Origin of the sequence: Nigerium sp. (assembly GCF_039811905.1) — a bacterium.
Taxonomy (GTDB): Bacteria; Actinomycetota; Actinomycetes; order Propionibacteriales; family Propionibacteriaceae; genus Propioniciclava.
Genome location: NZ_JBDHZL010000002.1, coordinates 57,672 through 114,006, shown reverse-complemented (window position 1 = coordinate 114,006; position 56,335 = coordinate 57,672). Strand labels below are relative to the sequence as shown.

Here is a 56,335-nt window from a genome sequence, read left to right as displayed (position 1 = left end):
GTGAACGTGCCTGTCCCGGGCGGGACGACCGCCCACGCGGTCGGGGCCGTCCTGATCGCGGTCACGATGGGCATCGCCCCGGCGATGGTCGCCGTGGCCGTCGCCCTGCTGTTCCAGGCGCTGATCTTCGCCGACGGCGGCGTCCTCACCTACGGGGCGAACGTCGTGAACATGGCGATCCTCATGCCCCTGGTGGGCGCGGGGGTGTACCGGCTCGTCGCCGGGGCATCGGCGCTCACCTCCAGGCGCCGGGTCGTCGCCGCCGCGCTCGGCGGCTACGTCGCGAGCGTGGTCTCGGGCGTCGCGACCGGCGTCGAGCTGGGGTTGCAGCCGCTGCTCTTCACCGCCGCCGACGGGACGCCCCTGTACAACCCCGTGCCCCTGGCGGCGACGGTCCCGGCGATGGGGTTCATCCACGCGGTCGTCGGCGGCCCGGCCGAGGCGGTCGTCACCGGGGCGGCGTTCGCGGCGCTGGCCCGGCGCGGCGAGGTCCGGACGCCGGCCGCCGCGCCCGCGCAGGCGTCCGGCGGCGTCCGGGTTCTTCGGCACCCCGGACGCGTGGCGCTCGGCGTCCTGGCCGCGCTCATCGCGATCGCGCCGCTCGGGCTGCTCGCGCCCGGCGGGGCGTACGGCGAGTGGTCGACCGAGGAGCTGGCCGCCGAGCACGGGTTCGTGCCGCGGGGGCTCGCGGCGCTGGCGTCCGTGTGGCAGCACACGCCGCTGCCCGACTACGGGCTCCACGGGGTGAATCCGGTGGTGGCCTACTGGCTGTCGGCCGTCGTCGGGGCCGCGGTGATCGCGGCCGCCGTCTACGGGCTCGCCCGGCTCGGCAACGCGTGGGCCGCGCGGCGCGCCGGGTGAGCGGCGGTCCCGGCGTCCCCGGTTGGCTGCTGGCGCCGAACCCTGAGCCGGCGTCCCCTCCGCGGGGACGCGGGCGGTTCGTCGCGGCGTCCCTGGGCGGGGTTGCGCGCACGATGGCGTCCGTCCACGACGAGGACGCCGGCGGCCGGCCCGCCCGGCTGGCGGCCAGCCCCAAGCTCGTCGGCGCGCTGGGCTGGCTGATCGCGGTGGCGCTGCTGCGGACGCCGGCCGTCGTCGGCGTCGCCGCGCTCGCGCTCGTCGCGGCGCTGGCCGCGGCCGGGCGGACGTACGTGCGCACGGCCGTCGTCCTGTGGGTGCCGGCGCTCGTGCTGGGGCTGCTGGTGTCGGGGCCGATGGCGTTCTCGGCCGTGCGTCCGGGGCCACTGGCGGTCGCGCTGTGGGAGGCGGGCGGCGTCCGGCAGGGGCTGACGTGGGCGGGGCTGACGACGGTCGTCCTGATGCTCGGGCGCGTGGTCTGCTCGCTCGCGGTGCTCGTGCTGCTGACCCGAAGCACCCCGTGGCTACGCCTGATGTCGGCGCTCGGCGCGCTCGGGCTGCCGCGGGCCATGGTCATGATCGCGACGATGGCCCACCGCTACCTGATCGTGCTCGCGGACGTCCTGGCCGACCACCTCCTCGCCCGCCGCGCCCGGACGGTCTCCGGCACCCGCGGACGCGACGACCGCGCCTTCGTCGGCGCGAGCGTCGCCGCGCTGCTGACGAGGGCGTCCGCGCTGGCCGACGAGGTGCACCAGGCCATGGTCGCCCGCGGCTACGACGGACGCCCCCCGCGCGGCCCCGCGGCTGCCGGACGCCCCACTGCGGGCGTCCGGCTGCGGACGGCCGCGGCGTCCGGGGCGCTGCTGGTGCCCGCGATCCTCCTCGTGATCGGGGACGTCCTTGCCCGCTGAACCCCCCACCACCCCCGGCACGCCGGAGGCGTCCGTCTTGTCGTGCCGCCGCGTCGGGTACGCCTACCTCGGGCGCTTCCCCGCCCTGGAGGACGTCTCGCTCGACGTCGCCGCCGGCGAGTGCGTGGCCCTGCTCGGCGCGAACGGGTCGGGCAAGTCGACGCTGCTGAAGCTGCTGGACGGCCTCGTCCACCCCGACCGCGGCCAGGTGCTCGCCCTCGGCGACCCCGTCACCGAGGACGCCCTGGCCGACCCGGCCGCGAACGCGCGGTTCCGCAGGCGGGTGGGCTTCGTGTTTCAGCGCTCGGAGGCGCAGTTGTTCTCGGCGTCGGTCCGCGACGAGTTGGCCTTCGGCTGCCGGCAGCTCGGGCTGCCGGCGTCCGAAACGGCGACGCGCGTGGAGGACGCCCTCGACATGCTCGGTCTCGCCGACGTCGCCGACCGCTCGCCGGTGCACCTGTCGGGCGGCCAGGCGAAGCGGGTCGCGCTCGGGTCGGTGCTGGTGATGAACCCCGACGTCATCCTGCTCGACGAGCCGACCGCCGCCCTCGACCCGCGGACCGCGTCGTGGCTCGTCGACATGCTCGGACGCCTCCGCGACGCCGGCAAGACCCTCGTGCTCGCCACCCACGACCTCGCGCTGGCCGAGGCGCTCGCCGACCGCTGCGTCGTGCTCGGCGAGGACCACCGCGTGCTCACCGACGCGCCGACGGGCCGCGTCCTGAGCGACCGGGACCTGCTGTTGCGGGCGAACCTCGTGGCGTGAGCGTCCGGACGCCATTTCCCCCGCGCGCTAGCCTGGACGCACACCGGAGGGAGGTCGCCGATGTCCTGGCTCTTATGGTTGCTCGCAGCCGTCGGGCTGGCGATTGGCGAGTTCTTCTCCCTCACGCTGGCCTTCGGAATCCTCAGCGGCTCGGCGTTGGTCGCGGCCCTCGTCGCAGGCTTCGGCGCACCCCTCCCGCTCCAGCTGGTCGCCTTCGTGGTCAGCACGGTCCTCGGCATGGTGGTCGTGCGGCCCGTCGCGCTGCGGCACATGGCGCGCCCGGGCCTCGTCCGGGATGGCACGGACGCCCTCGTGGGCCGCCGGGCCACCGTGGTGCAGGAGGTCAGCGCGGACGCCGGGCTGGTGCACCTGGCCGGCGAGGACTGGACGGCCCGCCCCTACCGCGACGGCCTCGTGATCCCCCGGGGCGCCAGCGTCGAGGTGATGGAGATCGCCGGAGCCACCGCGATCGTGTACCCGCAGGATCTACCCCTGACTGAAGGATGACCGATGGAATTTCTCGTCCCCCTGATCATCGCCGCAGTCATCGTCGTGTTCGTGGTCGCCGCGACCGTGCGCGTCGTGCCGCAGGCGCACCGCTTCAACGTCGAACGATTCGGCCGCTACCGCACGACGCTCCAACCCGGCCTGAACTTCATCGTCCCGATCGCCGACCGCGTGCGGGACAAGCTGGACATCCGTGAGCAGGTCTTCTCGTCGGTGCCGCAGCCGGTGATCACGGAGGACAACGTGGTCGTCCACATCGACACGGTGCTCTACTACCAGATCACCGACCCGCGGGCCGCCGCCTACGAGGTCGCCAACTACCTGCAGGCGATCGACCAGCTGACGGTGACCACCCTGCGCAACGTGATCGGCAGCATGGATCTCGAAGAGGCCCTGACCTCACGCGAGTCCATCAACGCGCAACTGCGGTCGGTGCTCGACGAGGCGACCGGCCGGTGGGGCATCCGCGTCAACCGGGTCGAGATCAAAGCGATCGACCCGCCGAACAGCATCAAGGACGCCATGGAGAAGCAGATGCGCGCGGAGCGCGACAAGCGCGCCGCGATCCTGCACGCGGAGGGCGAGCGGCAGGCGCGCATCCTCACCGCGGAGGGCACCCGCCAGCAGGAGATCCTGCTCGCCCAGGGCGACCAGCAGGCGAAGATCCTGCGATCCGACGGCGAGGCGAAGGCCATCGAGCGCGTCTTCCAGGCGGTCCACGCAAACGACGCCGACCCCCAGGTGCTGGCCTACAAGTACCTCGACACGCTGCCCTCGCTCGCGCAGGGCGAGAACAACACGTTCTTCGTCATCCCCGGCGAGTTCACCGAGGCCATCCGCGCGGTCTCCGACGCCTTCGGCGACCACCGCGAGAGCCCGCGCTCCGACCTCGCGGCCAGGCTCCGGGCGCACGTTTCCACCGCGACGACGCCCTCCCCCGAGACCGACGCCGCCGACGGCGTCCCGGACGCCGACCGGCCCGCGGCCGTCGGACGCGAGCAGGCGCCGCCCGCCCTGGACGCCGTGTCGGCCGCCCAGGAGGCGGCCGAGAGCGCCGCGCTCGCCGTCCGCGACGCCAAGGCCGAGGCCCAGGCCGCGGCGGGCACGGCCAGCGGGGATGGCTCCGCGCCCGGATCCTCCGAATCGCCGCGCTGACGGCCGCGCGTCGACCGCGAGCGCGCCGACATCGCCGCTCGACGGTCCCGCGCTGCGGCTGAGCCGGGCGCGTGGGCGTCCGTCCCAAAACTGCCGGACGCCCGCCGCTCAGGCGGCGTCCGGCTCCGACACCCGGCCGATCAGGTGCGCGCGCCCCTCGCGCGACCGGACGACGAACCACGGGGCGTCCGCGGTCTCGGCGGCGAACGTCACGGCCGCGGGCAGCATGATCGGTCTGGTGAACCGCACCTGGACGCGGTAGGCGTCCGGCAGGCGCGCGTCGAGCTGGGCGAGCGCGCGCGCGTGCGTCCACATGCCGTGGATGATCGGCCGCGGAAACCCGAACAGCCGCGACGTCAGCGGCGACAGGTGGATCGGGTTCGCGTCGCCCGACACCCCGGCGTAGCGGCGGCCCAGGTCGGGCGGGAGGCGCCACAGGGCGCGGTCGTCGGCGTCCGGCTCGTCGATGCGCACGCCGGACCCCCCGGACGCCTCCGGCAGCCCCTCCCCGGACGCCCCGGTGGCCAGGTAGTTACTGACGCCCGTCCAGACGACCTCGCCGCCGACGGACGCCTCGCCGAGCATGTCGAACGTGACCCCGCGCTTGTGGGCGGCCAGATTCCGCGTCCGGACGCGGAGCAGCAGCTCCTCGCGCAGCTCCACCGGACGCCGCAGCGTCATGTCGTTCGTCACGTGCACCAGGCCTGCCAGCGGGAACGGGAAGTCGCGCGCCGCCATGAGGTGCGCCTGCAGCGGAAACGTCAGCACGTGCAGCCACGTGGGGGGCACCCGGTCCCGCAGCGTGAACCCGCACAGCCGGTCGTAGGCGGCCAGCCGCCCCACCGGCTGCCGGACGTGCGCCACCGACACCGACCGCACCGGCAGCCCCCCGGACGCCCCGGGGCGTCCCAGCGAGGTCACCGCCGCCTTCGCGATCAGCCGCCCGACGCTCGGCAGGGCGTCGAGCCGCTCGTCACGTTCCTCACCGCGCCCGCCCATCACTGCCCCACGATGTTCTGGCCGCACACCCGGACGACCTGGCCGGTCACCCCCGCGCTCGCCGGGTCGGCGAGGTAGGCGATGGTCTCGGCGACGTCGACGGGCTGGCCGCCCTGCTGCAGGCTGTTCGTCCGCCGGAAGATCTCGCGCTGCACGAACGGGATCTTCGCCGTCATGTCGGTCTCGATGAACCCCGGCGCGACGGCGTTGATCGTCAGGCCGCGCTCGGCGAGCGGGCCGCGCAGCGCCCTCACCATGCCGATCACGCCCGCCTTGGACGCCGCGTAGTTCGTCTGGCCCTTGTTGCCCGCGATACCGCTCGTGGACGCGATCGCGACGATGCTCGCGTCGTCCGCGAGCGTGCCGGGCTCGCCGGCGTGCGCGAGCAGGAACTCGTTGATCCGCAGTTGCGCCTCCAGGTTCACCGCGAGCACCGACCGCCAGCGGGCGGCGTCCAGGTTGGCGAGCATCTTGTCGCGCGTGATGCCGGCGCAGTGCACCAGGACGCCGATCCGCGCGCCCTCCCCCAGGGACGCGACGTGCGCGACCAGCCGCTCCGCGGCGTCCGGGGCGGTCACGTCGAGCTGGAGCGCGGTGCCGCGCAGCTCGTTCGCGACGGCGGCGAGCGACTGGCCGCCCGCCGGGACGTCCACGCACACCACCCGCGCGCCGTCGCGCGCGAACGTCCGGGCGATCGCGGCGCCGATGCCGCGGGCCGCGCCGGTGACGACGACCACGCGCCCCTCGAACGGGCGCTCGCTCGGCTCGTCTCCCCCGGACGCCTGCCCCACCGCCGGGCCCACGTGCCAGGACTGCCCGTCGACGAACGCGGACCGGCCGTCCAGCAGGAACGCCAGCGTCGAGCGCAGCTCGTTCGCGCCGGCCCCCGCCTCCAGATAGACCAGGTTCGCCGTCGCGCCGGCCCGCAGCTCCTTGCCGACCGTCCGGACGATGCCGTCGAGCGCCTCCGCGACCACGGCCTCCTCCACGGACGCCTCCCCCACGGACGCCGCCCGCCCGACCACGATCACGCGGCCCGAGCCCTCCAGCCCGCGCACCGCCGGACGCAGCACCTGCCGCAGCTCCTCCAGCTCACCGACCGCCCGGACGCCCGTCGCGTCCACGACGAGCGCCCCGATCCGCTCCGCGTACGCCGGCGGCGTCTCGCCGGCGTCGCGCAGCGCCTCGGCCGGCGTCCGGACGCCCGCCTCCGCCAGCGCCCGGCGCACGATCCCGTCGCGCGTGCCGGCGCAGGGGCCGCGGCCGGCGTCCGCCGCCGAGCCCACCTCCGCCAGCACCACCGCGCCCTCCGGACGCCGCCGCCCGCGCCGCAGCCGCGGCGGATCGGCCAGCCCCGCCCGCCGCGCCACCACGCGCCCCGCCGGGGTGCCGTACGCCTTCTCCAGCCAGCCGCTCACACCCACCGCGCTCACTTCCCTTCCAGGATCGCGACGACCCCCAAGCCGCCGGCCGCACACACCGACACCAGCCCCCGGCTGCCCGGGCCGCGCTGCGCGAGCCGCTTCGCGAGGCTCGCGACGATGCGCCCGCCCGTCGCCGCGAACGGGTGCCCGGCGGCGAGCGATCCGCCGCCCGCGTTCAGCCGGTCGGCCTCGACGCGGCCGAGCCCCTGCCGTTCGAGCTCGGCGAGCGTGCACAGCACGGTCGAGGCGAACGCCTCGTGGATGTCCACCTCGTCGACATCGCTCAGCGACAACCCGTTTCGCTCCAGCAGCCGCGGGATCGCCCGCGTCGGGGCCATCAAGAGCCCCTCCCCGGCGTCCACGTGGTCGACGGCCGCGACCTCGGCGTCCACCACCGCGGCCCAGACGGGCAGCCCGCGCCCGCGCGCCCACGACTCCTCCGCCAGCAGGACGACCGCCGCCCCGTCCGACAGCCCCGTCGAGTTGCCCGCGGTCATCGTCGCGTCCTCGCGCCCGAAGACGGTCTTGAGCGCGGCGAGCTTCTCCAGCGACGTGTCCGGGCGGCACGCCTCGTCGCGCGTCACGCCCAGGTACGGGGTGACCAGGTCGTCGAAGAACCCGGCGTCCCAGGCGGCCGCGAGCCGCCGGTGACTCGTGAGCGCCAGCTCGTCCTGCGCCTCGCGGGTGATGCCCATCGCGCGCGTCGTGCGGGCCTGCGACTCCCCCATCGTCAGGCCGGTGCGCCCCTCGACGACCCGCGGCGGCACGGGCGCCAGGTCCCGCGGCCCCAGCCCGACGAACGCCCGGGCACGCGCCAGCGGCGTCCGGGCCCGGCTCGCGGCGAGCATCGCGCGCCGCAGCCGCTCCGACACCACGACCGGCGCGTCGGACGCCGAGTCGACGCCCCCGGCCACGCCCACCTCCACCTGCCCCAGCCGGATCTTGTTGGCGACGTAGACCACCGCCTCCAGCCCGGTCGCGCACGCCTGCTGCAGGTCGCACGCGGGCGTCGTGCTCGCGAGCGCCGAGCCCAGGACGGCCTCGCGCGTCAGGTTGAAGTCGCGGGTGTGCTTGAGCACCGCGCCCGCGGCGACCTCCCCCAACTCCTCGCCGGCGAGCCCGAAGCGCGCGGCGAGCCCGTCGAGCGCGGCCGTCAGCAGGTCGACGTTGGACGCCTCCGCGTACGACCCCCCGGCCCGGGCGAACGGGGTGCGGTTGCCGCCGACGACGACGGCCGTGCGCGCTTCCATCCAGAACCTCCACGGTGAGAACGAATAACGATACCGAACGTATCCGGTACCCAGGGTAGCTACTACTTGCCGTATCGCCTACCCTCGATCGTATGAACGCTTCCGTGGACGGACGCAGCGCCCGATGGGCCGAGCACAACGCCGAACGCCGCCGCTCGCTGGTCGAGAGCGCCCTGCGCGCGATCCGGCGGCACGGGGCGTCCGTGTCCCTGGACGACATCGCCGCCGAGGCCGGCACCTCCAAGCCGGTGCTGTACCGGCACTTCGGCGACCGCACCGGGCTGTACGTCGCGGTCGTGGAGTCGGTGCACTCCTACATCCTCACCAACCTCGACCTGCCGCTCGCCACGGCCGCCGAGAAGGGGCCGGGCGAGCTGGCCGCCCACCTCGCGGACGCCTACCTCTCCGTCGTCGAGCGCGACCCCGAGATCTACCGCTTCGTGATCACGCGGCCCACCGGCGACGTCCCGGTGAACGACCCCGTCGTCAGCCTGACGTCCGTCATCGGCGACGAGCTCACCGAGGTGCTGAGCGCGTGGCTCCGCAGCCAGGGGCGCACGGACGACCCGGCGTCCACCTGGGGCCACGGCATCGTGGGCTTCATCTGGGCCCTCGCCGACCAGTGGATCGCCTCGGGCAGGCAGCGGCCCCGCTCCGAGATCGTGCGCCACGTCGAGCAACTCTTCGCCCCCGCGTTCCTCGCCCCCGACGGCGCCGAGCGCCGGTCCGACCTCCCACCCACCCTCACCGAGCCACACCGACGCTGACAGGAGCCGACGATGACCCTGACCGACGACCGCGTCCTCGACGAGACGATCACGCTCGCCGACGCGACGGGCGACGCGCTCGCCCACGCCCTCGACGGGCCGTTCCACGCGGTGAAGCACCGCTGGCGCATCGAGGTGGACGCCGACGACGTCACCCGCGACCCGGCCCTCGGCATGGCCGAGGCCCGCGACTGGACCCTCGACAAGCTCACCGGCCTCGCCCACCGGCACTTCGCGATCGCCGGCTTCCCCGCCGAGTGCGGCGGCGACGGCACGCTGCCCGAATCCGTCGCCCACTTCGAGATGATGGCGCTGGGCGACCTGTCGCTCACGATCAAGTCCGGCGTCCAGCACGGCCTGTTCGGCGGGGCGATCACGAACCTCGGCACGGCCTGGCACCACGAGACCTTCCTGCCCGACACGATCTCGGTCGCGCTGCCCGGCTGCTTCGCGATGACCGAGCGCGGCCACGGCAGCGACGTCCAGAGCCTCGAGACGACGATCACGTACGTCCGCGAGACCGACGAGTTCGAGGTGAACAGCCCGCAGGCGTCCAGCGAGAAGATCTACATCGGCAACGCGGCCCGCGACGGCCGCATGGCGGCCGTCTTCGGGCAGTTGTGGGTGGCCGGCGAGTGCCAGGGCGTCCACACGATCCTCGTGCCGATCAGGGACGCCGACGGCGAGAGCCTGCCGGGGGTGACGCTCGGCGACCAGGGCCACAAGGGCGGCCTGCTCGGCGTCGACAACGGGACGATCGCGTTCGACCACGTCCGCGTGCCGCGGCGGATGCTGCTCGACCGCTACGGCGGCGTCGACGACGAGGGCGTCTACCACTCGCCGATCGCGAACCCGAACGCGCGGTTCTTCACGATGCTGGGCACGCTGGTGCGGGGCCGCATCTGCGTCGGCGCGGCGGCGGGCTCGGCCACGCGCAAGGCCCTCGCGATCGCGACGACGTACGCGACGAGGCGGCGACAGTTCCGGCGTCCGGGGCTGGGGGCGGAGATCCCGCTGCTCGACTACCTCACCCACCAGCGCAAGCTGCTGCCCAACCTCGCCCGCGCGTACGCCTACGGCTTCGCGGTGAACGAGCTGGCGCTCGAGTTGGGGCGGGTCATGGAGGCCGAGCCGCGCGACGCCGTGCGCGCCCGCGCGCTGGAGACGCGTGCCGCGGGCATGAAGGCGCTGCTGACGCGCTGGGCCAACGACACCGTGCAGACCTGCCGCGAGGCGTGCGGCGGCGCCGGCTACATGACCGCGAACCAGCTCACGCTGCTGCGCGGGGACGTCGACGTCTTCGCCACGTTCGAGGGCGACAACACGGTGCTCATGGAGCTGGTCGCCAAGGCCCTGCTGCTGGAGTACAAGAACACGTGGGGCGACATGGATCTGTGGGGAACCGCCCAGGCCACCGCCCGGTTCGTGAGCGACACGATCATGGAGCGCACGGCCGCGCGGCCGGTCATCGATCGCCTCGTCGCGACCGCCCGGCGCCGCTCGGGCGGCGACCTGTTGGCCGCTCGCGGCTGGCACGTCGCGATGTTCGAGGAGCGGGAGCGGCACACGGTCGAGTCGCTCGCCCAGCGCATGCGCGCCGCCGGACGCCTGCCGCGCGCCGAATCCGCCGAGGCCATCAGCCAGCTCGGCGAGCACATGCTGTTCGCCGCCCGCGCCCACACCGACCGGCTCGTGCTGGAGGCGTTCGTGGCCGGCATCGAGCAGACGCGCGACGCGGCGTCCCGGCAGATGCTGGAGAAGCTCTGCGACCTGTACGCGCTGGCCACGATCGAGGAGGGGCGGGCCTGGTTCCTCGAACACCAGCGGATGGATCCGGCCCGCTCGAAGGCCGTCACCTCGGCGATCAACGCGCTCTGCGGTGAACTCCGGCCGCACGCGGCCGTGCTCGTCGAGGGGCTCGGGGTGCCGGAGACCTGGCTGCGGTCTCAGATGCTCGCCTGAGCGGTCGCGGGGCGGCGGCGCGCTACAGTGAGCGCGCCATGACCTCACCAACCGACCTGCTCGACCTTCTCATCACCGGAATCGACCGCGTCCTCCCCGACGCGCAGGAGGTGAGAAGAACGCTGCACCGGCGTCCCGAGCTCGGCGGAGAAGAAGACGCGACGCGCGGCACCCTGCAGTCGCTGCTGGACTGGCTGACGTGGCGTCCCGTGGCCGGCACCGGCATGTACGGACGCCTCGGGCCCGCCGGGCCCGCGGTCGGGTTGCGCGCCGAGATGGACGCCCTGCCGATCGTCGAGCGGACCGGGGTGGAGTGGGCGTCCGAGCGGCCCGGAGTGATGCACGCGTGCGGCCACGACGTCCACATGGCCGCGCTGTGGGCGACGCTGACCGCGGCCCGGGCGCTCGACCTGCCCGTGGGGCTGGTGCCGATCTTCCAGCCGCGCGAGGAGATCTCCCCGTCGGGCGCCATCGACATCGTCGAGGCCGGCCTCCTGGGGCAGGAGTCGGTGCGCGCGATGATCGGCGTCCATCTGCAGCCGCGGGTCGTCGAGGGCGTGATCTCGACCGGCGCTGGGGCCGTGAACGCGGCGTTCGACGAGTTCTACGTCACCGTGCACGGCCAGCCGGGCCACGGCGCCTACCCGCACACCACGATCGACCCGATCGGCATCCTGGCGAGCATCATCGTCGGGGTGAACGAGTTGGCGTCCCGGGCGATCGATCCGACGCACGCGACGGTCATGTCGATCGGGCGCATCGAGGGCGGCAACGCGCCCAACGTCATCGCCGGCACGGCATACGCGGCCGGCACGATCCGCACCACCGACGACCGCGACCGCGAGCAGTTGCACCACGACCTGCGCCGCCTCGTCGAGCTGACGGCCGCCGCCCGCGGCGCGACCGCCGAGTTGTCGATCGTGCCCGGCGGGTCGATGCTGGTGAACGACGCGGCCCTCGTGCACGCGATCGACCCGCTGATCGACCACACGGGCGTCCCGCGGGCGCCGCGTCCGTTCCGCTCGTGCGGGTCGGACGATTTCTCCGCCTACTGCGAGGTCGTCCCGTCGGTGATGATGTTCGCGGGCACCGGCACGGTCGCCGGGCTCACCGAGCGCGTGCAGGTCGGGCTGCACCACGAGCGTTTCCTGCCCCCCGACGACGCCCTGCGCCTGTGCGCGTACGCGTTCGCGGCCGGGTACGCGGGGGCGTCCGAGCTGGTGGGGCGGGCGTCCTAGGGGCCCGCGCGGCCGTCAGGCCAGCGCCCGCCGGGCCAGTTCGGCCAGGCACAACGCCCCGTCGGCGAGCACGCCGTCGTCGAACACCGCGTACGCGCTGTGGTTGTACGGCGCCTCGGCGGGGTCGGCGTCCGGCGGGCAGGCCGACAGCCCGATGAACGTGCCGGGCACGCGCTCGAGCACGTAGGAGAAGTCCTCCGAGCCCGTCAGCGGGTGCGCCCACTCGGCGACGCGGCCCTCGCCGAACGTCTCGCGCAGGGCCGCCAGCACGTCGGCCGTGGACGCCGGATCGTTCGCCGTCACCGGGTACCCGGCCTTCTGGACGACCTCCGCCCGGACGCCGTGCGCCGCCGCCACCGCCTCCGCGACCCGCGGCAGGTCGGCCCACAGTCGCTCGCGCCGCTGCCGGCTGAACGTCCGGACCGTCGCCTTCAGCTCCCCCGACTCCGGGATCACGTTGCGCGCCTCCCCGGCGTGGATCGCCCCCACCGTGACGACGGCCGGGTCGAAGATGTCCACGGTCCGTCCCACGTGCGTCTGCCACTGCCCCACGAGGTCGGCGAGCGCCGGCACCGGGTCGGCTGCCAGGTGAGGCGCCGACCCGTGGCCGCCGCGCCCGATCATCCGGACGTCCACCTCGTCGGCCGCCGCCATCATCGGCCCCGGCCGCGTCGCGAACGTGCCGTACGGCTCCAGCGCCGAGAACACGTGGATCGCGTAGGCCGCGTCCGGACGCCGTCCGGCCGCCTCCAGCAGCCCCTCCTCGATCATGATCTCCGCGCCGCCGTCGCCCTCCTCGCCCGGCTGGAACATGAAGGCGACGTCGCCCGCCAGCTCGTCGCGCACCGCGCAGAGCGCCCGCGCGGCCCCGACGAGCAGCGAGACGTGCAGGTCGTGCCCGCACGCGTGCATCGCGCCGTTCGTACTGGCGAACTCCAGCCCGGTCTGCTCGGCCACGGGCAGGGCGTCCATGTCGCCGCGCAGCAGCACGACCCGCCGATCGGACGCCGCCCCCCTCGGCGGCGCCCCGCCCCGCAGCACCGCGACGACGGACGACAGCCCGCGCCCGGTGGTGACCTCCAAACCCAGCCCGGCCAGGGCGTCCAGGATTCTCGCCTGCGTGGCCGGCAGCTCCAGGCCGACCTCCGGCTCACGGTGCAGAGCGCGCCGTAAAGCGACGAGGTCGCCGGCGATCTCGCCGACGACCTCGCGGAGCTTCTCGGTGCTCAACTCGCCCCCATGAGGGCCAGCAGGACGCCGCCCGCGACGACGGACGCGACCTGCCCGGCCGCGTTCGCGCCCATGGCGTGCATGAGCAGGAAGTTGTCGAAGTTCTCCTTCTGGGCCTCCTGCTGGACGACGCGCGCCGCCATCGGGAAAGCCGAGATGCCGGCCGCGCCGATCAGCGGGTTGAACTTGCCGCCGGAGAGGACGTTCATGAGCTTGCCGAACAGGATGCCCATCGCGGTGTCGAGGCAGAAGGCGATCAGGCCCAGCACCAGGATGAACAGCGTCGACGGCTGCAGGAACCGCGCCCCCACCATGGTCGAGCCGATGGCCAGGCCGAGGAACAGCGTGACCACGTTGGCGAGCTCGTTCGAGGACGCCCCCACCAGCCGCTCGACGACCTTCGACTCGCGCATCAGGTTGCCCAGCATCAGCATGCCGATGAGCGGCGTCGCGAACGGCACGAGCGTGCCGACGACGATCGTCACCACGATCGGGAACAGGATCCGCGTGCGCTGCGAGATCTCCCGGCTCGTGTACGGCATGTGGATGGCGCGCTCCTTCTTCGAGGTGAGGAGACGCATGATCGGGGGCATGATGATCGGCACGAGGCTCATGTAGCTGTACGCCGCGACGGTGATCGGGGCGACCAGCTCGGGCGCGAGCTTGTTCGACACGTAGATGGACGTCGGCCCGTCGATCGCGCCGATGATGCCGATGGACGCCGCCTGGTTGTGCGTGAAGCCCAGGGCGAGCGCGAGCAGCAGCGTGAGGAAGATGCCGAACTGGCCGGCCGCGCCGAGGAGGACCATCTTGGGGTTCTCCAGCAGCGGCCCGAAGTCCGTCATCGCGCCGATGCCGACGAAGATCAGCAGCGGGAACAGCTCGTTCGCGACGCCCATGTTGTAGAGCACCGTGAGCGCGCCCTCCTCGCCGACGAGCGGCGAGAGAGGCAGGTTCGCGAGCAGCGCGCCGGCGCCGATCGGCAGCAGCAGGAGAGGCTCGTACTCCTTCTTGACCGCGAGCCAGACCAGCAGCAGTCCGATCGCGACCATCGTCAAGCTCTGCCAGGTGACGTTCTGGAGACCCTGGAGCAGGTAATGGACTGTGTCGGGGTTCACGTCACTCCTCGAACCGGACGAGGGTTTCGCCGAACTTCACCGACTGCCCCGCCGAGACGTAGATCTCCGCGACGACGCCGTCGCGCGGCGCCTTCAGCTCGTTCTTCATCTTCATGGCCTCGAGCACCATCAGCGACTGCCCGCGGGAGACCGAGGCGCCGACGGCCACGTCGACGGACAGGATCTCACCGGGCATGGGGGCCGTCATCTTGGCCAGCCCACCGCCGCCGCCACCCGCCGGTGACGCGCCGGCGGGCGCCGGGGACGCCGCTGGGCTCGCTGTCGCGACGGGCCGGGACGCCGCGGCCGCAGGCGCCTGGACGCCGGGCGAGGACGGCTCGGGGCGCGTCGCCGCCGGGGCAGCGCGCGGCGTGATGCCGGGCGTGACCGCCGAGTGGGCGAGGTCGCGGTGGTCGTCGAGCGTGACGTCGATGAGGCGTCCGTCGAGCTGCACGCGGAACAGGTTGGCCCCCACCACCTCGACGTCGATGACCTTCGTCGTGTCGTTGACAGAGATTGTGTAACGTCGCATGACTTCTTACTTCCGGGTGAAGGGTTGGGTTTCGTGCCCGCGGCCGACCGCTAGCCAGCGGCTGGCGAAGAGCTGGCTGCCGGGCGCATGGGCGCGGGTCTCCGGGCCGGCCTGCCGGCGCCGGTTCTCGGCGTGCGTCATCACGGCGATCGCGATCGCGGCCACGTCGTCCTCGGAGAGGCCGTCGGTGACCATGCGGACGGTGGGCTGGGCCGGGGCTTTCGCCCCGGCTTCCTCGGACGCCGCGGGTGCGGGCGCGGGCGCCGGCTCGACCGCCGGCGCGGACGGCTGCCGGTCGAGGCGTCCGATCAGCATCAGGATGCCCATGAGGACGAACAGCAGGAGGAACACGACCCCCATGCCCACGACCATCATCATGAGGCCCCACGTGAAATCAGGCATCGTCGACTCCTAGACCGGGAAGAGCCCGTGCTTCTTGGGGATGGTCTGCGTCACCTTGGTGCGCAGCACCTCGAACGCGCGGATGAGGCGCGGCCGGGTCTCCCAGGGCTCGATGACCTCGTCGATCTGGCCGACGTCGGCCGCCTGGTACGGGTTGAAGAACTTGTCCTTGTACTCGGCGATGAAGCGGGCCTCCTCGGCCGCCGGATCCTCCGCCTCCTGGATGGCCCGACGGTTCAGCAGCCGCGCGGCGCCCTCGGCGCCCATGACGGCGATCTGGGCCGACGGCCAGGCGAACGCGACGTCGTTGTTCATCTGGCGCGAGCTGAGCGCGACGTAGGAGCCGCCGTACGCCTTGCGCGTCACGATCGACACCTTCGGCACCGTCGCCTGGCAGTACGCGTAGATGATCTTCGCGCCGTGCCGGATGACGCCGTTGTACTCCTGCTCGACGCCGGGCAGGTAACCGGGGCAATCCACGAACGTCACGAGCGGGATGTTGAACTGGTCGCACAGCGTGATGTGCCGGGCGATCTTGTCGGACGCGTTGATGTCGAGGCACCCCGACATCGCGAGCGGCTGGTTGGCGATGTAGCCGACGCTCATGCCGTCGAGGCGTCCGAAGCCGACCAGCGCGTTCTGCGCCCAGTCCTTGTGCAGCTCGAAGATCGAGTCGTGGTCGAAGACCATCGACAACACGTCGCGCATGTCGTACGCCATGCGGTCGTCAGTCGGCACGATCGAGTTGAGCGCCTCCTCCATGCGATCGGCGGAGTCGTAGGGCTCCAGCGGCGGCGGATCCTCGGTGTTGTTCTGCGGCAGGTAGCTGAGCAGCGCCTTGGTGAGGCTGAGGGCGTGTTGCTCGGAGTCGGCCATCACCTGGGCGACGCCGGAGGTGGAGTTGTGAATCCAGGCGCCGCCCAGATCCTCCGCGGAGACGGACTCGCCGGTGACGGTCTTGATGATGTCCGGCCCCGTCAGGAACATGTTCGAGGTCTGGTTCACCATGATCGTGACGTCGGTGAGCGCCGGGCTGTAGACCGCGCCGCCGGCGCAGGGGCCCAGGATCAGGCTGATCTGCGGGATGACCCCGGACGCCTTCACGTTGCGCACGAACACCTCGCCGTAGGCGGCCAGCGACCGGACGCCCTCCTGCACGCGGGCGCCGCCCGAGTCGTTCAGGCCGATCAGCGGGATGCCCGCCTCGATCGCCAGGTCCTGGATTCGCGAGATCTTGTTCGACTGCACCTCGGAGAACGAGCCGCCCAGCACCGTGAAGTCCTGCGCGAACACCGCGACGCGGCGTCCCTGAATCTTGCCGAAGCCGGTGATGATGCCGTCGCCGGGGAACCGGTGCTTGTCCATCCCGAAGTCCGTGTTGTGATGCGTCGCCAGGGCACCCAGCTCCTGGAAGGACGCCTCGTCGAGCAGAATCGCGAGACGTTCGCGCGCCGTCAGCTTGCCCTTGGCGTGCTGCGCGTCGATGCGCTTCTGTCCGCCGCCTGCCAATGCCTGCTGCCGCTTGTCCCGCAGCGTGGAGAGCTGATCCGTCATGTCTATCCGTTCACACCCTTGTCCGAGTCATGAAGGCGGGAGAACCCCGACACTTTGACGTCAAGATACCGGGGAAACCCCGGATCTTGTGGCGAGATGTTGAGATTCACCAGGTGGGACGCACCGCCCGGGTTCGTAGTCGGACGCTGCGATCTCGGCGGCGCCCTCATGATCGCCAACGCCCAGGGTGATGACACCAAGACCATCTACCGCGACCTGCTGATCTACGCCGGCGGCGTCGTGCTGGTGGCCCCGCTGCTGGCCTGGCTGTTGTTCGTGCCGACCGGCCTGCTCTGACCGACCGGACGCCCTCTGGCAGACCTCAACCCCACCTCGCAGACGAAAACCGACCTCGCGCGTGCCGTGGCACGCGCGAGGTCAGGAAACGTCGTCGAGGTGGGATGAGCGTCCGCGACGTGGCCCCGCGACTAGGCGAACAGCCGCACCAGGATGCCGACGAGCAGCGTCGCCGCCGCGCAGAGCGCGCAGGAGAGCTCGACGACCATGCCCAACCCCACCGACTTCAGCGCCGACCAACTGGTGCCCGCCGCCGTCCGGACGTCTTTCACCCGCGCGAACTCGGACGCCAGCAGCCCGACGGCGAACCCGATCGGCAGCCCGAGGAACGGCAGCACGAACAGCCCGGCCACCCCGCAGACGAGGCCGATCACCACCGAGCGCGACGGGATGTCCTGCGCGCGCAGCCGGCGTCCGGTGATGAGGTATTGGGCGCTGCCGCCCGCGATCACGAACGCGGCCCCGATGCCGAACACGACCCAGCCCGCCGTCGTGCCGGACGCCAGCGCCCAGACCAGCAGGCCCACGAGAATCGCGAGGCTGCCCGGCAGCACGGGCACGACGATGCCGCACACCCCCACCGCGACGATGAGCGCGGACAGGACGGCGGCAAGCTGAATCGGCACGCGCCCAGAGTAGCCGGGTCCGCTCGTCGGCCCACCGGCACGCCCCGCCGACTACGCCAGGGACACCAGCTCGGCGTACTCGGGGCTCCACAGATCCTCGTCGCCGTCGGGTAGCAGCAGGACGCGATCCGGCTGCAGCGCCTCCACGGCCCCCTCGTCGTGAGTCACCAGCACGACCGCCCCCGCGTACGTGCGGATCGCGCCCAGCACCTCCTGCCGGGACGCCGGGTCCAGGTTGTTCGTCGGCTCGTCCAGCAGCAGCACGTTCGCCGCCGACACGACGAGCATCGCCAGCGCGAGCCGCGTCTTCTCGCCGCCCGACAGCACCCGCGCCGGCTTCTCGACGTCGTCGCCGGTGAACAGGAACGACCCCAGGATCTTCCGCATCTCGGTCTCGTTGAGGTCGGGCGAGGCCGTCATCATGTTCTCCAGCACCGACCGCGTCACGTCGAGCGTCTCGTGCTCCTGCGCGTAGTAGCCGAGCTTCAGCCCGTGGCCGGGGATCACCCGGCCGGTGTCCGGCTCCTCGATGCCGCCGAGCAGCCGCAGCAGCGTCGTCTTGCCGGCGCCGTTCAGCCCGAGCACGACCACGTTCGCCCCCCGGTCGATCGCCAGGTCGACGCCGGTGAACACCTCCAGCGAGCCGTACGTCTTCGACAAGCCCTCGGCGGTCAGCGGCACCTTGCCGCAGGGCGCCGGGTCGGGGAACCGGATCTTCGCCACGCGGTCCGTCGTCCGCTCCCCCTCGGTCGCGGCGAGCAGCTTCTCGGCGCGACGTGCCATGTTCTGGGCGGCCGTCGCCTTGGTCGCCTTCGCGTGCAGCTTGTCGGCCTGCTCCAGCAGCCGGGCCGCCTTGCGCTCGGCGTTCGCACGCTCGCGCTTGCGCCGTTTCTCGTCGGTCTCCCGCTGGGCGAGGTACTTCTTCCAGTCCAGCGCGTAGACGTCCAGGCAGGCTCGGTTGGCGTCCAGGTGAAAGACCTTGTTGACCGTCGCGTCCAGCAGCCCCGAATCGTGCGAGATCATCAGGACGCCCCCGGCGTACGTCTGCAGGTAGTTGCGGAGCCAGACGATCGAGTCGGCGTCCAGGTGGTTCGTCGGCTCGTCGAGCAGCAGCGTGTCCGCCCCCGAGAACAGGATGCGGGCCAGTTCGACGCGGCGGCGCTGGCCGCCCGAGAGCGTCCGGATCTCCTGCGTCAGCACCCGGTCGGGCAGGCCCAGGTTCGCGGCGATGCGCGCCGCCTCCGACTCGGCCGCATAACCGCCCGCCGCCGCCAGCTCCGCCTCGGCCCGCGCGTACGACGTCATGGCCTGCTCCCGGGCCTCGTCGCCGGCGGCGTCCGCCATCGCCAGTTCGTAGGTGCGCAGCCGCTGCAGGATGCGATCGAGCCCGCGCGCCGACAGGATGCGGTCGCGGGCGATCACGTGCAGATCGCCGGTGCGCGGATCCTGCGGCAGGTAGCCGAGATGCCCGGTCCGCTGCACCGACCCGGACGCCGGCAGGCCCTCGCCGGCCAGGATGCGGGTCAGGGTCGTCTTGCCGGCGCCGTTGCGCCCCACCAGCCCGACCTTGTCGCCGGCGGCGATCTGGAACGACACCGGGGACAGCAGCAGCCGGGCTCCCACCCGGACCTCGACCTCGCGCGCCACAATCACGACGGGCCACTGTACCCGGCCGGCGGTGTCCGACGCTCACCCGGGCGCCCGGGGGCCTCCCGCCGGGGGCCGCCCCGGAGGCGGCTACGCTGGCCGTCATGCCTGACACCCCCCAGCACGCCTCCCGCTGGCCGCGCATCGCGATGGTCCTGGTGGCGGTCGCCGCCCTGCTCGTCATCGGCCAGGGCATCCGCACGGTGAACGACATCGTCGCGCCGCTGTTCCTGACCATCAACCTGTTCGTCGCCGCGTGGCCGGTGCGGCAGATCCTGACGCGCCGCGGCGTCCCGTCGCTGCTGGCGACGATCGTGCTGTGCGTGGTCGTGTTCGCGATCCTGCTCGTCTTCTTCTTCTCGCTCGGCTGGGGCGTCAGTTCGCTCGTGCGCGAACTGCCCGTCTACACCGAGAGTTTCGAGCGCATGTACTCCGAATCGGTCGCGCTGCTGGCGTCCTTCGGCATCACCGAGGAGCAACTGCTCACCCAGTTGCAGCAGTTGAACCCGTCGAGCTTCGCCGGCGTCCTCCAAAGCCTGGTCGGGCAGCTGTCGAACTTCGTGTCGGTGATCGGCGTCGTCGTCGTGATCGTGTTCATGATGGTGATCGACGCCGACACCTTCCCGGCCCGCTTCGCCGCCCTCGCCCGGCACCAGCCGACGATCGGCGTGGCCCTCGCCGACTTCGTGCTCGGGGTGCGGCGGTACTGGATCGTGACGTCGGTCTTCGGCCTGATCGTCGCGGTCATCGACGTCGGCATCCTGGTCGTCGCGGGCGTCCCGCTGGCGCTCGTGTGGGGCATCTTGTCGTTCCTCACGAACTACATCCCGAACGTCGGGTTCGTGCTCGGCATCATCCCGCCGGTGCTGATGGCCCTGCTCGCGCAGGGCCCGACGACCGCGCTGGTCGTCGCGATCCTGTACTGCGTGGTGAACTTCGTCGTCCAGTCGATCATCCAGCCCAAGTTCAACGGGGACGCCGTGGGCGTCACCGCGACCGTCTCGTTCCTGTCGCTGCTCGTGTGGGGCTACGTGCTCGGCCCGCTCGGCGCCCTGCTCGGCCTGCCCGCCACCCTGCTGTTCAAGGCGCTGCTGATCGACCACGATCCGGACGTCCGCTGGCTCAACGCGTTCATCGCCGCGGACGCCTCGCAGGCCAACCCGGAGGAGGCCGGATCCGTCCAGGTGGACGCCCGCGGCCTGCCCGCCGGCGCGTCGGGAGGTGAGGGGCCGCAGGCCGGCGCGACGCCCGCGCCCGCAGCCGGGGAGGCCGCACCCGCGAAGCCGGCGCCCACGGCGTCCAGCCCCGACGGGGCCTGAGAATCGACGCCTGAGAACCGGGGCCGGAGAACAGAAAAGAACCCACGCGAGGGGCCCACGGACCGCCGTGTGTCCAAACGGCTGTCGCTTGCTGCGGCGCAACTGCACCGCCCACGTGCACCGGCTCTGTCCCCCCGACAGAAGACGGCGACGCTGGCTGTGAGGCCTGGTGTCCAGTCCCTCGCGTGGGCTCTGGTCCCAGTCGCCAGTATGGTGCCGGTTCCCGGGGGTCGGACCCTCATTTGGATACTCTTGGACGAACCTGGACAACCCCTAGTGAGGACGAGATGACGGACGCCCACGCGCGTGTCGATGCCCGCAGCATCGACACGAAGGACGATCTCGTCGCCGGCCTCGACGCCCTCCGGCGCCAGGCCGCCGAGGGGCTGCGCAAGTCCCGCCTCTCGATCGACGACCTCGTCAAGGCGACCTCGATCCCCCGCTCCACGGTGCACGTGTACATCAGCGGGCGCTCGCTGCCCCCGCCGGACGCCCTGGACGCCCTCGTCGCCACCATGGGCGCCACCCCGCAGGATCGCCGCGCCTGGCAGGACGCCCTCGAGCGCGTCTCCGCCCGCGGCGACTCCCCCACGCCCCGCACCCAGGTGCCGCGCCAACTGCCGCCCGCCCCACGCCGGTTCGTCGGCCGGGAGGCCGACATGCGCGCCATCGCGGAGGCCCTCGCCTCCGAGGCCCACGGCGTCGCGGTGGCCGGCCCGGCCGGCAGCGGCAAGACCGCCCTGGTCGGCCAGTACGCGCGCACCCACGCCGACGACTACCCCGGCGGCGTCCTCTACGCCGACATGCGCGGCTTCTCCGACCACCCGCCGCTCGAGCCGCAGCGCGCGCTCACGCGCTTCCTGATCGCGCTCGGCGTCGCGCCCGAGAGCACCCCGACCGACCTGGAGGCCCTGCTCCCCCACTTCCGCGACAAGGCCACGCGGCGGATGCTGATCGTCCTCGACAACGTCGCCGACGCGCCTCAGGTCTCACCCCTGCTGTCGGTGATGACCGGGCACGACGTGATCGTGGCGTCCCGCAACGAGATGACGGCCCTGACGCTGCGCACCGGCATGGGGCGCGTCCGCGTCCGGCCCCTGCCGAACGAGGACGCCGCCCTCCTCCTGCGTGGCATCGACGCCTCCGTGCACGACCTCGACGCGGTCCTGCGGCTGTGCGGCGGCCTGCCGCTGGCGCTGGAGGTCGTGCGCGACCGCGCGATGGCGTCCGGGTCGATGCTCGGGGTGCTGGAGGAGATCCGCAGCGGCGAGGCGCCGCTCGACACGCTGCAGGCGGGGGCGCGCGGAGGCGTCCGGGGAATCATGGACTGGTCGTACCGCGGCCTGTCCGCCGAGCACCGGGCCGCGTTCCGCCGGCTGGGCGCGCTGCCGGGGCCGACGCTGCGGCTGGAGTCGGCGTCCGTGGCGCTCGGGACGCCGGCGCGCCAGACCCGCCGCGCGCTGGAGTTCCTCGTCGAGCGCAGCCTGCTGACCCGCGCGGACGCCGGCGCCTGGACGCGGCACGATCTCGTCGCGGCGTTCGCCCGCGAGCGACTGGCGGCCGAGGAGCCGGCGTCCGAGGTCGCCGCGATCCGCGGACGCCTGCTCGGCTTCTTCTCCGACGCCGCGAGCCGCGCCGTGCGCGACCACGAGCGGCTCGTGCTGTCCACGGCCCCGGCGGCGAGCGCCGGGCGCGCCGAGCGCGCGGAGGCCTGGCAGACGCTGAGCCAGGACGCCGACACCGTCGAGTCCGTCGTGGTGGAGGCGCTCTCCGACCGCCCGCGCGACGCCTGGCGGCTCGCCGAGGCGGCGGCCGCGGCGGCCGACGAGCACAACGAATACGCGACGTTCGCCGACGTCCTGCCCGACTGCCTCGGTTCGGCGCGGGCGTCCGGAGACCACCTGGCGATCGCGGCGATCGGCCTCCAGCTCGGCGTCGCGCTCATCGCGGCGAACGACTACCTGCCGGCGCTGCGCGTGCTGCGCGGGGCGGTGAGCGCGCCCGACATCCCCGCGAGCCTGCACGTCCGGCTGCTGTGGGCCCAGGGCAGCGCGGCGTCCTTCGCGGGCAACGACGCGGAGGCCGAGCGGCTGCTCCGCGAGGGCCTCGATCTCGAGACGGAGCGCGAGCTCCCGAGCGCCGAGCGCGTGATGGCGCTCGGCACCCTCGGGGTCCTGTGCCTGCGGCGCGACGACCTCGAGGCCGCGCGCGCGTGCAGCCGCCGCATCCACGCCCTCCCCGACGATGACGACGAGCTCTACGGCTACACCCTCATTCTGGACGCCCGCATCCACATGGCCGCCGGTGAGCTGGACGCCGCCGACGACGCCCTACGCCGCGCCCGTCGGGTCGCGGCCCGGAGCACGCGGACGCTGCGCTCGTCCGTCCTGCGCTTCGCCGGACGCCTCGCCGAACTCCGCGGAGACCTGGACGCGGCCGAGGCGTCCTACCGCGAGGGCATCGACGTGGCCTCCCGCAACGCGCTTCGACGCCCCGAGGCGGAGCTCACCCAGGCGCTCGGCGACCTCCTGGACGCCTCGGGCCGGCCCGACGAGGCGCTGGCCGCCTACCGCCGTAGCCTCTGGCTGCTGCGCGAGCTCGGCGTCGCCCACGCCCCCGGTCTGGACACCATGAAGGCGCGCGTCGCGCGTTCCAGTTAAGCTTTCGTTGATCAGTCCGGCTCACTCGGGAGTTGCCATGGCGCGATACGCGAACCCCCTCCCCCATCGGGGAGACCCCTCGCGGATCGCGTCGATCGAGGCATTCGTCACCGAACTCAGCAACCTCCGCCGGGCGGCGGCGTTCGGCACGGGCAAGGCGCGGGTCAGCATCGACGACATCGCCCGCGGCACCGGCATCCCGCGGTCGACCGTGCACGTCTACGTCAGCGGCCGCGTCCTGCCGCCGGGGGACGCGCTGTCCACGATCCTGTCCTACCTGGGCTGCGAACGCGCGGAGATCCTCAACTGGCTCAGCGCGCTGGAGGGGCTGGACGCCGGCCTCGCCCGGCGTCCGGAGCCACCCCGGCCGGACGCCCCGGCGGCCCCGACCACGACTCCGCGCCCCGGCGTCCCCCGGCAACTACCGCCGCTCAGCGCGAGCTTCGTGGGGCGGCGCGCCGAGTTGCGCGCGCTGGACGCCAACCTGGCCTCCGACGACGGCTTGGGCCGCCTCGTGGCCGTGGTCGGCGCGGGCGGCATCGGCAAGACGACGCTGGTCGCCCACTGGGCGGCCCGCCACTCGGACGCCTACCCCGACGGGACGCTGTACGTCGACCTCCGTGGCTTCTCCGGGCAGGATCCGGTGGAGGGCCAGCGCATGCTCCCGCGGCTGCTGACCGCGCTCGGGCACGATCCGACCGGCCTGCCCAGCGACCCCGAAGACCTCGGCGACATCTACCGATCGGTGCTCGCCGGCAAGCGGTGCCTGCTGATCCTCGACAACGCGCGCAGCGACCAGCAGATCGAAGTGCTGCTGCCGGACGCCGGGCCCAGCGACATCATCGTGTCGAGCCGCGACGCCCTGCACGGGCTCATCGTGCAGCACGGCGCGGCCCGCCTCTCGATCGAGCCGCTGCCCGACGAGGACGCCGGCGAGCTGTTCACCGGGCTCGGCTACGCGCCCGACCAGATCGAGGCCGTGCTCGACCTGTGCGCCGGCCACCCCCTCGCGCTCCAGGTGGCGCGCGAGCGCTCCAGCGTCCTCGGCTCGCTCGACGCCCTGATCGAGGAGGTCGACCACGGCGACCCGCTGCTCGACGTGTTCGACGCGGGCGGCTCGGGGGGCGGCGTCCGGGGCGTCGTGAGCTGGTCGTACCTCAGCCTCGAGCCGCGGACCCAGCGGTTCTTCCGCGCCCTCGGCGTGCTCGCCGGGCCGCGGATCAGCCTCGACACGGTCGCCGCGATGACGGACGCCTCCCGCGTCTCCAGCCGGCGCGAGCTCGAGACGCTGGCCCAGAGCAGCCTGCTGACCACGCTCGACGCCGAGCACTGGGCCCGCCACGACATCGTCGCCGCGCTGGCCCGCGAGCGGCTGCACGCCGAGGAGGATCCGGAGACCATCCGCGCGCTCCGCGCCCGCGTGTTCGGCTACTTCCTGGCGCTGCTCGACCAGGCCATCGAGAGCCACGACGCGATCTTCCTGCCCTGGCCCGACGACGTCCCGCGCCTCGCGCTCGAGGTCGAGCGGCACGAGGCGTGGCGCCGCGTCGGCGACGACGAGGACACGATCTTCGCCGTCGCCGTCGACGGCATCATGGACGGCCAGACCGCCGCGCTGCTCGCCATCACCGAACGCTCGCTGTGGGCGGCCGACGAGTTCCGATTGCCGATCTCGCCGCTGGCCACGGCCGTCCTGGAGCTCGCCGAGCAGTCCGGGGATCCTGTCGCGGAGGCGTCCCTCGCGCTGCGCATCGGCAACTACGAGGCCCGCCGCGGCGAGGTGTCGCGCGGGCGCGCCCTGCTGGACCGCGCCGTCGCGATCGGCGAACAGATCGGTCGGGGCGACCTGCTCGTGGCCGCCCTCAACGCGTCCGGGCTCGCGCACACGTACGCCGGGGAGTACGAGTTGGCCGAGCAGACGCTCACCGACGCCCTCGCCCGCATCGACCCCGGCCAACGCTACGAGCACGCGTCGGTGCACCTCAGCCTGGGCATCCTCGCCGACATCCGGATGCGGCCCGACGACGCCGAACGCCACTACCGCCGGGCGGCCGAGGCGTCCAGCGACGGCACCGTCCCGATCCCCGGCCTGCTCGCCCTGGTGAACCTCATCAACACCGAGGCGGACGCCGCCCGCCCCGAGCGCGTGGACGAACTCATCGAGGAGTACTCGCGCATCCCGAACGCCCTCGAGCCGAGCCGCGCGCTCGCCCCGTTCCTGCTCACCAAAGCCCTGTGGGCGGCGCGGTCGGGCAACATCCCGCTCGCGGAGGCGACGCTCGCCCAGGCGAAGGCGACGGTCGGCGACACCGAGCGCGACCCGTTCCTGCACCTGCAGGTGATCCAGCTCCAGGGCGAGATCGCCCTGTGCGACGAGGGCCGCGAGGAGGAGGCCCTGTCGTTCTTCGAGGCCGCGATCGAGCGCGCGATCGACCAGCGGCTGCCGTTCGACCGGGCGCGGCTGCTCACCAAGCGGGGCCGGGCCCTCGAACGCCTCGGACGCCTCGCGGACGCCCGCGCCAGCTACCGCGAGTCCGTCGAACTGGTCACCAGCCTCGGGCTGAGCGGCGGCGTCCTGGACGAGCCCGCGGACGCCTTAACGCGCATCGGGGACGCCTGAGGCGTCCCCGATCGGAATCGCGCGGCGGGTAGGCCGGCGCGCGACCGGCGTCAGATGCTGAAGCCGATGGCGCGCAGTTGCTCGCGGCCATCCTCGGTGATCTTGTCCAGCGTCCACGGCGGCAGCCACACCCAGTTGATCGTCACCGAGTTGACCAGCCCCTCCATCGCCAACTGGGTGTCGTACTCCAGCCGGTCGGTCAGCGGGCAGGTCGGCGACGTGAGGGTCATGTCGACCGTCGCGTTGTTGTCGTCGTCGAGCGAGATGCCGTAGACGAGGCCCAGGTCGACGACGTTCACCATCAACTCGGGGTCGACGACGTCGCGCATCGCCTCCTCCAGGTCCTCGATCGACGGCCGGAAGCTGTCCGCGGAGGCGTCCGGAAGTTCGTCGCGGACGAGGTCCGACGGACGGGGATCGCCCGTCGCCGCAGCCTGTTCGGTCGTGGTTCGCTCGGTCGTGTGCTGCTCGGTCATGAGGCCTCCTCCTTGCTGACAGCCTGGGCGACGGCGTCCTTCCACGCCGACCAGCCCAACATCGCGCACTTCACGCGGGCGGGGAACTTGGCGACGCCGACGAAGGCGATACCGTCCTCGAGGACGTCCTCGTCAGGCTCCATCTCCCCTTGCGAGTGCATCATTTCTTGGAAATCGTCGAAGAGCTCGAGCCCGTCGGCGACGCTCTTGCCGATGACCAGGTCGGTCATCACGGACGTGGACGCCTGCGAGATCGAGCACCCCACGGCGTCGTAGCTCACGTCGGTGACCACGTCGCCGTCCAGATGGACGCGCAGCATGATCTCGTCGCCGCACGACGGGTTCACGTGGGTCACCTCGGCCTCGAACGGGTCGCGGAGCCCCGCGTGATGCTTCTCCCGGTAGTGGTCGAGGATGATCTCCTGGTACATCTGTTCGACGCTCATCGCTTCCCTCCGAAGAAGTCGCGCGTGTAGATCAGGGCGGCGACGAGGGCGTCCACCTCGTCGGGCGTCGTGTACAGGTACGCGGACGCCCGCGTCGAGCTCTGGATCCCGAACCGCCGGTGCAGCGGCCTCGCGCAGTGGTGTCCGCCGCGCACGGCGACGCCCCGGCTGTCGAGGAACTGCATGATGTCGTGCGGGTGCACCTCGAGCCCGCCGGCCGCGGTCAGCGTGAACGACACCGCGCCGCCCCTGTCGACCGGCTCCGCCGGCCCGAGGATCCGGACGCCGTCGATCTCGCGCAGGCGCTCCAGCATCAGGGCCGTGATCGCGTGCTCGTGGGCGGCGACGTTCTCCATCCCGACCTCGGTCAGGTAGTCCACCGCGGCGCCGAGCCCGACCGCCTGAGCGATCGGCGGTGTCCCGGCCTCGAACCGGGCCGGAGGACGCGCGAACGTCGACTTCTCCATCGTGACGACCTCGATCATCTCGCCGCCGCCGAGGAACGGCGGCAACTGCTCGAGCAGGTCGTAGCGGCCCCACAGGACGCCGATGCCGGTCGGCCCCACCATCTTGTGGCCGGTGAACGCGAGCAGGTCGACGCCGAGGGACGCCACGTCGGTCGGCAGCTGTGGGATGCCCTGCGAGCCGTCCGCGATCACGATCGCCCCGACGGCGTGCGCACGGCGCGCGATCTCGGGCAGCGGGTTCACCGTGCCCAGCACGTTGCTCACCCACGCGGTCGAGACGACGCGCGTCCGCTCGTTGAGGAGGCCCTCGGCGTCGGCGCGCTCGAGGTCGAGCCGCCCCTCGTCCGTGACGCCGAACCAGCGCAGCGTCGCCCCGGTGCGCTCGCACAGCAACTGCCAGGGGACGATGTTGGAGTGGTGCTCCATCTCGGAGATCACCACCTCGTCGCCCGGGCCCAGGCGGAGGTGCTCGCCGAGCGTGTGCGCGCACAGGTTGAGCGCCTCGGAGGCGTTCTTGGCGAACACGATCTCTTCGGGACGCGCCCCCACGAACGCCGCGACCTTCGCCCGCGCCCCCTCGAAGGCGGCCGTGGCCTCCCCGCCCAGCAGGTGCATGGCGCGGGCCACGTTCGCGTTGTGGTGCAGGTAGTGGTCGGCGACGGCGTCCACGACGACCCGGGGCTTCTGCGAGGTGTTGCCCGAGTCGAGGTAGGACAGCGGATAGTCCCCGACCGTCCGCTCGAAGATCGGGAAATCGGGGCGCACCCGGTCGGCCAGCCGGAACGCGTCCCGGCTGACCGGAGCCTTCACCTGGGTATCAGGCATCGGCCTTCGCCGCGCTCACGAAGCGGTCGTAGCCCTCGACCTCGAGCTGCTCGCCCAGCTCGGGGCCGCCGTCGGCCACGATGCGGCCGTCGACGAACACGTGCACCTGGTCGGGCTTGATGTAGCGCAGGATGCGCGTGTAGTGGGTGATCAGCACGACGCCGCGGTCGCGCTGGTCCATGTAGCGGTTCACACCGTCGGCCACGATGCGCAGCGCGTCGATGTCGAGGCCGGAGTCGGTCTCGTCCAACACGGCGTACTTCGGGTTCAGCAGCTCGAGCTGCGCGATCTCGTTGCGCTTCTTCTCGCCGCCGGAGAACCCCTCGTTCAGCGAGCGCTGCGCGAAGGACGAATCGAGCTGCAGGTTCGACAGCGCCGCATTCACGTCCTTCACCCAGGTGCGCACCTTGGGGGCCTCGCCGGTCAGCGCGGTCTTCGCCGAGCGCAGGAAGTTCGCGACGGAGACGCCCGGCACCTCGACCGGGTACTGCATCGCGAGGAACAGGCCCGCGCGAGCGCGCTCGTCGACCGTGAGGTCCTGCAGTTCGACGCCGTCGAGCGTGACGGTGCCGGACGTGATGGTGTACTTCGGGTGACCCGCGAGGCTGTAGGCCAACGTCGACTTGCCCGACCCGTTCGGACCCATGATCGCGTGCACCTCGCCCTGGTCGATGGTGAGGTTCACGCCCTTGAGGATCTGCTTCGGACCGGATTCGGTCTCGACGTCGACGTGCAGGTCGTTGATGACGAGGGACATTGCTTACGGCTCCTGAGTTTCGATCGGGTTGTCGAGGTCGACGAGCACGTCGTCACCCTCGATCTTGACGGGGTAGACGGGGACCGGCCGCGTGGCCGGCAGGTCGAGCGGGTAGCCCGACGCGAGGTCGAAGCGCGACCCGTGGGCGAAGCACTCGAGCGTGTCGCTCTCCACCTCGCCGAGGCTCAGCATCACGCGCGCGTGGCTGCACTCGTCGTAGATCGCGAACAGCCCGTCCTCGGTCTGGACGATCGCGACGAGCGTGCCGTTCACGTCCACCGAGAACGGCTTGTCCAACTCCAGTTCGGACGCCGCGCACGCCTTCGCGTAGCTCATGCGTCGCCCTTGCCGACGGTCGCGGCGAGCTCCGCCTCGATGTCTTGGGTCAGCTTCTCCTCCAGCTCGGGGACGCCGACGCGACGGATGATGTCGGTGAAGAACCCGTGCACCACCAGGCGCTTCGCCTCGACGGGGTCGATGCCTCGCGACGTGAGGTAGAAGAGCTGCTCGTCGTCGAAGCGGCCGGTCGTCGAGCTGTGGCCCGCGCCGACGATCTCGCCGGTCTGGATCTCGAGGTTCGGCACCGAGTCGGCCTGGCAGCCGTCGGTCAGCACGAGGTTCTTGTTGGCCTCGTACGTCTCGATGCCCTCGGCCGCCTTGCGGATCAGCACGTCGCCGACCCACACCGAGTGGGCGTTCTCGCCCTGCAGGGCGCCGCGGTAGTCGACGTTGCTCTTCGTCTTCGGGGTGTTGTGGTCGACGAACAGCCGATGCTCGATGTGCTGCCCGGCGTCCACGAAGTAGAGGCCGAACTGCTCCAGCGACCCGCCGGGGCCGGCGAAGCGCGCCGTCTCCGCCAGCCGGACGACGTCGCCGCCCAGGCTCACCGTCACGGTCCGCACCTCGGCGTCCCGGCCGACGAGGAAGGAGGTCTGCCCGCCGTGCACCGCGTCATCCGCCCAGTCCTGGACGCTCACGAAGTTGATCGCCGCGCCGTCGCCGACCCGGATGTCCATCTTGCCGGCGTAGGCGGCGGACCCCTCGTGCCGGATGACGATCGTCGCGCGGGCGTTCGCCCCCACCTGCACCAGCGTATGGCCGAACACCGTGCCCCCCTGGCCCGTGAGGGTCAGGGACACCGGCTCGGTGATCTCCGCGTTCGCCGGGATGTCGACCAGGACGGCTCCGCCGGTCGCGTTCGCCGCGGCCAGCGACGAGACCCGGTCCACCGGCGCCTCGACGGCCAGGCCGCGCGCGGCGTCCTCGTCGATCGTGGACACCGAGACTCCCTCGGGGATCGACTGCTCCCACGCCAGGCGGTCTCCCGTGGGCTCGCCGCCCAGCAGGGCCTTCATGCGGTGCAGCGGGGTGAAGCGCCAGATCTCCTCCAGCCCGGTCGGCGTCGGGTGATCGTCCACCGACCAGGAGGGCGTGGGGTGCAGGTGCGACTCGACCGCTTCGGCGGCCTCGGCGACGTTCGTGCTCATCTTCTCTTCTCTGTCCAGGATCTCCGTGCTCAACTCAGCCGACCGCGCCTTCCATCTGCAGCTCGATGAGGCGGTTCAGCTCCAGCGCGTACTCCATCGGCAGCTCGCGGGCGATGGGCTCGACGAAGCCGCGCACGATCATCGCCATGGCCTCGTCCTCCCCCATGCCGCGGCTCATCAGGTAGAAGAGCTGGTCGTCGCTCACCTTCGACACGGTGGCCTCGTGGGCCATGCTCACGTCGTCCTCCCGGACGTCCACGTACGGGTACGTGTCGGACCGGCTGACGTTGTCCACCAGCAGCGCGTCGCACTTCACGCTGGACGCCGAATGCGACGCCCCCTCGTTCACGTGGACGAGGCCGCGGTAGGACGCCCGCCCGCCGCTCCGCGCGACGGACTTCGAGATGATCGAGCTCGACGTGTGCGGCGCGGCGTGCACCATCTTCGAGCCGGTGTCCTGATGCTGGCCCTCGCCGGCGAACGCGATCGAGAGCGTCTCGCCCTTCGCGTGCTCGCCGAGCAGCCAGACGGCCGGGTACTTCATGGTGACCTTCGAGCCGATGTTGCCGTCGACCCACTCCATCGTCGCGCCCTCCTCGCAGGTGGCGCGCTTGGTGACCAGGTTGTACACGTTGTTCGACCAGTTCTGGATCGTCGTGTACCGGACGCGGGCGTTCTTCTTCACCACGATCTCCACGACCGCGGAGTGCAGCGAGTCAGACTTGTAGATCGGGGCCGTGCAGCCCTCGACGTAGTGGACGTACGAATCCTCGTCGGCGATGATCAGCGTCCGCTCGAACTGGCCCATGTTCTCGGTGTTGATGCGGAAGTAGGCCTGCAGCGGGATCGTCACGTGGACGCCCTTCGGCACGTAGATGAACGAGCCGCCCGACCAGACCGCCGTGTTCAGCGACGCGAACTTGTTGTCGCCGACCGGGATCACCGAGCCGAAGTACTCCTCGAAGATCTCAGGGTGCTCCTTCAGGCCCGTGTCCGTGTCGAGGAAGATGACGCCCTGTCGCTCCAGCTCCTCGTTGATCTTGTGGTAGACCACCTCGGACTCGTACTGGGCCGCGACGCCCGCCACGAGGCGCTGCTTCTCGGCCTCGGGGATGCCGAGGCGGTCGTAGGTGTTCTTGATGTCCTCCGGCAGTTCCTCCCACGAGGCGGCCTGCTGCTCGGTCGAGCGCACGAAGTACTTGATGTTGTCGAAGTCGATGTCCGACAGGTCGGCGCCCCACGTGGGCAGCGGCTTGCGGCCGAAGAGCTTCAGGCCCTTCAGGCGGCGCTCGAGCATCCACTCCGGCTCGCTCTTGAGGGCGGAGATGTCGCGGACGACGGCCTCGTTCAGGCCGCGCTGGGCGCTCGCGCCCGCGACGTCGCTGTCGTGCCACCCGAAGCGGTAGTTGCCGAGTGCCTCGAGGTGCTCGTCCTGGGTCGACCCGGTGCCGGGTGCCTGGGTCTGCGTCATGTTTGATCCTTTCCGACCTTGTGCGGGATGTGCGTGGTGCACACCCCGTCACCATGGGCGATGGTGGCGAGCCGTTGCACGTGCGAGCCGAGCACCCGGGCGAACACCCGCGTCTCGGCGGCGCACAGCTCGGGGAACTCCCGGGCCACGTGGGCGACCGGGCAGTGGAACTGGCACAGCTGGCGTCCGGAAGGCACCGGCCGCAACGAGGCGACGTACCCTTCGGCCGTCAATACCTCGACCAACGCGTCGGCCTGCGTGGGGTATTCCCCCACCTGCTCGAACCGGGTCTCGAGTTCCGCCATCACGGTGTCGGCGAACTCGGCGACCGCGTCGGGCCCGCTGCGCTCCGCCAGGAACGCCAGCGACTTCACGGCCAACTGGTCGTAGGACTTGTGGAACTCTTCGCGGCCGGCGTCCGTCAAGACGAAGACCTTCGCCGGACGCCCGCGCCCCCGCTGCCCATACACCCGCTGCTCGCGGGTGAGGAGGTGGCCGATGCCGACCAGGACGCCGAGGTGACGCCGGACGGCCGCGGGCGTCAGCCCGAGCCGCTCCGCGAGCTCCGCCGCCGTCGACGGCCCGTGCTCCAAGACGGAGCGCACGACCCGCTCGCGCGTGGACGCGTCCTCGGTGAGCGCCTCAACGCTCCGAGGGGCCAACTCGTCCACGTTTTTCACAACGACATTCTTGCGAAAAAGACGGAGCCACGCAACGGCGTCCGCCTGCTGGGCGGCCGACGGACGCCCGCGGCGCCCGGCGCGCGCTCGCGACCCCGCGCGTGCGGGCGACCGCGCCGGCCCGCGAGCGCGCGTTGGATGAAGACCGAACTACTCGTGGTCAAGACAGTCTCAGGATCGCGATGCGAGGGTGGCGAACACCCCTCGGCGTTTATCGTGAAGCCGACTCTGGGCTCAGCCGCGGAAGCGCCGAACCAGGGCCGTCTCAAGCACTCCTATCAAGGACGAACAGTGACAACGCAGCAACCCATCGCCGATCGGGCGCCCGCACGGATGCGCGGCCGGGTCAAGGCATTCCTCGCGGCAGCATCGGCCATCCCCTTGGCGGCCTGCTCCGGTACTCCCGCCACCCCGGCGTCCGGGCACGGGGGCGGCGAGGCGAACATCCACCTGCCGAACCTCGGCGACGCGATGTTCTTCAACGGGGCCGTCAGCGGCCGCGTCCTGCTTCTGCTCGGCCTCATCGTGTGCGCGGCCGGCCTGATCTTCGGCCTGGCGACCTACCTGCAGCTGAAGCGGCTGCCGGTGCACGCGTCCATGCGGGAGATCTCCGAACTCATCTACGAGACGTGTAAGGCGTATCTGGAGCAGCAGGGCAAGTTCCTGCTGCTGCTGTGGGTCTTCATCGGCACGGTCATCTTCGTCTACTTCAAGTTCCTCGCCGGCTCCGGCTGGGGGCAGGTCTTCATCATCTTGGCGTTCTCCCTGATCGGCATGGCCGGCAGCTACGCGATCGCCTGGTACGGCATCCGGGTGAACACGTTCGCGAACAGCCGCACGGCGTTCGCCTCGCTGCGCGGCAAGCCGTACGCGTGCCACGACATCCCGATGCGCTCGGGCATGAGCGTCGGCATGATGCTGATCTCGGTCGAGCTCTTCATGATGCTGGTGATCCTGCTGTTCCTGCCCGGCGAGATCGCCGGCTCGTGCTTCATCGGGTTCGCGATCGGCGAGAGCCTCGGCGCCTCCGCCCTGCGCATCGCCGGCGGCATCTTCACCAAGATCGCCGACGTCGGCTCCGACCTCATGAAGATCGTCTTCAAGATCAAGGAGGACGACGCCCGCAACCCCGGCGTCATCGCCGACTGCACCGGCGACAACGCGGGCGACTCGGTCGGCCCGTCGGCCGACGGCTTCGAGACCTACGGCGTCACCGGCGTGGCCCTGGTCACGTTCGTGATGCTGGCCGTGCCGGCCACCAACCCCGTCCTGCAGTCGACGCTGCTGGTCTGGATCTTCTTCATCCGCGCGATCATGGTCATCGCGTCCGGCCTCTCCTACGGGGCCAACGCGGCCATCACCAAGGCGCGCTACGCGGACGCCGACGAGATGGACTTCGAGCGTCCGCTCACCAACCTGGTGTGGATCACCTCGCTCACCTCGATCGCCCTGTCCTACCTCACCTCGTACTTCCTGATCGGCCCGTCCAACGCGACGATCCTCGCGGTCGACGGCGGCGACAGCCTCTGGTGGAAGCTCGCCACGATCATCTCGTGCGGCACGCTGGCCGGCGCGTTGATCCCCGAGCTCGTGAAGGTCTTCACGTCGGTGAAGAGCCGGCACGTCGAGGAGGTCGTGAAGTCGGCCAACCAGGGCGGGGCGTCCCTCGACATCCTCTCCGGCCTGGTCGCGGGCAACTTCAGCGCCTACTGGCTGGGCCTGGCGATCATCGGCCTCATGGGGGTGGCGTACTTCATCTCGACGCTCGGCCTCGGCGCGATGATGGTCGCCCCGGCCGTGTTCGCGTTCGGCCTGGTCGCGTTCGGCTTCCTGGGCATGGGCCCGGTGACGATCGCGGTCGACTCCTACGGCCCGGTCACCGACAACGCGCAGTCGGTCTACGAGCTCTCCACGATCGAGGAGCTCGAGGGCGTCGACGACGAGATCCGCCGCGACAACGGCTTCGACGTGAACTGGGATCGCGCGAAGCGCCTCCTGGAGGAGAACGACGGCGCCGGCAACACGTTCAAGGCGACCGCCAAGCCCGTGCTCATCGGCACGGCGGTCGTCGGCGCGACGACGATGATCTTCTCGATCATCGTCGGCCTGACGGCCGGGCTCACCGACCAGGCCGCGATCGCGAACCTGTCGCTGCTGCACGCGCCGTTCCTGCTCGGCCTCATCACCGGCGGCGCGATCATCTACTGGTTCACGGGCGCCTCGATGCAGGCCGTGACGACGGGCTCGTTCCGCGCGGTGGAGTTCATCAAGGACAACATCAAGCTCGACATGGGGGCCACGAAGGCGTCGGTGGCCGACAGCCGCCGGGTCGTGGAGATCTGCACGCAGTACGCGCAGCGCGGCATGCTCAACATCTTCCTGGGCATCTTCTTCGCCACGCTGAGCTTCGCGTTCGTGGAGCCGTACTTCTTCATCGGCTACCTGATCTCGATCGCGCTGTTCGGCCTCTACCAGGCGATCTTCATGGCGAACGCCGGCGGCGCGTGGGACAACGCGAAGAAGATCGTCGAGGTCGACCTGGACGCCAAGGGCACCGAACTGCACGACGCGTCCATCGTCGGCGACACGGTCGGCGACCCGTACAAGGACACGAGCTCGGTGGCCCTGAACCCGGTCATCAAGTTCACGACCCTGTTCGGCCTGCTGGCGGTCGAACTCGCCGTCTCGCTGACGGCGAGCGGCAACGCCACGCTCGTGCACGTGCTGGCCCTGGTGTTCTTCCTGGCCTCGATGTTCTTCGTGTGGCGGTCGTTCTACCAGATGCGGATCGACCAGCGGATGCTCACCGCCGGCGACTTCGCGGGCGGGCCCGACGACGGCCTCGGCGACGGGCCGGGCTACGCGACGCCGGCCGCGGCGTCCGGGGACGACTCCGCGATTCCCCATCCCGGCGCCGTGACGGAGGACTCCCTCCGCTAGTCACCGCACCAACGCGTCCACGGGCGCGTGCAGACCTCGGGCACCCGGCCAGCACACCTAGACTGGCCGGGTGCCCGAACCGTCTCTGTCGTGTGAGTCGGTCACCGTCGACCTCGGCGGCCGCCGCATCCTCGACGACCTCTCCTTCACCGCCGCCCCCGGCCGCGTCACCGCCCTGCTCGGGCCCAACGGGGCCGGCAAGACGACCACGATCCGCTGTTGCACGGGGCTGCTGCGTCCGGCGTCCGGGCGCGTCCGCGTCCTGGGGGGCTCGCCCGGCGAGCCCGGCGTCGCGGCGCGCGTCGGGCTGATGCCCCAGTCGACGGGCGCGTGGTCGGGCGTCCGGCCGGCGGAGCTGCTCGCCTACCTGGCCTCGCTCTACGCCCGCCCCCAGCCCGTCGCGGGCCTGGTGGAGGCGCTCGGGCTCGGCGACTTCGCCTCGACCCCCTACCGGCGCCTGTCGGGCGGGCAGAAGCAACTGGTGAACCTCGCGGGCGCCCTCGTCGGGCGTCCAGCGCTGGTCTTCCTCGACGAGCCCACCGCCGGGCTCGACCCGCACGTGCGGCACCGGGTCTGGCAGCTCATCGCGTCCCTGGCCGCCGACGGCGTCGCCGTCCTGCTGACCACCCACGCGATGGACGAGGCGGAGAAGCTCGCCGACCACGTGTGGATGATGGACGCCGGCCGCATCGTCCTCGACGGCTCGGTGCCGGAGCTCACGCGCTCCGGCTCGTTGGAGGACGTGTTCCTCGCCCACACCCGCGGAGGTGCCGCGTGAGCCTCTCCTTCGTCCCGGACGCCGTGGCCGCCCCCCGCGGCCGGCGTGTGCTGCGGCACGCGCGGCTGGAGGCGTCCCTGCTGCTGCGCAACGGCGAGCAATTGCTGCTCGCCCTGGTCATCCCGATCGCGCTGCTGGTGGCCGGCCTGGCCTTCGGCGGACGCCTCGGGCTCGACCCGGCCACGTTCCCGGCGTCGGTGCTCGCGCTGGCCGTGTGGTCGACGTCGTTCACCTCGCTCGCGATCAACACCGGCTTCGAGCGCCGCTACGGCGTGTTCGAACGCCTGGCCGCGACGCCCCTGTCGCGCGGGGACCTGGTGGCCGGCAAGGCGCTCGCCACGGCGTCCATCGCGGGGGCTCAGTTGGTCGTGATCGCCGTCGTGGCGGTCGCGCTGGGCTGGCGTCCGACGCCCGGGCCGCTCGGCTCGCTGCTCGCGCTCGTCGGCGCCGCGCTCGGCCTGGTCGCGTTCGCCGGCGCCGCGCTGGCCCTGGCCGGACGCCTCCGCGCCGAGGCGACGCTCGCCGTCGCGAACCTCATCTACCTCGCCGTCGCGGCCGGCGGCGCGCTGGTGATCCCGGTGTCGGCCTACCCGGCGGCCCTGCGCCCGGCGCTCGCGGCCCTGCCCAGCGGCGCGCTCGGCGAGCTGCTGCGCGCGTGGGCGTCCGGAGGGGCCCCGCTGTGGCCCGTCGGCGTCCTGGCCGCCTGGGCGTCCGTGTTCTGGCTCGTCGCACGAAAGGCCTTCCGATGGACCTCCTGAGCTCGCCGCGGGCGCTTCGCCGCTGGGCGGTGGCGTCCCTGATCGCGAACATCGTGATCGTCTGGACGGGGTCGCTCGTCCGGCTCACGAAGTCGGGCCTCGGCTGCTCGACGTGGCCGCGCTGCACCCCCGACTCGTACACCCCGGTCGCCGAGTCGGGCGTCCACGGCCTGATCGAGTTCGGCAACCGCCTGCTGACGTTCGTGCTGATCGCCGTGGCGATCGGCACCTTCTTGAGCGCCGTGCGCCACGTGCGTGCCGGACGCCTCGACCGCCGCGCCGTCCGGCTCACCGTCTACGTCGGCCTGGGCATCATCGCCCAGGCGGTCATCGGGGGCATCTCGGTGCGGCTGCAGTTGAACCCGTGGGTGGTCGGGCTGCACCTGGTGGCGTCCGTCCTGCTGATCTGGTGGTGCGTCGAGCTCGTGCACCTCGCCTTCCGCATTCCCCCGGTCGTCGCCGACGGACGCCGCATCACGCTGGGGCGCGCGATCGGCCTCCTCGGCATCGCCGTGATCTTCCTCGGGGTGATCGTCACCGGGGCCGGCCCGAACGCCGGCGACGGTGCGGCGCAGCGCAGCGGCCTGCCGCTCGAGGCCACGGCGAAGGTGCACGCGTGGGCGGTGTGGCTGCTCGTCGCGCTGACCGTCGCCGGGCTCGTCACGGCCGCCGACCTGCGGCTGCGGCGCCTCTACGCGGGCCTGCTGGCGGTGGAGGTCGTGCAGGGCGTGATCGGCTACGTGCAGTACTTCAACCACCTGCCGCTCGGCATTGTGTTCTGGCACATGGTCGGCACGACGCTCTTCGTGGCGGCGCTCGCGCACCTGCAACTCGCCCTCCCCCGCCCCGGCCGGGTGGGGGATCAGGAGATCAGCGGGTCGAGCGCGGCGGCGAGGAAGACGACGGCCAGGTAGGTGTTCGACGCGTGGAACAGCCGCATGGGCTGCAGCGCGGCGTCCGTCTGGCCGGCCCGGGCGCGTTGGTCGAGCCGAACGGCCTCGACGAGGATCCACACCCCCATCGCCCCGGCGACGACCGGGTACAGCCAGCCGGTGCCGGCGACCGGCCACAGGAGCAGGCTCGTGGCGATCATGAGCACCGAGTAGACGAGGATCTGCCGGGTGACGTAGGGCGCCTCCTTCACGACCGGCAGCATCGGCACCGCCGCGCCCGCGTAGTCGTCGCGGTACCGCAGCCCGAGCGCCCAGGTGTGCGGCGGCGTCCACCAAAAGACGATGAGGAACAGGATCAGGGGCGGCCACGCGACCGCGTCGGTCACGGCCGTCCACCCGATCAACGGCGGGAAGCAGCCCGCGATGCCGCCCCAGACGATGTTCGACGGGGTGGTGCGCTTCAGCCACAGCGTATAGACGAACACGTAATAGGCGGTCGCGAGCAGCGCGAGGCCGGCCGACAGCCAGTTCGCCCCCAGCCCGAGGATCAGCGTCGACGCGACGGTCAGCGCCCACGCGAACGCGTACGCGGACCGTTTGGGGATCAGGTGTCGCACCATCGGACGCCGCCGCGTGCGCCGCATCTGCTCGTCGATGTCGCGGTCGATGATCGAGTTGAACGAATTCGCACCGGCGGCGGACATCGCCCCACCGATCAGGGTGACGGCGACCAGCGCCGGCTCGGGGATGCGACCGGCGGCGAGGAACATCGCGGGGATCGTCGTGACGAGCAGCAGCTCGACGATGCGCGGCTTCGTCAACGCCAGATAGGCCTTCATCGTGGCCGCGACCGTGGGCGTCGACGACGCCTCAGCGGCCACCTGCGACGTCTCCCCCGCGGCTGAATGAAAACGAATGATGGCCCTCCCGCCTGCTCGCGATGAGTGTAGACGGTTGTGCAGCGAGGGGTCGACGCCCGTCTCGACGCTTCCAGTCGTTACACGCGCCGGATAGGGTTCTAAACGAGGGCGGCCCCAGCCGCCACTGGCGACGAACCAATTCAGGGAGAACCTCATGAACGAGCGATTGAAGGCCCTCGCCGACGCCGGCGTATCCATCTGGCTGGACGATCTGTCCAGGGGTCGGCTCACGAGCGGCAACCTGGCCCAGTTGATCTCGGAGAACTCGGTCTCCGGCGTCACGACGAACCCGACGATTTTCGCGGCCGCGCTGAAGCACGGCGCCGACTACGCCGATCAGGTGGCCGAGCTCGCGGACGCCGACGTCTCGACCGCGATCAAGCAGTTGTGCTCCACCGACGTGCGCAACGCGTGCGACCTCTTCTCCGACGTCTACGCCTCCTCCGCCGGCTACGACGGCCGCGTCTCCATCGAGGTCGAGCCGGGGCTCGCCCGCGAGACGCAGGCCACCATCGACCAGGCCGCCGAGCTACACGGGCTGGTCGACCGCGAGAACGTGCTCATCAAGATCCCGGCGACCAAGGAGGGCCTGCCGGCCATCACCCAGACCATCGCGAACGGGATCTCCGTCAACGTGACGCTGATCTTCTCCGAAGATCGCTACCGCGAGGTCATGGACGCCTACCTCACCGGCCTCGAGCAGGCCGCCGAGGCGGGGAAGGACCTCTCCACGATCCACTCGGTGGCGTCCTTCTTCATCTCGCGCGTCGACACCGAGGTGGACAAGCGCCTGGGCGACCACGACGAGCTGAAGGCGAAAGCCGGCATCGCGAACGGCCTGGTGGCCTACTCGGCGTTCGAGGAGGTCTTCGGCGGGGAGCGCTTCAAGGCGCTCGAGGTCAAGGGCGCGAACAAGCAGCGCCCGCTGTGGGCGTCCACGGGCACGAAGGACCCGGCGCTGCCGGATACGCTGTACGTGACCAACCTGGTCGTCGACGGCTGCGTCAACACGATGCCGGAGAAGACGATGCAGGCCTTCGCCGATCACGGCGAGGTCGGCGAGACCATGGAGGGTCGGGGCAACGAGGGTCGGGCGATCCTCGCGGCCATCGAAGCGGCCGGCGTCGATCTCGACGACGTGTTCGCGGTGCTGGAGGACGAGGGCGTCCAGAAGTTCGTCGTGTCGTGGGACGAACTGGTCGAGTCCGTCAAGGACGCCCAGGCGTCCGCCAAGTAGCCCATCGGAGAGCCATCCGTGAGTGAGCGACCCTACGTCAACCCGCTGCGCGACCCTCGGGATCGCCGGCTACCCCGCGTCGCCGGGCCCTGCGCCCTGGTGATGTTCGGGGTGACCGGCGACCTGGCGCGCAAGAAGCTGCTGCCGGCCATCTACGACCTCGCCAACCGGGGTCTGCTGCCTCCCGGCTTCGGGTTGGTGGGGTTCGCTCGCCGCGACTGGTCCACCGAGCAGTTCGCGAACTATTGTCGCGAGGCTATTCAGGAGCGCGCGCGGACGCCGTTCCGCGACGAGGTCTGGCGCCAGTTGAACGAGGGCATCCGCATCGTCAACGGTGCGTTCGACGACGACCAGGCCTTCGAGTCCCTCAAACGGACGCTGCAGGAGCTCGACGAGACCCAGGGCACCGAGGGCAACCACGCCTACTACCTGTCGATCCCGCCGCGCGGGTTCGACATCGTCGTGAGCCAGCTCGAGAAGCACCGCATGGTCGACAAGTCGGTCGAGACGCCGTGGAACCGCGTCGTCATCGAGAAGCCGTTCGGCCACAACCTCGCCAGCGCCATCGACCTGGAGAAGAAGGTCGAGAGCGTGTTCAGCGCCAACTCGGTCTTCCGCATCGACCACTACCTGGGCAAGGAGACGGTGCAGAACCTGCTGGCGCTGCGGTTCGCGAACCAGCTCTTCGAGCCGATCTGGAACCGCAACTACGTCGACCACGTCCAGATCACGATGGCGGAAGACATCGGCATCGGCGGGCGGGCCGGCTACTACGACGGCATCGGCGCGGCGCGCGACGTCATCCAGAACCACCTCCTGCAGTTGCTCGCGCTCACCGCGATGGAGGAGCCGACCTCCTTCGACGCGGCCCAACTCCGGGCGGAGAAGGAGAAGGTCCTCGGGGCCACGCGGCCGCCCCGCAGCCTGAAGTCCCACACCGCGCGCGGGCAGTACCTCGCCGGCTGGGCCGGCGGCGAGAAGGTGCTCGGCTATCTCGACGAGGAGGGCATCGCCGGAACCTCCCAGACCGAGACCTACGCGGCGATCAGGGTCGACATCGACAACCGGCGCTGGGCCGGCGTCCCGTTCTATCTGCGGGCGGGCAAGCGGCTCGCGAGCCGCGTCACCGAGATCGCGCTCATCCTGCGCACGGCCCCGCACCTGCCGTTCACCGACACCGACACCGAGGCGCTCGGCAGCAACTCCCTCGTCATGCGCATCCAGCCGGACGAGGGCATCACGCTGCGGTTCGGGGCCAAGGTGCCCGCGACGCAGATGGAGATCCGCGACGTCACGATGGACTTCGCCTACGGCACGTCGTTCGCCGAGTCGAGCCCCGAGGCGTACGAGCGGCTGATCCTGGACGTCTTCCTCGGCGACCCGCCGCTCTTCCCGCAGGCGCGGGAGGTGGAGTTGTCGTGGGAGATCCTCGACCCGATCCTCGACTACTGGGCGGCCAAGAAGCACCAGCCCGAGGGCTACGCCTCCGGCACGTGGGGCCCCGAGTCCGCCCACGCCATGCTCGCCCGCGACCATCGCGCCTGGCGCCGTCCCTGAGAGGAGCTCGCCATGATCAAGACGCTCAAGTGGACGAACGCCCAAGAGATCCAGAACGCGCTCACCGACGCCCGGCACAACGTCGGGTCGGCGTCCGGGCTGGTCTTCACGCTGCTCGTGATCACCGACCTGCACGACTACTCGGCGGTTCTGGACGCCTGCGTCGAGGCCGGCCGCGAGCACCCGTCGCGGCTCATCATCGTGACGAACGGCATGGCCAAGGCCGACCGGCTCGACGCCGAGGTCCACATCGGGGAGGACGTGCCGGGCGAGATCATCTCGCTGCGGTTCCAGGGCGAGTTGGCGAACCACCGGGAGACCGTCGTCCTGCCGCTGCTGCTGGCGGACTCCCCCGTCATCGCCTGGTGGCCGGGGGCCGCGCCGGCGTCCCTGCGCGACGACCCGCTCGGCGCGCTCGCGAACCGGCGCATCACGGACGCCATGGGCGCCCAAGCCCCGCTGCAGGCCCTTGAGCTGCGTGCCCACCACATGACCCCCGGCGACGCCGACCTCACGTGGACCCGGCTGACCCCGTGGCGCGCGCTGCTCGTGAGCGCGCTCGACCAGTACCCCGAGAAGGTCACCAAGATCGAGGTGACGGCCGAGCCGAACAACGCGGCGGGCGTCCTGCTGGCCGCCTGGCTCGACGACCGGCTGCCCTGCCCGGTGACGGTCTCGGAGAGCGAAGTCGGCCTTGGGGTCACGTCGGTCATCATGTCGATGGAGGGCGGCGACATCAGCATCCGCCGGGTGGACGGCCGGATGGCGACCTATTCGGCGCCCAAGACGCCGAAGCGGATCGTCGCGCTGCGCCGACGCTCGGTCAGCCAGCTCCTCACCGAGGAGCTGCGCCGCATGGATACCGACGAGGTTCTCCAGTCGACGATGAAGCAACTGCTGCGCCGCACCGAAAAGCCCGAACGCCAGGCCGTCGCGGCCGTCCCGGGCGACGAGCAGATCGCGAAGGCCAAGGACAGCCAGATCGAATGACCGCCATCCACCGTTACGCGGACCCCCCGAGCCTCGCCGCCGGCGCGGCGAGGCGTCTGCTGCAGCGGCTGATCCAGTTGCAGGCCGACGGCCGAGTCGCCCAGTTGTGCCTCACCGGCGGGCGGATCGCCAACCGCGTGTACGCCGAGCTCGGCACCCTCATCGAGGGCTCCGACCTCGACCCGGGACGCCTCGAGCTCTGGTGGGGAGACGAGCGCTTCCTCCCGACGGACGACCCGCTGCGCAACGCCGGGCCGACGCTGGTGGTGATGGCGGGCCGGTTCCCGCTGGACCCGGCTCGCACGCATCCGATGCCGGCGGCCGACGGGCTCGCCGACAACGGCGCCTCAGCCGCCACCTACGCCAAGGAGCTCGACGACGTCGTCTTCGACATCTGCCTGCTCGGCATGGGCGAGGACGGCCACGTCGCCTCGATCTTCCCGGGGCACCCGTCGTTCGACGCGACGACGCAGTCGGTCATCGCGGTGAACGACGCCCCCAAGGAGCCTCCGCAGCGCATCAGCCTGTCGATGCCGGCGATCAACCGCTCGACGGAGGTCTGGTTCCTGGTGAGCGGCGAGGAGAAGGCCCGCTCGCTGGCCCTCGCCGTCGCGGGCGACCCCCAGACGCCCGCGGGCGTGGCCCGCGGCGTCGAAGAGACGGTCTGGTTCGTCGACGAGGACGCCGCCGCCGGCCTCGACTACTACCGCTGCAGTTTCTAGCGGCGTCCAGCGGGCGCTGGGGCCCGCGGATCGACGGCCGCCGCAGCACGCGGCGCCGCATTTTCGTTCACGAAGGCCGCTTTTCTCCGCGGGAATGAGCCTCGCGGAGAAATGCGGAATCGCTTTAGTAAATAACCTCGCCGTTGGCGCGACGGCTGCGCAGCAACTCCAGCGCCTCGGTCAAAATGGCCGCCGCCTCCTCATCGGAGCGGCGCTCTTTGACGTACGCGAGGTGCGTCTTGTACGGGGTGATCTTCGGCGGGGGCGGAGGATTCTCAGAATCGAGGTTGGCAGGGAGACCGCAACGCGGACAATCCCACGTCTCCGGAATCTGCGCATCGGCCGCGAACGCGGGACGCGTCACATGCCCATTTGCGCAGAAGTACGAGACATACAGCCGCGGAGCGGAATCACCGCGCTCCGCTTCGCCCATTGGACCGGCTCCGACCCGGCTCCCCCGGATCGCGCTACCACCGACCACCTATTTCTCCTTGTCAAAAAAGCGAATGTCTTGCTGCCCGGGGCTCAGCTCGGCCCTGGTGTACCCAGCACCCCGATCTCGGGGAAGTACCGGTACAAGACCAGCAGACCAATGATGCACGCCAGCCAGACGAGACCGACGATGATCGTCATGCGGTCAAGGTTGCGCTCGGCTGCCGAGGTGCCCCCCATGGACGTGGACATGCCGCCACCGAAAAGATCGGACATGCCGCCACCCCGGCTTTTGTGGAAGAGGATCAACGCGGCCAGGATCAGGCTGGTGATGACCACCAGGATCGAGACCGTGAGGATCGGCCACGTGAGTAAAGGAGCAACAGTCACCCGAGCATTCTAACTCAGGGTGACTGTTGCTCCCGCTACTTCTGGCCCTCGCGACTACTCGGCGCCACTACTGGGCGTAGAACAGCACGATCTTGGCGAACTCCTCGGCATCGAGGCTGGCCCCGCCGACGAGCGCGCCGTCGACGTCGGGCTTGGCCATGATGTCGACGACGTTGCCCGACTTCACCGAGCCGCCGTACTGAATGCGCACGCCCTCGGCCGCCTCGGCACCCTGCAGCTCCTTGGCGACGTGCTCGCGGATCGCGCCGCACACCTCCTGAGCGTCGTCGGGCGTCGCCACCTCGCCGGTGCCGATGGCCCAGACGGGCTCGTAGGCGATGACGAGGCCGGCGACCTGCTCGGCCGACAGCCCGTCGAGGCACTTGGTGACCTGATCGAGCACGAACGGAACCTGGTTGCCCTCCTTGCGGACCTCCAGCTTCTCGCCCACGCAGATGATCGGGGTCATGCCCGCGTCGAGGACCTTCTTGGCCTTCTCGTTGATCAGCTCATCGCTCTCCGCGTGGTACTCGCGCCGCTCGGAGTGGCCGATCACCACGTAGGTGCACTTGAGCTTGCTCAGCATGTCGACGGAGATCTCACCCGTGTAGGCGCCCTTGTCATGGACCGACACGTCCTGAGCGCCGTAGGTCAGCGGCAGCTTGTCGCCCTCCACCAGAGTCTGCACGGTGCGCAGGTCGGTGAACGGGACGATGACCGCGCACTCGGACTTCGAGGCGTCGTACTGCTTGTCCGTCAGAGTCCACGCCAGCTTCTGGACGAGCCCGGTCGCCTCGACGTGGTTGAGGTTCATTTTCCAGTTGCCCGCCATGAGCGGAGTACGAGACATCAGCCCTCCAAGACCGCGATACCGGGGAGTTCCTTGCCTTCGAGGAACTCCAGGGAAGCTCCACCACCGGTGGAGATGTGACCGAACTGGTCGTCGTCGTAGCCGAGCTCGCGCACGGCCGCGGCGGAGTCGCCGCCGCCCACGACCGACAGGCCGTCGACCTCGGTCAGCGCCTTGGCGACGGCCTTCGTGCCGGACGCCAGCGCGTCGATCTCGAACACGCCCATCGGACCGTTCCAGACCACGGTCTTCGCGGACTTGATCGTGTCGGCGAAGAGCTTCTCGGTCTCGGGGCCGATGTCGAGGCCCATCTTGTCGGCCGGGATCGCGTCCACCGCCACGACGTCGACGTCGCCGTCGACCGTGCGGGCCGCGAAGTCCATCCCCGTGGCGACGCGGACGTCGACCGGGAGCACGATCTTCTTGCCGGCCGCCTTGGCCTGCTCGAGGTAGCCCTTCACCGCGTCCAGGCTGGCCTCGTCGAACAGGGACTTGCCGATCTCGTGGCCCTCGGCCTTGATGAACGTGTACGCCATGCCGCCGCCGATGACGAGCGTGTCGGCGACCTTCAGCAGGTTGTCGATGACGGCGAGCTTGTCGGCCACCTTCGCGCCGCCGAGCACGACGACGAGCGGGCGCGCCGGGTCGTTCGTCACCTTGGAGAGGGCGTCGACCTCCTTCTGCACGAGATTGCCGGCCGCGGCCGGGAGCAGCTTCGCCAGGTCGTAGACGGAGGCCTGCTTGCGGTGCACGACGCCGAACCCGTCGGAGACGAAGACGTCGCCCAGGGCGGCCCACTTCTCCGCGAGCGCGGTGCGCTCTTCTTCGACCTTGGAGGTCTCGCCCGGCTCGAACCGGACGTTCTCCAGCAGCGCGACCTCGCCGTCGGCGAGACCCTCGGCGGTCGCCTTCGCGGACTCGCCGGCGGTGTCGCCGGCCAGCTTCACGTCGACGCCGAGCAGCTCGCCGAGCCGCTTCGCGGCCGGGGCGAGGGAGTACTTCTCGTTGACCTCGCCCTTCGGGCGGCCGAGGTGGGCGAGGATGATGGTGCGGGCGCCGGCGTCCTTCAAAGCGGTGAGGGTCGGCAGCGCGGCCTTGATGCGGCCGTCGTCAGTGATCGTCGTGCCGTCGAGCGGCACGTTGAAGTCGCAGCGGATGACGACCCGCTTGCCCTTCAGATCACCCAAGTCAGCGAGTGACTTCACGGTGGTTCCTTTCGCGTGCAGTGATGGTCCGCGGCCGCTGCGTGCGGGCGCGGCAGGTTTTCGGGAAACGAACAGGGGTGGGGCGCAGCGCAACCCCACCCCTGTTCGTCTCAGGCGCTGATGATCAGAGCTTGCTCGCGACCAGCTCGGTCAGGTCGACCAGGCGGTTGCTGTAGCCCCACTCGTTGTCGTACCACGAGAGCACCTTCACGAGGTTGCCGATGACCTTGGTCTCGGTGGCGTCGAAGATGCTGGAGTGCGGATCCCCGACGATGTCGGCCGACACGATCGGATCCTCGGTGTACTTCAGGACGCCCTTGAGCGGGCCCTCAGCGGCGGCCTTCACGGCGGACTGGACGGCCTCGACGGAGACCTCCTTCTCGGCGACGAAGGTCAGGTCGGTCAGGGAGCCCGTCGGCGTCGGAACGCGGACGGCGAGCCCGTCGAACTTGCCCTTCAGATCCGGGATGACCAGGGCGACGGCCTGGGCGGCGCCGGTCTTGGTCGGGATCATCGAGAGCGCCGCCGCACGGGCGCGACGGAGGTCGCTGTGCGGGGCGTCCAGCAGGCGCTGGTCACCGGTGTAGGAGTGGATCGTCGTCATGATGCCGCGCACGATGCCGAACTCGTCGTTCAGGACCTTGGCCAACGGGGCGAGGCAGTTCGTGGTGCAGGACGCGTTGGAGATGATGTTGTCCGACTCCGCGTTGTACTGATCCTCGTTGACGCCGATCACGAAGGTGCCGTCGACGTTCTTGCCCGGGGCGGAGATGACGACCTTCTTGGCGCCACCGTCGATGTGCGCCTTGGCCTTCGTGCCGTCGGTGAAGAAGCCGGTGGACTCGACGACGACCTCGACGCCCAGGTCGCCCCAGGGGAGGTTCGCGGGATCGCGCTCGGCGAGCACCTTGATGTGCTTGCCGTCAACCGTGATGCCGTCGTCATCGTGGCTGACCTCGCCACCGAAACGACCGAGAATCGAGTCGTACTTCAGCAGGTGAGCGAGCGTCTTCGTGTCGGTGAGGTCGTTCACGGCGACCACATCGAGATCGGCGCCCTGCTCGAGCATTGCGCGGAAGAAGTTGCGACCGATGCGGCCGAAACCGTTGATGCCAACCTTGACAGTCATAAACCTGTTTCTCCTTACGAGAGTGTTCGCCCCGCGATGGATCTCGCCGGGGGCGATTGGCGGACGTCGCCACTCTAGCGAAGATGACCCCTCGGAGTGCAGGCCCGGAACAGATCCTTGATACGGCCGGGACTCAGTCCCGCTCGTCCAGCATCTCGGGGCTCAGGTTGGCCTCCGTGCCGGGAATTCCGAGCTCCGAGGCGCGCTTGTCAGCCGTTGCCAGAAGGCGACGGATGCGGCCGGCCACGGCGTCCTTCGTCAGCGGCGGCTGGTGCAACTGCCCGAGCTCTTCGAGGCTCGCCTGTTTGTGTTCCAGACGCAACATCCCGGCCACCTTCAGATGGTCGGGCACCTCATCGCCCAGGATCTCGAGAGCCCGCTCCACGCGCGCCCCGGCCGCCACCGCCGCCCGGGCCGAGCGGCGCAGATTCGCGTCGTCGAAGTTGGCCAGCCGGTTCGCGGACGCCTTGATCTCCCGGCGCATCCGCCGGTCCTCCCACGCCAGCAGCGTCTCGTGGGCCCCCATGCGGGTCAGCATGGCGGCGATAGCGTCCCCGTCGCGGATCACGACCCGGTCGATGCCGCGGACCTCGCGCGCCTTCGCCGAGATGCCCAGCCGGCGGGCCGCGCCGACGAGCGCGAGCGCGGCCTCCGACCCGGGGCAGGTGATCTCCAGCGACATCGAGCGGCCGGGCTCCGTGAGCGAGCCGTGCGCGAGGAAAGCCCCCCGCCACACGGCCGTCGCCACGTCGAGGCCCCCGCTGACGAGCGCGGCCGGGAGGCCGCGCACGGGGCGTCCGCGATTGTCGACCAGGCCGGTCTGACGCGCGAGGGAGTCGCCGTCGCGGATCAGCCGGACGACGTAGCGCGTGCCGCGCCGGAGCTGGCTCGGCGTGATGACGACGAACTCGCAGGTGAAGCCGAACAGGTCGCTCACGAACGACCGAAGCCGGCGCGCGGCGCCGCCCGTGTCCAGGTCGGCCTCGACGATCACGCGGCCGCCGGCAATGTGCAGGCCGCCGGCGAAGCGCAGCATCGCGGCCACCTCGGCCTTGCGGACGGCGGGCTTGGTGACCTCGACCGTCGCCAGCTCGGCCTTCACCTCGGGTGTTAACGCCATAGGGAGAACCTTACCGAGACATCAGGTCCGCATAAACGGAGGCCAGGCGATTCGGATCGTGGCGCGGGGAGCCGTCGGACATGCGCACGTGAGCGGTGACGACGTCGGCCCCGAAGCTGGCCGCGTAGGCCGCCAGATGCGTGTCAGCCCGGGCGAAGCTGGGGTCGACGATCACGGCGTCCAGGCGCAGCCAGGGGGCGTGCTCGGAGAGGAACTCCAGGTGCTCGGCGGCCGAATAGCCCTGCGTCTCGTCGTCCGGCGTCAGATTCAGGGTGAGGAAGCGCCGCGCCGGGGTGTCGCGCAGGGCCTGCGCCACCTGCGGGACGAGCAGGTGGGGCATCACCGACGAGAACCAGGACCCGGGGCCCAGGACCACGTAGTCGGCCTGGGCGATCGCCTCGAGCGCCTGCGGGGCGGCGGGCGGATCGTGCGGGATCAGCCGCACCGCGCGCACCTCCCCGGACGCCAGCGCCACGTTCTCCTGGCCGCGGACGAGCCCGGGCTCGTCGGGGAGCCGCGGGTCGACGCCGATGACGTCGGCCTCGATCTCGAGCGGAACGGTGGCCATCGGCAGGACCCTGCCCTGCACGTCCAGCAGCTTGCCGACCATGTCGAGCCCGGAGACCGGGTCGCTGCCCAGCCTTTCCCAGATGCCCGCGATCAGCAGGTTTCCGATCGCGTGCCCGGCCAGGACGCCCTCGCCGCCGAAGCGGGACTGCAACACGTCGGCCCAGACGCGGCCCTCCTCGTCGTCGCCGCACAGCGCGGCCAGCGCCATCCGCAGGTCGCCGGGCGGCAGAATGTCGAACTCGCGCCGGAGGCGCCCGGACGAACCGCCGTCGTCGGCGACCGTCACGACCGCCGTCAGGTTGGTCGTGACCCGCCGCAGCGCCTCCAGGGACGCCGACAGCCCATGTCCGCCGCCGAGGGCGACGACGTGCGGCAACCCGCTGAGCGCGCGCATCACTCGAGACCGAGATCGCGGTGCAGGACGCTGCAGCCGACGCCCTCCGCCTCCAGCCGCCGCGCCAACTCTTCGGCGATCGCCGTCGAGCGGTGCTTGCCGCCGGTGCAGCCGACCGCCACGGTCGCGAGCCGCTTGCCCTCGCGGATGTAGCCGGGCGTGATCGTGAGCACGAGGCTCACCAGGGAGGCGAGGAACTGCTGGGCCTCGTCGAAGCCGAGCACGTACGACGACACCGCCTGCGACAGGCCGGTCTGCGGGCGCAACTCGGGAACCCAGTGCGGGTTCGGCAGGAAGCGGACGTCGACGACCATGTCGGCGTCCACCGGAAGGCCGTTCTTGAACCCGAACGACATGACCGTGACGTGCAGGCCGCGATCGGGGTCGGCGTCGAACGCGTAGGCGACGCGCGCCGCGAGCTGGTGGACGTTGAGGCGTCCGGTGTCGACGACCATGTCGGCCGCCGCGCGCAGCACGGCGAGCATCTCGCGCTCGCGGTGAATGCCGTCGAGCAGCGGCCCGTCGCCCTGGAGCGGGTGCGGACGCCGCACCGACTCCTGCCGCCTGACGATCACGTCGTCCGGGGCTTCGAGGAACAGGATCTGCGGCAGCACGCCCCGCTGGACGAGCGTGTCGAAGGCGGCGGGGATCTCGTCGAACTCCGACCGCGTCCGGACGTCGACGATGACCGCCACCCGCGAGAACCCACGCTCGAGCGCCGTGTCGAGCAGCGCCGGCATCATGCTGGGCGGCAGGTTGTCGACGACATACCACCCCAGATCCTCCAGCGTGTGGGACGCCGTCCGTCGCCCAGCGCCGGACATGCCGGTGATGACGACGAACCGAACCGCGGAGGCTTCGCTCATGCGCCCATTATGTCGCGCGACAGCGCGCTCAGCCGCTTTCAATCTCACCCGTCGCCATATTGACCGCCTCGCCCGGGGCGGACGCATCCAACGCCGCCTTGATCGCCAGCGCCGTCTTGGGGCCGATACCCGGCACGTCCGCGATCTCCTCCCAGCGCGCGGCCCGCAGCTTCTTGAGCGAGCCGAAGTGCTTGATGACGGCCTTGCGGCGCAGTTCGCCCAGGCCGGGCACATCGTCGAGCAGCGACTCCACCATCGACTTGCTGCGGCGGCCGCGATGGTGGGTGATCGCGAACCGGTGCGCCTCGTCGCGCGCCCGCTGCAGCAGGTAGAGGCCCTCGCTGGTGCGCGGCAGGATCAGCGGGAACTCCTCGTCGGGCAGCCACACCTCCTCCAGCCGCTTCGCCAGCCCGACGACGGGGATGTCGGAGACGCCGAGGGCGTCCATCGCCGCGCGGGCCGCGGCGACCTGCGGCGCGCCGCCGTCGACGACCACGAGCCCCGGCGCGTAGGCGAACTTACGCGCGGCGCCGGTCGTCGGGTCGACGAGCACCGCACCCTCGCCCTCGAGGGACTGCTGATCCTCCAGGTAGCGGCGGAAACGGCGCGTGATGACCTCGTCGATCGCCCCCACGTCGTTCGAGCCCTCGACGGTCTTGATGATGAACCGCCGGTACTCCGACTTGCGCGGCAGCCCGTCCTCGAAGACCACCATCGAGCCGACGACCTCGCTGCCCTGCAGGTGCGAGATGTCGTAACACTCGATGCGCAACGGCGGGGCGGGCAGCTCCAGCGCCTCCTGGATCTCCTCGATCGCGCGGTTGCGCGTCGACAGATCGCTCGCGCGCCGCGTCTTGTGCAGGGCGAGGGCCTCGGACGCGTTCTTCGCGACCGTGTCGAGCAGGACGCGCTTGGGCCCGCGCTGGGGAATGTGCAGCCGGACGTGCGCCCCCCGCACGTCGGACAACAGCGCCCCCAGCGCGTCGGCGCTCGCCGGCTCGAGCGGCACCAGGATCTCCCGCGGGATCGCGCGGCTCACCTCGGTGCCGTCGCCGGCCTCGGCGTCGGAGTACAGCCCGAGCAGGAACGTGTCGAGCAGCTCGGCCAACGACGAATCGTCGGCCCGGTCGGCCACCCAGCCCCGCTCACCCCGGACGCGGCCCGCCCGCACGTGGAACACCTGCACCGCGACCTCGAGCTCGTCGGACGCCAGCGCCACCACGTCGGCGTCCGTCCCGTCCGGCAGGACGATCGCGTTGCGCTCGGTCGCCGAGCGCAACGCCCCGAGCTGGTCGCGCAGGACGGCCGCCTTCTCGAACTGCAACTCATCGGACGCCCGCTGCATCTGCGCTTGCAGGCGCCGCGTCAGCGCGTTCGTGTGGCCGGCGAGGAAGTCGCAGACGTCGGTGACGAGCTCGCGGTGGGCCTCGGCGTCGATGCGGCCCACGCAGGGCGCCGAGCACTTGCCGATGTAGCCGAGCAGGCACGGCCGCCCGGACGCCTTCGCGTTGCGGAACACCCCCGCGCTGCACGATCGCATCGGAAAGACGCGCAGAAGGCTGTCGATCGTGTCGCGGATCGCCCACGCCTGCGCGTAGGGCCCGAAGTAGCGGTTGCCCTTGCGCTTCGCGCCGCGGCCGACGAAGACGCGCGGGAACTCCTCGCTCCACGTGATCGCGACCCACGGGTACGACTTGTCGTCGCGGTACTTGATGTTGAACCGCGGGTCGTACTGCTTGATCCACGTGTACTCGAGCTGCAGCGACTCCAGCTCGTTCTGCACCACGGTCCACTCCACCTTCGCCGCGGTGCGCACCATGGTCTGCGTGCGGAAGTGCAGGGACGCCGGGTCGGCGAAGTAGGAGTTCAGCCGCTGGCGGAGGTTCTTCGCCTTGCCGACGTAGATCACGACCCCGTGGGGGTCGCTGAACCGGTAGACGCCCGGGTTCGTGGGGATCGAGCCGGGCGCCGGTCGATAGGACGCCGGATCAGCCATGCGCGTCAGTGTAGGCGGGGCGTCCGACGGTTTCCGTCCGGGGTCGTGGGTACGCTGACGCCATGCCCGACCGACGAACGTTCCTGAAAGCCGGCCTCGCGGTGGCCGCCACCACCCTCGGCGTCACGGCGTGCTCCCCGGCGCAGCCCGCTGCGTCCCCGACCCCGAAGAGCTTCCCGAAGGCCGACATCCCGGTGGGGAGCGGCACGATCTTCTCGGACGCCAAGCTCGTGGTCACGCAGCCGGCCGCCGGGCAGTTCAAGGCGTTCGACTACACCTGCCCCCACCAGGGGTGCCCGGTCACGAAGATGCAGGGTCGCCAGATCGTCTGCGCCTGCCACAACAGCTACTTCGACATCGCCGACGGGCACGTGATCAGCGGCCCGGCGACGTCCGGGCTCACGCCGGCCGACGCGACGGTCGAGGGCGACCACGTCCTCGTCGCCGGCTGAGCGCTCCGTGGGCACCGCGCGGGAGGCGTCCGGGGGCGAGGGGCGCGGGGCGTCCGCGCTCGAGGGCATCTCAGAGTCCGACCCCGAAGCGCTCGCCCAGCGCCTGCGGGCGTTGGGTCTGCCGCTCGTGCTCCCGCCCACGGTCCGGGCCCGCGGGCTGGTCCGGCGGGCCCCCGGGCCGCTCGCCTGCGCCCTGCTGCTCCCGGTCGGGGTGGCGCTGGTGGAGCGCGCCAACGACGTGATCGACGGGCTCATCGCCACGACCGACGAGGCCCAGGTCGAGCAGACGCTGAACGGCGTGGCCGACGGGGTGTGGGTCGGGTTCACCGTCGGCCTGGCCTGCATGCTGGCCGCCCCCGTCGCCGGCTGGCTGGCCGACCGCGCGGCCCGGCGGCTGCCCGCGCCGGCCGGCAACGCCCTGGGGGTGATCCTGGCGCTGGGGGCGTCGTCGGCACGCAGGCGGCGTCCGGGGATCCGAGCCCTCTGTGGGCGTGGCTCGGCGTGGTGATCGTCACGGGCCTGGCCGTCGCCGGGTTCTTCGGCGTCGGCACCGTGCTGCGCTGGTCGGTCCTGCGCGTGCTGCGCGAGACGGAGACGCTGGGGCCGCTCGCCGCGCGCGTGCTGCCGATGCTGATGGTCGCGTTCCTGTTCTTCTTCTACAACGCCGAGATCTGGCAGGTGATGGTCGCGCTCAGCACCGAGCGCACCTGGGCGGTCGTCGGCATCCTCGCCCTGCTGACCGTGCTGCTGGTCGCGGTCACCACCAACGACGGGCTGCGCTCGATGCTGGCCGAGCACGCGTCGGAGCGCGAGGGGATCGACGTGCCGCCGCTCCGCCGCAGCGAGCGCTTCAACCTGCTGCTCGTGCCGTGCCTGGCCGCCCTCATCCAGGCGACGCTGTTCGCCGTCGTCGTGTTCGGCTTCTTCATGCTCTTCGGGTGGCTGTCGGTGTCGGAGGCCACGGCCGCCCAATGGACCGGCCGGCCCGCCCAGCGCTTCCCCGGCCTGCTCGCCCAGGTGCCGATCAGCCCGACGCTCGTGAAGGTCTCCCTGACCCTGGCCGCCTTCTCGGCGCTCAACCTCGCCGCGTCCGCCGCCGCCGACCGCCAGCACCGCGAGCGCTTCGTCGACCCGCTGCTCGACGAGGTCGTCGACAGCCTCCAGGTTCGGGACGCCTACGTCCGCGCGGCCGCCTCGGCCGCGGAGCGCTGAGGGCCCGCGGCCGGCGACGTCCGGGCACCCTAGGCGAGGAGGGGCTTGAGGTACTCCCCGGTGAAGGACGCCGGGTTGCCCGCCACCTGCTCGGGCGTGCCGACCGCCACGACCTCGCCGCCGCGCGAGCCGCCCTCGGGGCCCATGTCGATCAGCCAATCGGCGGTCTTGATCACGTCGAGGTTGTGCTCGATCACGATGACCGTGTTGCCGGCGTCGACCAGGCGGCCCAGCACGAGGAGGAGCTTGTTGATGTCTTCGAAGTGCAGGCCGGTCGTCGGCTCGTCGAGCACGTACACCGTGCGGCCGGTGGAGCGCTTCTGCAGCTCGGCGGCCAGCTTGACGCGCTGGGCCTCGCCGCCCGACAGGGTGGTCGCCGGCTGGCCCAGGCGCACGTACCCGAGGCCGACGTCGACCAGCGTGGTCAGGTGCCGGGCGATGCCGGGGATCGCGGCGAAGAACTCCACCGCCTCCTCGATCGGCATGTGCAGCACCTCGGCGATGGTCCTGCCCTTGTAGTGCACCTCGAGCGTCTCGCGGTTGTACCGCGCGCCGTGGCACACCTCGCAGGGCACGTACACGTCGGGCAGGAAGTTCATCTCGATCTTGATCGTGCCGTCGCCGGCGCAGTTCTCGCAGCGGCCGCCCTTCACGTTGAACGAGAACCGCCCCGGCTGGTACCCGCGGACCTTCGCCTCCGGCGTCTCGGCGAACAGCTTGCGGATGCGGTCGAACACGCCCGTGTACGTCGCCGGGTTCGAGCGCGGCGTCCGCCCGATCGGCGACTGGTCGACGTGAATCGCCTTGTCGATCTCGGACAGCCCTGTGATGCGCTCGTGCCGGCCCGGCACGTCTTTCGCCCCGTAGAGCTCTTTGGCGAGTGCCCGGTAGAGGATCTGGTTCACCAGCGACGACTTGCCCGACCCCGACACGCCCGTGACCGCGATGAACCGCCCGAGCGGGAAGTCGACGGTGACGCCGCGCAGGTTGTTCTCCGTCGCCTCGTGGACCGTGAGCTTCTTGCCGTTACCCGGACGCCGGATCGCCGGCACCGGGATCTCCCGCCGGCCGGCCAGGTACGCGCCCGTCAGGGACTCCTTGCTCTTCAGCAGCTGGTCGACAGACCCGGAGACGACCACCTTGCCGCCGTGCTCGCCCGCGCCCGGGCCGATGTCGACGACCCAGTCGGCCACCCGGATCGTGTCTTCGTCGTGCTCGACGACGATGAGCGTGTTGCCCATGTCGCGCAGCCGCACCAGCGTGTCGATGAGCCGCCGGTTGTCGCGCTGGTGCAGCCCGATGGACGGCTCGTCGAGCACGTACAGGACGCCGACGAGCCCGGACCCGATCTGCGTCGCCAGCCGGATGCGCTGCGCCTCGCCGCCCGACAGGCTGCCCGCCGACCGCGACAGCGTCAGGTAGTCGAGCCCCACGTCGAGCAGGAACCGGAGGCGCTCGTTGATCTCTTTCACCACGCGCTCGGCGATGGCCGCCTCGCGCTCGGTGAGGGTGAGGCCGCGCATGAACACGGCGACGTCGGCGATCGACAGGTCGGCCACCTGGGCGATGTTCTTGCCGTCGACCGTGACCGCCAGCGAGGACGGCTTCAGCCGCGCGCCGTGACAGGCGTCGCAGGGGATCTCGCGCATGTAGCCGGCGAACCGCTCGCGCGAGTTGTCGGTCTCGGCCTCGGCGAACCGCCGCCGCACGTAGGGGATCGCGCCCTCGAACTTCGCGTTGTAGTTCTGCTCGCGGCCGTGCCGCGTCCGCGTGGACACGTGGATCGTGCCCTTCACGCCGTTCAGGATCAGCCCCCGCACGGACGCCGGCAGCTCGCTCCACGGCGTGTCGACCGAGAAGCCGTGCTCGCGCCCGAGGGTGCGGAACAGCGTCTGGAAGTACCCCGACACGTAGATGGACGACCACGGCGCGACCGCGTTCTCGCTGAGGCTCTTGCTGCGGTCGGGCACGACGAGGTCGGGATCGACCTCCATCCGCGTGCCGAGGCCCGAGCACTCGGGGCAGGCACCCCACGGGGCGTTGAACGAGAACTGCCGGGGCTCGAGCTCTTCGATCGAGATGTCGTGCGCGTTCGGGCAGGCCAACTTCTCGGAGTAGCGGCGCTCGCGGTTCGGGTCGGACGTCGGCAGGTCGACGAAGTCGACCGCCACCACCCCGGACGCCAGCCCCAGCGCCGTCTCGATCGAGTCGGTGAGGCGCTGCTTCACGGTCGGCTTCACGGCCAGCCGGTCGACGACCACCTCGATGTTGTGCTTCTTCTGCTTGTCAAGCGTGGGTGGGCTGGCGAGCTGATGCACCTCGCCGTCGACCCGGACGCGCGTGAACCCCTGCGTGACCAGGTTGCGGAACAGGTCGTGGTACTCGCCCTTGCGGCCGCGGACGACGGGGGCCAGCACCTGGAACCGGGTGCCCTCGTCGAGCGCCAGGAGGCGGTCGACGATCTGCTGCG

At 71.2% G+C, this 56,335-nt stretch carries 51 protein-coding genes and 1 pseudogene (2 of these 52 only partly in view); 23 read left to right on the top strand and 29 right to left on the bottom strand.

Going from position 1 to position 56,335, the window contains the following annotated elements; all coding sequences use genetic code 11:
- The 5 genes in view from cbiM to WMJ97_RS01240 are tightly spaced (at most 60 nt apart) and all read left to right on the top strand, a layout consistent with a single transcriptional unit that may run on beyond the window.
- A protein-coding gene (gene cbiM, locus WMJ97_RS01260; RefSeq protein ID WP_347347137.1) for a cobalt transporter CbiM crosses the window boundary here: on the top strand, positions 1-861 show its 3' portion. The gene continues 165 nt to the left of window position 1, outside the view; 861 of the gene's 1,026 nt are visible here — the last part of the coding sequence; its start codon lies beyond the left edge, outside the window; its stop codon occupies positions 859-861.
- Complete coding sequence (locus tag WMJ97_RS01255; RefSeq protein WP_347347136.1) at positions 858-1,772, top strand: energy-coupling factor transporter transmembrane component T; 915 nt, start codon at positions 858-860, stop codon at positions 1,770-1,772. Before cbiM ends, WMJ97_RS01255 begins: the two co-directional genes overlap by 4 nt.
- Positions 1,762-2,538, top strand: a complete 777-nt coding sequence (locus tag WMJ97_RS01250; RefSeq protein WP_347347135.1) for an ABC transporter ATP-binding protein — start codon at positions 1,762-1,764, stop codon at positions 2,536-2,538. The genes WMJ97_RS01255 and WMJ97_RS01250 overlap by 11 nt, the downstream gene beginning before the upstream one ends.
- A 60-nt stretch (positions 2,539-2,598) precedes the next feature.
- Positions 2,599-3,045 carry an NfeD family protein gene (locus WMJ97_RS01245; protein ID WP_347347134.1) on the top strand — a complete coding sequence of 149 codons (447 nt, stop codon included), beginning with the start codon at positions 2,599-2,601 and terminating at the stop codon, positions 3,043-3,045.
- A gap of 3 nt (positions 3,046-3,048) precedes the next feature.
- A complete protein-coding gene (locus WMJ97_RS01240) occupies positions 3,049-4,200 on the top strand; it encodes an SPFH domain-containing protein (protein WP_347347133.1) in 1,152 nt (383 codons plus the stop codon).
- A gap of 108 nt (positions 4,201-4,308) precedes the next feature.
- Here WMJ97_RS01240 and WMJ97_RS01235 read toward each other — a convergent pair whose 3' ends face one another.
- The 3 genes from WMJ97_RS01235 to WMJ97_RS01225 are packed head-to-tail and all read right to left on the bottom strand — an operon-like array spanning position 4,309 to position 7,873.
- Positions 4,309-5,199 (bottom strand): MaoC/PaaZ C-terminal domain-containing protein, encoded by an 891-nt coding sequence (locus WMJ97_RS01235; protein WP_347347132.1) that lies wholly within the window; start codon positions 5,197-5,199, stop codon positions 4,309-4,311.
- On the bottom strand, positions 5,199-6,632 hold the full coding sequence (locus WMJ97_RS01230) for a 3-oxoacyl-ACP reductase (protein WP_347347131.1): 1,434 nt from the start codon (positions 6,630-6,632) through the stop codon (positions 5,199-5,201). The genes WMJ97_RS01235 and WMJ97_RS01230 overlap by 1 nt, the downstream gene beginning before the upstream one ends.
- Complete coding sequence (locus WMJ97_RS01225) at positions 6,629-7,873, bottom strand: acetyl-CoA C-acetyltransferase (RefSeq protein ID WP_347347130.1); 1,245 nt, start codon at positions 7,871-7,873, stop codon at positions 6,629-6,631. Before WMJ97_RS01225 ends, WMJ97_RS01230 begins: the two co-directional genes overlap by 4 nt.
- Before the next feature lie 92 nt (positions 7,874-7,965).
- On the opposite strand from WMJ97_RS01225, the gene WMJ97_RS01220 reads away from it, so the two are divergent.
- The 3 genes from WMJ97_RS01220 to WMJ97_RS01210 are packed head-to-tail and all read left to right on the top strand — an operon-like array spanning position 7,966 to position 11,840.
- The gene (locus WMJ97_RS01220; protein WP_347347129.1) at positions 7,966-8,640 is read left to right on the top strand and encodes a TetR/AcrR family transcriptional regulator; all 675 of its coding nucleotides are present in this window, start codon (positions 7,966-7,968) and stop codon (positions 8,638-8,640) included.
- Between the two features lie 12 nt (positions 8,641-8,652).
- Positions 8,653-10,602: an acyl-CoA dehydrogenase gene (locus tag WMJ97_RS01215; RefSeq protein WP_347347128.1), complete on the top strand. Its 1,950-nt coding sequence runs from the start codon at positions 8,653-8,655 to the stop codon at positions 10,600-10,602.
- Between the two features lie 38 nt (positions 10,603-10,640).
- Positions 10,641-11,840 carry a M20 family metallopeptidase gene (locus WMJ97_RS01210; RefSeq protein WP_347347127.1) on the top strand — a complete coding sequence of 400 codons (1,200 nt, stop codon included), beginning with the start codon at positions 10,641-10,643 and terminating at the stop codon, positions 11,838-11,840.
- 15 nt (positions 11,841-11,855) lie between these two features.
- On the opposite strand, the gene WMJ97_RS01205 is transcribed toward WMJ97_RS01210, so the two are convergent.
- The 5 genes from WMJ97_RS01205 to WMJ97_RS01185 form a co-directional block, all read right to left on the bottom strand.
- The gene (locus WMJ97_RS01205; protein WP_347347126.1) at positions 11,856-13,070 is read right to left on the bottom strand and encodes a M20 family metallopeptidase; all 1,215 of its coding nucleotides are present in this window, start codon (positions 13,068-13,070) and stop codon (positions 11,856-11,858) included.
- A complete protein-coding gene (locus tag WMJ97_RS01200; protein ID WP_347347150.1) occupies positions 13,067-14,122 on the bottom strand; it encodes a sodium ion-translocating decarboxylase subunit beta in 1,056 nt (351 codons plus the stop codon). The genes WMJ97_RS01205 and WMJ97_RS01200 overlap by 4 nt, the downstream gene beginning before the upstream one ends.
- Before the next feature lie 67 nt (positions 14,123-14,189).
- The gene (locus WMJ97_RS01195; protein ID WP_347347125.1) at positions 14,190-14,720 is read right to left on the bottom strand and encodes a biotin/lipoyl-containing protein; all 531 of its coding nucleotides are present in this window, start codon (positions 14,718-14,720) and stop codon (positions 14,190-14,192) included.
- A 6-nt stretch (positions 14,721-14,726) separates the two neighbouring features.
- Positions 14,727-15,122: an OadG family transporter subunit gene (locus tag WMJ97_RS01190; RefSeq protein ID WP_347347124.1), complete on the bottom strand. Its 396-nt coding sequence runs from the start codon at positions 15,120-15,122 to the stop codon at positions 14,727-14,729.
- A 9-nt stretch (positions 15,123-15,131) separates the two neighbouring features.
- Positions 15,132-16,676 carry an acyl-CoA carboxylase subunit beta gene (locus tag WMJ97_RS01185; RefSeq protein WP_347347123.1) on the bottom strand — a complete coding sequence of 515 codons (1,545 nt, stop codon included), beginning with the start codon at positions 16,674-16,676 and terminating at the stop codon, positions 15,132-15,134.
- A gap of 168 nt (positions 16,677-16,844) precedes the next feature.
- Between WMJ97_RS01185 and WMJ97_RS01180 the strand changes: the two genes are divergently transcribed.
- Positions 16,845-16,973: a hypothetical protein gene (locus tag WMJ97_RS01180; RefSeq protein WP_347347122.1), complete on the top strand. Its 129-nt coding sequence runs from the start codon at positions 16,845-16,847 to the stop codon at positions 16,971-16,973.
- 131 nt (positions 16,974-17,104) lie between these two features.
- Here WMJ97_RS01180 and WMJ97_RS01175 read toward each other — a convergent pair whose 3' ends face one another.
- Together WMJ97_RS01175 and WMJ97_RS01170 are read right to left on the bottom strand one after the other, a co-directional pair.
- Positions 17,105-17,599, bottom strand: a complete 495-nt coding sequence (locus WMJ97_RS01175; RefSeq protein WP_347347121.1) for a DUF456 domain-containing protein — start codon at positions 17,597-17,599, stop codon at positions 17,105-17,107.
- Positions 17,600-17,650: 51 nt separating this feature from the next.
- Positions 17,651-19,252, bottom strand: a complete 1,602-nt coding sequence (locus WMJ97_RS01170) for an ABC-F family ATP-binding cassette domain-containing protein (protein WP_347347120.1) — start codon at positions 19,250-19,252, stop codon at positions 17,651-17,653.
- Positions 19,253-19,350: 98 nt separating this feature from the next.
- Here WMJ97_RS01170 and WMJ97_RS01165 point away from each other — a divergent pair, with 98 nt between their 5' ends.
- The 3 genes from WMJ97_RS01165 (at position 19,351) to WMJ97_RS01155 (ending at position 25,845) form a co-directional block, all read left to right on the top strand.
- Positions 19,351-20,565, top strand: coding sequence for an AI-2E family transporter (locus WMJ97_RS01165; protein ID WP_347347119.1), 1,215 nt, complete (start codon positions 19,351-19,353; stop codon positions 20,563-20,565).
- A 287-nt stretch (positions 20,566-20,852) separates the two neighbouring features.
- Positions 20,853-23,225, top strand: a complete 2,373-nt coding sequence (locus WMJ97_RS01160; RefSeq protein WP_347347118.1) for an XRE family transcriptional regulator — start codon at positions 20,853-20,855, stop codon at positions 23,223-23,225.
- A gap of 37 nt (positions 23,226-23,262) precedes the next feature.
- Positions 23,263-25,845 carry an NB-ARC domain-containing protein gene (locus WMJ97_RS01155; RefSeq protein WP_347347117.1) on the top strand — a complete coding sequence of 861 codons (2,583 nt, stop codon included), beginning with the start codon at positions 23,263-23,265 and terminating at the stop codon, positions 25,843-25,845.
- A 50-nt stretch (positions 25,846-25,895) separates the two neighbouring features.
- On the opposite strand, the gene WMJ97_RS01150 is transcribed toward WMJ97_RS01155, so the two are convergent.
- The 8 genes from WMJ97_RS01150 to WMJ97_RS01115 are packed head-to-tail and all read right to left on the bottom strand — an operon-like array spanning position 25,896 to position 32,454.
- The gene (locus WMJ97_RS01150; RefSeq protein WP_347347116.1) at positions 25,896-26,321 is read right to left on the bottom strand and encodes a metal-sulfur cluster assembly factor; all 426 of its coding nucleotides are present in this window, start codon (positions 26,319-26,321) and stop codon (positions 25,896-25,898) included.
- Positions 26,318-26,767, bottom strand: a complete 450-nt coding sequence (gene sufU, locus WMJ97_RS01145; RefSeq protein WP_347347115.1) for a Fe-S cluster assembly sulfur transfer protein SufU — start codon at positions 26,765-26,767, stop codon at positions 26,318-26,320. Before sufU ends, WMJ97_RS01150 begins: the two co-directional genes overlap by 4 nt.
- Positions 26,764-28,059, bottom strand: a complete 1,296-nt coding sequence (locus WMJ97_RS01140) for a cysteine desulfurase (RefSeq protein ID WP_347347114.1) — start codon at positions 28,057-28,059, stop codon at positions 26,764-26,766. The genes sufU and WMJ97_RS01140 overlap by 4 nt, the downstream gene beginning before the upstream one ends.
- On the bottom strand, positions 28,052-28,816 hold the full coding sequence (sufC, locus tag WMJ97_RS01135; protein ID WP_347347113.1) for a Fe-S cluster assembly ATPase SufC: 765 nt from the start codon (positions 28,814-28,816) through the stop codon (positions 28,052-28,054). Before sufC ends, WMJ97_RS01140 begins: the two co-directional genes overlap by 8 nt.
- 3 nt (positions 28,817-28,819) lie before the next feature.
- Positions 28,820-29,152, bottom strand: a complete 333-nt coding sequence (locus tag WMJ97_RS01130; RefSeq protein ID WP_347347112.1) for a non-heme iron oxygenase ferredoxin subunit — start codon at positions 29,150-29,152, stop codon at positions 28,820-28,822.
- Positions 29,149-30,303, bottom strand: coding sequence for a Fe-S cluster assembly protein SufD (gene sufD / locus WMJ97_RS01125; protein WP_347347111.1), 1,155 nt, complete (start codon positions 30,301-30,303; stop codon positions 29,149-29,151). The genes WMJ97_RS01130 and sufD overlap by 4 nt, the downstream gene beginning before the upstream one ends.
- Before the next feature lie 34 nt (positions 30,304-30,337).
- The gene (gene sufB / locus WMJ97_RS01120; RefSeq protein WP_347347110.1) at positions 30,338-31,774 is read right to left on the bottom strand and encodes a Fe-S cluster assembly protein SufB; all 1,437 of its coding nucleotides are present in this window, start codon (positions 31,772-31,774) and stop codon (positions 30,338-30,340) included.
- Positions 31,771-32,454 (bottom strand): metalloregulator ArsR/SmtB family transcription factor, encoded by a 684-nt coding sequence (locus WMJ97_RS01115; RefSeq protein ID WP_347347109.1) that lies wholly within the window; start codon positions 32,452-32,454, stop codon positions 31,771-31,773. The genes sufB and WMJ97_RS01115 overlap by 4 nt, the downstream gene beginning before the upstream one ends.
- A 291-nt stretch (positions 32,455-32,745) precedes the next feature.
- On the opposite strand from WMJ97_RS01115, the gene WMJ97_RS01110 reads away from it, so the two are divergent.
- The 4 genes from WMJ97_RS01110 to WMJ97_RS01095 all read left to right on the top strand — a co-directional run bounded on the left by WMJ97_RS01110 (position 32,746) and on the right by WMJ97_RS01095 (position 37,844).
- Positions 32,746-35,394, top strand: coding sequence for a sodium-translocating pyrophosphatase (locus WMJ97_RS01110; RefSeq protein ID WP_347347108.1), 2,649 nt, complete (start codon positions 32,746-32,748; stop codon positions 35,392-35,394).
- 70 nt (positions 35,395-35,464) lie between these two features.
- Complete coding sequence (locus WMJ97_RS01105) at positions 35,465-36,172, top strand: ABC transporter ATP-binding protein (RefSeq protein ID WP_347347107.1); 708 nt, start codon at positions 35,465-35,467, stop codon at positions 36,170-36,172.
- Positions 36,169-36,930, top strand: coding sequence for an ABC transporter permease (locus WMJ97_RS01100; protein WP_347347106.1), 762 nt, complete (start codon positions 36,169-36,171; stop codon positions 36,928-36,930). The genes WMJ97_RS01105 and WMJ97_RS01100 overlap by 4 nt, the downstream gene beginning before the upstream one ends.
- The gene (locus WMJ97_RS01095) at positions 36,918-37,844 is read left to right on the top strand and encodes a COX15/CtaA family protein (RefSeq protein ID WP_347347105.1); all 927 of its coding nucleotides are present in this window, start codon (positions 36,918-36,920) and stop codon (positions 37,842-37,844) included. Before WMJ97_RS01100 ends, WMJ97_RS01095 begins: the two co-directional genes overlap by 13 nt.
- On the opposite strand, the gene WMJ97_RS01090 is transcribed toward WMJ97_RS01095, so the two are convergent.
- Positions 37,793-38,743 (bottom strand): heme o synthase, encoded by a 951-nt coding sequence (locus WMJ97_RS01090; protein ID WP_347347149.1) that lies wholly within the window; start codon positions 38,741-38,743, stop codon positions 37,793-37,795. The genes WMJ97_RS01095 and WMJ97_RS01090 overlap by 52 nt on opposite strands.
- 154 nt (positions 38,744-38,897) lie before the next feature.
- Between WMJ97_RS01090 and tal the strand changes: the two genes are divergently transcribed.
- Genes tal through pgl form a run of 4 tightly spaced genes read left to right on the top strand, consistent with a single transcriptional unit; the run spans position 38,898 to position 43,249 of the window.
- Positions 38,898-39,980 carry a transaldolase gene (gene tal / locus WMJ97_RS01085; RefSeq protein ID WP_347347104.1) on the top strand — a complete coding sequence of 361 codons (1,083 nt, stop codon included), beginning with the start codon at positions 38,898-38,900 and terminating at the stop codon, positions 39,978-39,980.
- 18 nt (positions 39,981-39,998) lie between these two features.
- Complete coding sequence (zwf, locus tag WMJ97_RS01080; RefSeq protein WP_347347103.1) at positions 39,999-41,537, top strand: glucose-6-phosphate dehydrogenase; 1,539 nt, start codon at positions 39,999-40,001, stop codon at positions 41,535-41,537.
- A gap of 12 nt (positions 41,538-41,549) precedes the next feature.
- Positions 41,550-42,527 (top strand): glucose-6-phosphate dehydrogenase assembly protein OpcA, encoded by a 978-nt coding sequence (locus tag WMJ97_RS01075; protein ID WP_347347102.1) that lies wholly within the window; start codon positions 41,550-41,552, stop codon positions 42,525-42,527.
- The gene (gene pgl, locus WMJ97_RS01070; RefSeq protein WP_347347101.1) at positions 42,524-43,249 is read left to right on the top strand and encodes a 6-phosphogluconolactonase; all 726 of its coding nucleotides are present in this window, start codon (positions 42,524-42,526) and stop codon (positions 43,247-43,249) included. Before WMJ97_RS01075 ends, pgl begins: the two co-directional genes overlap by 4 nt.
- A gap of 124 nt (positions 43,250-43,373) precedes the next feature.
- Here pgl and WMJ97_RS01065 read toward each other — a convergent pair whose 3' ends face one another.
- From WMJ97_RS01065 to uvrC, 9 genes are all read right to left on the bottom strand, one after another.
- A complete protein-coding gene (locus WMJ97_RS01065) occupies positions 43,374-43,730 on the bottom strand; it encodes an RNA polymerase-binding protein RbpA (protein WP_347347100.1) in 357 nt (118 codons plus the stop codon).
- A 44-nt stretch (positions 43,731-43,774) separates the two neighbouring features.
- A complete protein-coding gene (gene secG / locus WMJ97_RS01060) occupies positions 43,775-44,071 on the bottom strand; it encodes a preprotein translocase subunit SecG (RefSeq protein WP_347347099.1) in 297 nt (98 codons plus the stop codon).
- A 67-nt stretch (positions 44,072-44,138) separates the two neighbouring features.
- Positions 44,139-44,921 carry a triose-phosphate isomerase gene (gene tpiA, locus WMJ97_RS01055; RefSeq protein ID WP_347347098.1) on the bottom strand — a complete coding sequence of 261 codons (783 nt, stop codon included), beginning with the start codon at positions 44,919-44,921 and terminating at the stop codon, positions 44,139-44,141.
- Positions 44,921-46,126 carry a phosphoglycerate kinase gene (locus WMJ97_RS01050; protein WP_347347097.1) on the bottom strand — a complete coding sequence of 402 codons (1,206 nt, stop codon included), beginning with the start codon at positions 46,124-46,126 and terminating at the stop codon, positions 44,921-44,923. The genes tpiA and WMJ97_RS01050 overlap by 1 nt, the downstream gene beginning before the upstream one ends.
- Before the next feature lie 124 nt (positions 46,127-46,250).
- Positions 46,251-47,255: a type I glyceraldehyde-3-phosphate dehydrogenase gene (gene gap / locus WMJ97_RS01045; protein ID WP_347347096.1), complete on the bottom strand. Its 1,005-nt coding sequence runs from the start codon at positions 47,253-47,255 to the stop codon at positions 46,251-46,253.
- A 133-nt stretch (positions 47,256-47,388) separates the two neighbouring features.
- Positions 47,389-48,375 carry a DNA-binding protein WhiA gene (whiA, locus tag WMJ97_RS01040; RefSeq protein ID WP_347347095.1) on the bottom strand — a complete coding sequence of 329 codons (987 nt, stop codon included), beginning with the start codon at positions 48,373-48,375 and terminating at the stop codon, positions 47,389-47,391.
- Between the two features lie 10 nt (positions 48,376-48,385).
- Positions 48,386-49,339, bottom strand: a complete 954-nt coding sequence (yvcK, locus tag WMJ97_RS01035; protein ID WP_347347094.1) for a uridine diphosphate-N-acetylglucosamine-binding protein YvcK — start codon at positions 49,337-49,339, stop codon at positions 48,386-48,388.
- A complete protein-coding gene (gene rapZ / locus WMJ97_RS01030; RefSeq protein ID WP_347347093.1) occupies positions 49,339-50,205 on the bottom strand; it encodes an RNase adapter RapZ in 867 nt (288 codons plus the stop codon). Before rapZ ends, yvcK begins: the two co-directional genes overlap by 1 nt.
- 28 nt (positions 50,206-50,233) lie before the next feature.
- On the bottom strand, positions 50,234-52,201 hold the full coding sequence (gene uvrC / locus WMJ97_RS01025) for an excinuclease ABC subunit UvrC (RefSeq protein ID WP_347347092.1): 1,968 nt from the start codon (positions 52,199-52,201) through the stop codon (positions 50,234-50,236).
- A gap of 62 nt (positions 52,202-52,263) precedes the next feature.
- On the opposite strand from uvrC, the gene WMJ97_RS01020 reads away from it, so the two are divergent.
- Genes WMJ97_RS01020 through WMJ97_RS01010 form a run of 3 tightly spaced genes read left to right on the top strand, consistent with a single transcriptional unit; the run spans position 52,264 to position 53,865 of the window.
- On the top strand, positions 52,264-52,653 hold the full coding sequence (locus WMJ97_RS01020; protein WP_347347091.1) for a Rieske 2Fe-2S domain-containing protein: 390 nt from the start codon (positions 52,264-52,266) through the stop codon (positions 52,651-52,653).
- A 7-nt stretch (positions 52,654-52,660) separates the two neighbouring features.
- Positions 52,661-53,161 carry a hypothetical protein gene (locus tag WMJ97_RS01015; RefSeq protein ID WP_347347090.1) on the top strand — a complete coding sequence of 167 codons (501 nt, stop codon included), beginning with the start codon at positions 52,661-52,663 and terminating at the stop codon, positions 53,159-53,161.
- Positions 53,155-53,865, top strand: coding sequence for a hypothetical protein (locus WMJ97_RS01010; protein ID WP_347347089.1), 711 nt, complete (start codon positions 53,155-53,157; stop codon positions 53,863-53,865). Before WMJ97_RS01015 ends, WMJ97_RS01010 begins: the two co-directional genes overlap by 7 nt.
- Before the next feature lie 35 nt (positions 53,866-53,900).
- Here WMJ97_RS01010 and uvrA read toward each other — a convergent pair.
- Positions 53,901-56,335: pseudogene (uvrA, locus tag WMJ97_RS01005) on the bottom strand (excinuclease ABC subunit UvrA) (its annotated part continues 406 nt past the right edge of the window); the annotation flags it as partial.

What these genes read in the sequence shown, in the direction of transcription:
- WMJ97_RS01245 (WP_347347134.1), top strand. Translation starts at nt 2,599, where the DNA reads ATGTCCTGGCTCTTATGGTTGCTCGCAGCCGTCGGGCTGGCGATTGGC.
- WMJ97_RS01240 (WP_347347133.1), top strand. Translation starts at nt 3,049, where the DNA reads ATGGAATTTCTCGTCCCCCTGATCATCGCCGCAGTCATCGTCGTGTTC.
- WMJ97_RS01235 (WP_347347132.1), bottom strand. Translation starts at nt 5,199, where the DNA reads ATGGGCGGGCGCGGTGAGGAACGTGACGAGCGGCTCGACGCCCTGCCG.
- WMJ97_RS01225 (WP_347347130.1), bottom strand. Translation starts at nt 7,873, where the DNA reads ATGGAAGCGCGCACGGCCGTCGTCGTCGGCGGCAACCGCACCCCGTTC.
- WMJ97_RS01220 (WP_347347129.1), top strand. Translation starts at nt 7,966, where the DNA reads ATGAACGCTTCCGTGGACGGACGCAGCGCCCGATGGGCCGAGCACAAC.
- WMJ97_RS01215 (WP_347347128.1), top strand. Translation starts at nt 8,653, where the DNA reads ATGACCCTGACCGACGACCGCGTCCTCGACGAGACGATCACGCTCGCC.
- WMJ97_RS01210 (WP_347347127.1), top strand. Translation starts at nt 10,641, where the DNA reads ATGACCTCACCAACCGACCTGCTCGACCTTCTCATCACCGGAATCGAC.
- WMJ97_RS01200 (WP_347347150.1), bottom strand. Translation starts at nt 14,122, where the DNA reads ATGGTCGCGATCGGACTGCTGCTGGTCTGGCTCGCGGTCAAGAAGGAG.
- WMJ97_RS01195 (WP_347347125.1), bottom strand. Translation starts at nt 14,720, where the DNA reads ATGCGACGTTACACAATCTCTGTCAACGACACGACGAAGGTCATCGAC.
- WMJ97_RS01190 (WP_347347124.1), bottom strand. Translation starts at nt 15,122, where the DNA reads ATGCCTGATTTCACGTGGGGCCTCATGATGATGGTCGTGGGCATGGGG.
- WMJ97_RS01185 (WP_347347123.1), bottom strand. Translation starts at nt 16,676, where the DNA reads ATGACGGATCAGCTCTCCACGCTGCGGGACAAGCGGCAGCAGGCATTG.
- WMJ97_RS01180 (WP_347347122.1), top strand. Translation starts at nt 16,845, where the DNA reads ATGATCGCCAACGCCCAGGGTGATGACACCAAGACCATCTACCGCGAC.
- WMJ97_RS01165 (WP_347347119.1), top strand. Translation starts at nt 19,351, where the DNA reads ATGCCTGACACCCCCCAGCACGCCTCCCGCTGGCCGCGCATCGCGATG.
- WMJ97_RS01160 (WP_347347118.1), top strand. Translation starts at nt 20,853, where the DNA reads ATGACGGACGCCCACGCGCGTGTCGATGCCCGCAGCATCGACACGAAG.
- WMJ97_RS01155 (WP_347347117.1), top strand. Translation starts at nt 23,263, where the DNA reads ATGGCGCGATACGCGAACCCCCTCCCCCATCGGGGAGACCCCTCGCGG.
- WMJ97_RS01150 (WP_347347116.1), bottom strand. Translation starts at nt 26,321, where the DNA reads ATGACCGAGCAGCACACGACCGAGCGAACCACGACCGAACAGGCTGCG.
- sufU (WP_347347115.1), bottom strand. Translation starts at nt 26,767, where the DNA reads ATGAGCGTCGAACAGATGTACCAGGAGATCATCCTCGACCACTACCGG.
- WMJ97_RS01140 (WP_347347114.1), bottom strand. Translation starts at nt 28,059, where the DNA reads ATGCCTGATACCCAGGTGAAGGCTCCGGTCAGCCGGGACGCGTTCCGG.
- sufC (WP_347347113.1), bottom strand. Translation starts at nt 28,816, where the DNA reads ATGTCCCTCGTCATCAACGACCTGCACGTCGACGTCGAGACCGAATCC.
- WMJ97_RS01130 (WP_347347112.1), bottom strand. Translation starts at nt 29,152, where the DNA reads ATGAGCTACGCGAAGGCGTGCGCGGCGTCCGAACTGGAGTTGGACAAG.
- sufD (WP_347347111.1), bottom strand. Translation starts at nt 30,303, where the DNA reads ATGAGCACGAACGTCGCCGAGGCCGCCGAAGCGGTCGAGTCGCACCTG.
- sufB (WP_347347110.1), bottom strand. Translation starts at nt 31,774, where the DNA reads ATGACGCAGACCCAGGCACCCGGCACCGGGTCGACCCAGGACGAGCAC.
- WMJ97_RS01095 (WP_347347105.1), top strand. Translation starts at nt 36,918, where the DNA reads ATGGACCTCCTGAGCTCGCCGCGGGCGCTTCGCCGCTGGGCGGTGGCG.
- tal (WP_347347104.1), top strand. Translation starts at nt 38,898, where the DNA reads ATGAACGAGCGATTGAAGGCCCTCGCCGACGCCGGCGTATCCATCTGG.
- WMJ97_RS01075 (WP_347347102.1), top strand. Translation starts at nt 41,550, where the DNA reads ATGATCAAGACGCTCAAGTGGACGAACGCCCAAGAGATCCAGAACGCG.
- pgl (WP_347347101.1), top strand. Translation starts at nt 42,524, where the DNA reads ATGACCGCCATCCACCGTTACGCGGACCCCCCGAGCCTCGCCGCCGGC.
- tpiA (WP_347347098.1), bottom strand. Translation starts at nt 44,921, where the DNA reads ATGTCTCGTACTCCGCTCATGGCGGGCAACTGGAAAATGAACCTCAAC.
- gap (WP_347347096.1), bottom strand. Translation starts at nt 47,255, where the DNA reads ATGACTGTCAAGGTTGGCATCAACGGTTTCGGCCGCATCGGTCGCAAC.
- whiA (WP_347347095.1), bottom strand. Translation starts at nt 48,375, where the DNA reads ATGGCGTTAACACCCGAGGTGAAGGCCGAGCTGGCGACGGTCGAGGTC.
- yvcK (WP_347347094.1), bottom strand. Translation starts at nt 49,339, where the DNA reads ATGCGCGCGCTCAGCGGGTTGCCGCACGTCGTCGCCCTCGGCGGCGGA.
- rapZ (WP_347347093.1), bottom strand. Translation starts at nt 50,205, where the DNA reads ATGAGCGAAGCCTCCGCGGTTCGGTTCGTCGTCATCACCGGCATGTCC.
- uvrC (WP_347347092.1), bottom strand. Translation starts at nt 52,201, where the DNA reads ATGGCTGATCCGGCGTCCTATCGACCGGCGCCCGGCTCGATCCCCACG.
- WMJ97_RS01020 (WP_347347091.1), top strand. Translation starts at nt 52,264, where the DNA reads ATGCCCGACCGACGAACGTTCCTGAAAGCCGGCCTCGCGGTGGCCGCC.